The organism is Paenibacillus sp. FSL H8-0548 (assembly GCF_038630985.1).
GTDB lineage: Bacteria > Bacillota > Bacilli > Paenibacillales > Paenibacillaceae > Pristimantibacillus.
Genome location: NZ_CP152049.1, coordinates 997,401 through 1,055,071, shown reverse-complemented (window position 1 = coordinate 1,055,071; position 57,671 = coordinate 997,401). Strand labels below are relative to the sequence as shown.

The window sequence follows — 57,671 nt, the reverse complement described above, 5'->3', positions numbered from 1 at the left end:
TCGATGAAGAAGTACGATGTTTCCTACCAACAGGTGTACGCATGGGTTCGTAAATATCATTCAGGCGGCGAGGAGGTTCTTAGGGACCGTCGTGGGCGCAGTAGACCTGAGGAAGAACTGGATGAGGCTGAACGTCTTAAACTCCGAATCAAAGAGCTAGAAGCGCGTAACGAGTATTTAGAAATGGAGAACGCCTTCGAAAAAAAGTTGGCAGAGATCCGGCGAAAACGTACACGCTAACCCTCGTTCGACACGTAGACTTGTATCAAGCGATTCAAGAACTGCACACGGAAAAGGGCTACGCGATACTAGCGTTATGCAAGCTCGCTAACGTCGCCAGATCTGCCTATTATAAATGGTTAAAATGGACGCCGTCCAATCGAGAACTTGAGCGGCTTTCACTAGCAAAAGAAGTGAAGCTTCGCTATGACAAGCGAAAAGGGATACTGGGTTATCGCCAAATGCGTCTCCAATTAAACCGTAAACTGAAAAAGACTTACAACAAAAAGCGTTACTACGGGATTATGAGAGCTCTCGGATTAAAAGCAGTGATTCGGAGGAAGCGTCCAAGCTACGTGAGAGCCACGGAAACACATGTTGCCGAAAACGTCATGAACCGTGACTTTCAAGCCGCTGCTCCGAACCTAAAGTGGTGTACAGATGTCACCGAGCTGAAGTATGGGAACGGTCGAAAGTCCTATTTGAGCGCCATGATTGATGTGCACGATAACTCCGTCGTTTCGTGGGTGCTCAGCCACTCCAACAACAACAAATTGGTCATGGACACGATAAAGAAGGCATATAGGGGAAAACGTGGAATCACGCCACTTCTGCATAGTGACAGAGGTTTCCAATATACCTCGCATGAATATAATCGCTTGAAGGTGAAATACGGTTTCACAACAAGCATGTCTCGTGTGAGTCGCTGCCTGGATAACCAGCCGATCGAGCGATTTTGGGGCACATTCAAGGCAGAAAGCTTTTATTTGAAGAAATACGATACCTACGATGAAGTTCTTGAAGATGTGAGGAACTATATTCGATACTACAACAACTACCGATATACGGAGCGACTTAACGGCTTGTCTCCCCACGAGTATCGCCGAGCTGCTTAATAAAAATAATCCCCCAGTTCTCTGTACTTGAACTGAGGGATAGGTCTAATCGTTTTTTGTTTTTTTCTACTGTCTACTTGACAGGGAGCACTTCATTATGATATGCTCCGGCTTCTTCTTGTTTTCTTATCGGTTCTTTTTCGTAAAGGATTGAACCGCATGCTTCAGCTTATCGCGCGCATCTTTATTTCGCATCAGATAGGTGACTCCCATTCCGATTGCAGTAAACAACACTTTTTTCTTGCTCATGATTACTACCTCCTTGGGTATGTCTTTTTATGAATATACCCTCTTGAACGGTGTTCTAAGCAGAAAAAACAGGAATGGATGGAAAAGGATCAATGGAATTCATTTTGGAGTGGTCCCTCGTGTTCTGTTTGCTGTGAGGCCTCCCAGTGACGAATGCCACTAAGCCAGCGCAACCCGCTTTTCAAATTTGTTAAATTTCCCGGAGGCGTTCGACGCCGAGCCTATGAATGTATAACCGCAGCTCAAATAGAAGCGGTTCAGCTTTTCATTGTTTGCGATGCAATCCAGCCGGATACGGTCCTTCCCCGGAAAATGAATGCCTGAATCGGCCCAGCGAACGATGGCCTCACCTAGATCCTTGCCCGCGGCCTCGCGGTTAATATTGAGTCGGTGCAGGTAAACTGAGTTCTCATGCCCCTCTTCGCCCCACAACTCCCTGTCCCACGCGCTTGCATGCTGCATCAGCATAACCATGCCCGCTAATACGCTGCCCTGCATGAATAGGTATACTTTCCCGCGTTGGATCGCTTCCGGCGTCTGATGGGAATCCACGCCATGCAGCAGCCCGCCCCACTGCGTGGAGCCCTTGCTCTTCAGCCACTGTGCCGTTTGAATTAGCAGTTGAAGCACCTCCGCCGTGTCTTCGGGCTTTGCTTGAAATACTTTAATATCGTTTAGAATGGTTCCCATCGGGTCCGTGTGCGTATTCGATGACATTAGTTTTACCTCCATTAGAAAAATTGCACTTCACCTTAGCCAATCTTCTCATTCACCCTATCCAGTTTGTTATGAGCGCTCTCTCCATTTAATTTAAATGGAAATCATCCATCTATTACAATCATTTTTATCTTTATTTAGATTTTAGATGGAATTCATCCCTCTAATTCCAATGAATCAGCCGAAAACCATGGAATACAGTAAAATTAACAGGACAAATTCCATCTATTTTATGTACGAAGGGAACGGCGTTATTTTTAACGGGAGAAATTCCATCTAGGTTCATTGAATTTATAAATATGAAGTTGAAGAGAAGGGAGTAAATCGCTAAGAACAATCGTAATGTTCGTTTTTGCACATATCGCTTTGTTTCCATTCGTCGGAGAGATCAGGAAACGATGCCCTTCAAGACGATAATCATCGTGCATTTGGTCGCAGGCTGGTATCGATGTCCGGTGCATACCTACACGAAGCAGGGTCGGATAAACGCCAAATACGTCAGCATCGCATTTACTTCTCATTGTACTAGAGAGTGACGAGCGGCTCAATGCGACGAACAAGGTGATTCAACATTTTCTTTCTATGCGCAGCCTCGCGCAGCGCCCAAGACACGAATGTCTAGTTCAACTTAAATAGCTTATAAAAAAAGAGCATACAGCCCCCTGATACCAAGGACTGCAAGCTCTTTAAATTAAATTCTTTTCCTCAGGCGCCTATACATTAACCAAGCAAAAATAACCACAACGAGCACCACTGCTATAACAAGAACGGGCAAGCTCCCTTTCTTCTTCTCCCCTTCATGGAGCATCTGATGTTCGCCCCCATGCGGATCCACATTGATTTCAGTTAGAGATTCAGCAGGTAATTCATCAATAGTAGGCTCTACAGACACATCTGCTGAAGCAATGGAAAAATCAAGGATTTGCAGCGTCCACGTGCCCCCATCGGTTTCCATCATCCATGAGTCGCTAATCGTCAGCCCTACCCACAATGATGCATCTGTTGAAGCTTGGAGCACTCGCGGATGTGCGGCCAGCTCAATTTGCTGTCCGTCAATCATCAACTCAGTTGTTTTATCCTCATGGGTAATGATCTCTTCCACTACTCCTGTTGGTCCAGAAAGATAACCCGCTATTTCTAATAACGTTCGACCATTGACAGGTGTAGTCAAATAACTCCCCATGAATTCAGCATATTGTTCCCTAGTCAGCTCATCCTCCGCATGGTCGATTTCCGCCATGCCCTTAAAAAAGGCTTGATTGACATCCCCATAGGTCGCTCTTCCTTGCAAATCTGTAATTAGCCCATTATCTAAAGCAATCTGAGAAATCTCCGCTTCTGTTTTGTCCGAATCACCCAGCTTATAGAAGGTACCCGCCCAATAAGCAAGATCCACTCTTGTCAGGTAATCTTGAGGCCTAAACAGCGGAGAGCCATGGTCATAGACGATGACATTAATTCCAGTTAAGTATACAATATCCTCTTTGGCTGCTACATTTTCTATGTCCCCATACAAATTATTAGCATTTACGATATGTACCACAGCGACTGACGGAGCCCATACCACAAACGCACAAACGAGCACTAGCGCTAGCAGCAATTGACGTTTAAAGCCCATACTTATTCACCAACTTATTATTAACTTTTTAATGCTCCCCCTCAGCCAGCCAAGGGAAGAATCCATCCAAAAACCGCTCGGTTGCTGGCATGAAATAAGAGCCATAATGGAATTCAGGATCAAGTGAGGTTACGACCCACGTTCCCGCTGAGCTGACCTTGTCTACATATAGAATAGCTCCGTTATCTTCCGTTGTTACAAGCACCTCTGCACCAGCAGGCGGCCAGAACACGCCATGATAATGCCATGTGGCATCCTCCAGCGTCAAATAGTTAAATAGGTTATGCTCCGGCAGCCGTAATTCAAGCCCGCTCTTCGCATCCTTATCCAACCACCACCAGAAGTTTGTCGGCCTGTTCTCCCAGTTTTGCAAAGGTACGCACTCTGAATCCGAGCTCTGCGGCCAAAACAATACAACCGTACCGCCATTGTCAGCGAATTTCCGAACCCAAGGTTTAATACGCTCCATCAGGCCGGTGTGTAGACGTGAAGGCACAATAATGATATCAAACTCATCGAATGAGCTTTCCGTAAGTTCCGGCACATACAAAATAGCGGATAAAAACTTCTTATATTTAGGCTCATTCCAGCTGCGATGCTGATAGGATACGCCTGAGTATAGAGCTGCAATTTTCCTCATTGTACTACACTCCTTTTTTGAAGCTGAGCATATTCATTATGAATCCACTCGACTAAGCGACTCGTAATTTGACCCGTTGTACGGTTTGGATCTTGATAATTCAGCAGTGCATTTCCTGAGCTCACCAGTAGGGTTCCGTCTGTGCTGACACGATCAATATATACAATTGGCTCATGATCTGGCAGAGTAAGCAATACTTCAGCTCCTTCAGGAATCGGGTGATGTCCTCGTGCGAAGAATCCGGCTACACCTTTGTTATAGGTCATATCGTAGGTGTCGACACCTTCGAAGATCGGATGGGAATTTATGATCGATATATCATAATCCTTATGGCTGCGAACCTCCTTGGGAACAAAGAAAGAAGCGCCAGGAAGCCAAGGGAGGAACAAATGGCCCCCAAATACAATGACCTTGCCGCTATCGGCAAACTTGCGAATCTTCTCCTTATTCTTCAGCATAAGCTCCTGATCAACGGAGCCTTGAATAATCAACGCAATTTTGGAATCCAAATTAGCTTGCGGAAAATCATACATATCCAGCTCTGAAAAGTTATGCTGAACTGAAACCTCGCCCATGCCTACACTTTGCGAATTTAGCAATAATATGTTTTTATTTTGCATCATTTACACCCTCTCATTAATGTACCTTGCCTCATGCGTTTGTTAACAGAAGCAGCTTGCCGCTGGACTGCTGCAAATAAGAGGCATCCGTTGCACCTTGTAATTGCTTAATTTCACTATAGGGAAGCTGAAGACCATGAAGCTCCTCAAACAATACATCCGGCATCAAAAACCCATTGTAAAATCCCGATTCGAATTGAAGCTCGGCATGATTCTCATCGTTCTTAAGCAGCTGCCCAATTAAAATCACATGTGCACCTGGCTGTTCAAACACCGTATAAATATGATCGGAACGAAAGAAATAATGCAAAACGCTTCTCTCATTTAGCCACTCTTCTGTCCATTCATAGGCAGCTGTATTAGAAGCAGATTTATTAGATACTAGAGCCGCCCATTCTCTCCAGCTCTCATTGACCAGCTGTTTATCCTGATCAAGCGCAGCGACCAGCTTATCCTCTACCTCGCTGACCCAGTCGATATCCAGGAAATTAGATTTCTCCTCCAATGAATAATCTTGTACGCTGTCAAGATAAGGCTGCCTCATCGCTAGGTTTCTATCAATCGTGTCTAGCAGCTGCTGATAGCTGGACAAAACATCCTTCGTTACAACAAGCTGTGTGAGGTCCGTATGGAGCTGCTCCAGCTCATTCAAATAAGCAGCCAGATTACGCTCCATCAACCACTGATTACCGAGCAAGTCAACGACATTGCTCGACTGCTGCAGCATACCCACCCACATATCCAAGCCCTGTTCATTATAAAATAGCAGCTTATCGACTGCGATGGTTTGCTTTAGTCTGTATTCATCCTCCATCTCATCGATGCGTGGAAGCAGTGCTTCAATCTCTATCCCAATCGAGTCGATTTCCTGTTTCAGCTTATCGGTTGTTGACTCATCATAAACAGAAGCTAAATACTCAGCAAAGGCACCGGTCAGATGCGCATATACAGTCGTTCCAGCAACTAATAGAATTACCGACAGTAAGATTGCAGTTAGCCGCTTATACATATTTGATTGTCCTTCTTATCGATAAATAGCTGGCAAGCAAAGCAATGATTGATCCTGACAGCACCACCCAGACCATCACCCCGTTCAGCATCGCAGGCGTAAAATCAAATAGAAATGGGAATTGCCGCTCCAAGGCGTCAAACACATATTTACTCAAAATATATACTGCAATGGCTGCTGCTGTACTGCCAATAAAACCGATCAATAGTCCCTCGAACATGAACTGGCCACTGACATGAGTTGGTTTAGCTCCTAGCAGCAGCTTTACCCGAATCTCCTTGAATCTCTGAAACAGCGCTAATCTCACAGCGAGAAATACAGTCAAGAAAGCAATCACCACAAAGAATAGAAGAATAACCATTCCAAATCGATTCAATTGGTTTGACCAATACATGAACTGCGTCGCAAGCTTCTGGGGATAGATAACCTCCGCTATTCCTGGTATTAGACGCAGATCTTTTGCAGTCTGCTCAACTAGATTATAATCAGCCAATTCTAATCGAATCGCATGGGGAAGATCGCTGTCTATGAAGGTTTGCAGCAAATGCTCCTTCCCTTCGAAAAAACTGTTCAAGCTTGCAAGCAACTGCGCGCTCGTCTCTACCTCCACCGATTTCACAAAGCTTTTGCTCTCCATAATTTTGGCAACAGCTTGTACATCAACAGCAGGATCCACATAAACCTTCACACCGATTTGCGACTCCATATACTTCATAACATCTGCAACACCCGCACGAAGCAGCAGCATGCTGCCGAGCATGATCATAGCTATAAATACGAGCGCCGCAGCAGCCAAGACAGCACCTAAATTACGTGTTATCCCTTCCCGCGCATCTCTTAAATAGTATTTAAATAAGCTCATTAGCACTTAACCTTCCATCTATCATCTGCCATGCTTTGGATGGGAACTCGGCTACAAGCCGATCGGAATGGGTCACGACCAGCATAGCCAGCTGCGACTCGACCTGCAGCTCTTTCAGCAAGCGAAGGATGTCTGAGGCAGTTTCCGCATCCAAGTTGCCCGTTGGCTCATCCGCTAAAATAATTGATGGACGATTCAATAACGCGCGTACGATGGCGACACGCTGCTGTTCTCCTCCTGACAGCTGTTCAGGATAAGTATTTTCCTTGCCCTCCAGACCGACCCGGTGCAGCAGACGATGAATCTCATCTGTCATTGCTTTGCGAGAAATACCGATAACCTCGCCTGCCAAAGCGATATTCTCAAACACCGTTTTGCGTTCAAGCAGCTCGAAGGACTGAAATATAACGCCGATTTTCCGTCTAAGTTCATATTTGGGCATCTTTTCGATGGATTGCCCTGCTATTTCAATTTGCCCAGAGAAATCTCCGATATCACGATAAAGCAGCTTCAGCAGCGTACTCTTCCCTGAGCCCGATCTCCCCTGCAGAAAGGCGAATTCACCTGCTGCCAAATGCATATTCAAATCCTGAAGCACAGCAGTCTCTCCGTACCTTTTGTTAAGTGACTGAATACGAATCATGCTTTTTTATTCCCTTCTCACTAGAGGTGGTTCAGCTCCATAAGAGCCGAAATTAAGCTTCGCGTAAAGGGATGCTGCGGGTTGTCGATGACTTCTTTTGGACTGCCGGATTCCACGATGACTCCTTGGTCAAGCACAATAAGGCGGTCACAGAAATGATAGGTCAAGGCAAGATCATGAGTGATAAATAGAGTCGATGTCTGATGTTTCTTACGCAATTGGTCCATCAGCTCCAGCAAATCCAGCCTAAGCGATGAGTCCAGCATGGATGTCGGTTCATCAGCAATGATGAGCTTTGGTTTGCATATGAATGCCCGCGCTAAGCCCACTCTTTGCCGTTCTCCTCCTGAGAGCTCATGTGGATAACGATGAAGATAACGTTCAGGCGATAAGCTTACTTCCGATAAAGCCTCACTAACGAGCCTTAGTAGCTGCTCCTTTTCCCTCTTAAACGTTTTCTGAATGACCAATGGCTCCGCTACCAGCTCACCAATCGTCATCCGTGGTGACAAAGACTCGTAGGGATCCTGAAATATCATCTGAATCGAGCTAGTCGCTGCACTCCTGCGAGCACCCTTAAGACGCAGTATATCTTGACCCTCGTACAAAATTTCTCCGCGATTTGCACTTTCCAAACCAGCAATAATGCGTCCAATCGTGCTTTTCCCTGCACCGCTAATTCCGACAAGGCCAATCGTTTCATTATGGTCAACCTTGAAGTCAATCCCCTTCAAGACGGGGATCTGTCCGGATAAAGAGCTAGAGTCCCCATAGCTTTTGCTTAAGCCCCGAACCTCAAGCAGCAGTTTATCTGTCATACTAGCACCTCCTGCACCACATCAATCTGCTGGGGAGCCTCTTCAAAGCGAGTGTTTCCTTTATTCAGTCTTGGAATGGCTGCCATCAGGCGACGGGTATAGGGATGATCCGATCTATTAGCAATCTGCTCCACTTCTCCGCCATCAACAATCTCACCATTCTTCAAGATGACAATTCGGTCAGCAAGCTTCAACACCACCGGTAAATCGTGTGAAATAAAGATCATGGATAGTCCAAGCTGCTTCTGTAAACTTTTCAATAAATGAACGATCTCAACTTGAACCTTGACATCAAGTCCGGTCGTTGGCTCATCAGCGATAACGAATTCAGGTTCGTTGATTAAAGCCATCGCAATGACGACCCTTTGGCGCATCCCTCCACTTAATTCATGCGGATATGAAGCTCCCCATCTGGCATCCATGCCAACCTGCTTAAGCAATTCGTCAATTCGCCTATTTATGCTTACCTTATCCATTTTGCGATGACAAGCAATCGCTTCAGCCAGCTGCTTGCGAATCGTGATTACGGGATTAAGAGCATTCATAGCAGCCTGTGGAATCAATGCGATTTTACTGCCTCTTAGCTTCCGCAGCTCTTCAACCGAGAGCGAAGCGATATCGCAGCCGAACAACCTGACATGGCCCTGCTGAACCTCTCCTGGAGGCTTCAATAATTGCATGATGGCTGCCGCAATCGTTGATTTCCCGCTTCCTGACTCGCCGACAATACCAACAACCTCGCCTTTCCCAACCTTCAAACTAACATTATTCAAAGCTCTTACCAGCCCTTGATCCTTCGGATAAACGACTGTGAGCTTATCCACCTCAATGATTGAGCTGAGCGACTCATCCCTAATAAATACTCCAGTACGAGGCGTTTTACTGCCGCTTGAAGCTACACGATATACACTCCGCAATCTTGGACTCACACGTTCCTCCAGCCAGTAGCCTATGAAGGAGAAACCTAACACCGTAATGACGATACCGATACCTGGAGGCAATACCCACCATAACCAGGCATCAGTCAGAAACGCACTGCGGGCATTCGCGTAATACAGCATGCTCCCCCAGCTTTTCGTGAGCGGATCACCTAATCCAAGAAAGCTAAGCGACGATTCCATCATAATTGCCGCATTTACGGTCTGTACGAATTGCGGAATCATTAAAGGAAAAACACCCGGGAAAATATGCTTCCGCAATAAGTAGACATTACTCGCCCCCATGGAACGAGCAGCTAACACAGGGCCCCTCGTTCGAAGCGATAATATCTGTGAACGAGTCTCCCTGGCGACCTTGGACCACATCACCAAAGCGATCACCATGATCTGCGTCGTCCAGCTTGGTCCAAGGAATACCCCAATGACGATCATGAGCGGCAGGAAGGGCAGCGTCATGCTAATATCGACAATTCTCATAAATAAGCCATCGATCCAGCCGCCCCAATAACCCGCTACGAGCCCCACGATTGTCCCAATAGCCATGACAGCAAGTGCGCCTATCAGCCCAACCGATAATGAAACTCTTGCTCCGACTACCAGCTCGGCTAAAATGTCCTGCCCCATATCATTTGTCCCGAGCCAGTGGTCAGCAGCTGGAGCAGTTAGCGGTGAGCCTGTTCTCTGCTTGGCATCATGCTCGACCACGAAAGGTCCCAGTACCGCCAGAAACAGCATAAAGAGCAGCATGCCTGAGCCTATTAAACCCATTTTTCCAGACATACCTGCTAAACCCAGCTTCGTATATAACCTGTTGATCATACTGATCCCTCCACTGGTTTGCGAATACGTGCACGGGGATCAACGAGCGGATAGGTTAAATCAGCAAGTAAATTTGCAAAAATAACGCCAATGGTAATGATTAAGAACACACCTTGCATTAAGGCGTAATCACGCGCAATTACACTCTCAAACAATAGGCTCCCGATACCGGGATAGGAGAATACCGTCTCTACAACAACCGCTCCGCTGACTAATATGCCCAGACTCATCGTGATATGGGTATACACGGGCAGCAGCGCATTGCGCAGTGCATGCCTGTATATAATGCGACTCTTTCGTACACCTTTGGCCTCCGCCATCATCATATAGTCTTGCCCTAATGTATCGAGCATGGAGGAACGTGTCAGCAGGAAGTTCGTTCCTGCCGACGCAATGGTAATCGTAGCCACTGGAAGTACAAGATGACGCAATACATCCACCATATAGGACCAATTATCCGTCTTGAACAAAGGAGCAGCCCCGAAAGTAGGCAGCCAGCCAAGCGACACTCCAAATACCGCAATTAGAATCATCGCGACCCAAAATGCGGGCATTGACTCTAGAGTCAAAATCACCGTCAGCATGCCGACATCTCTTTTCCTTCCTCGATTCCACGCTGCATAAGCACCTAGAATGATTCCTATAAATGGGCTTAATACCAATGCAGGCAAAACGACAAACACGGTCCAAGGAATACGTTCACCGAGCACGGTTGTAACCGGCTTGCCGAATTTCGTTGAACTGCCTAGATCAAACACGAGCACTCCGCTCATAAACTTCCCATATTGCTGGAGCACGGTTCCATCCAAACCAAGATCTTTCTCCAGCTGCTCTCGCTGTTCAGGTGTAAGCCCGTTTGCCGTATCTGCACCTATAACGAAAGACAAAGGATCACCTGGGGCTAGTCGCGGTAAACAAAAATTAAGAGTAAGCGCAACTACAATAACAAACGCATACTGGATAAGCTTACGGCCAAGCCTCAGAAAGAAGACTCTTCTTTCTGAAGCTTGCCATCTTTTTTTATTCATAGAAGAGTCCTTCTCTCTTTCTGAGCGGCATTCATTTTATGCTTTACCCGTTGCTATCTTTCTTCCTTCCTCATTTAACAACGAGTATTTATGGAAAATGCCATAGCCAGGCGATTCAATCCATGAATCAAATTCATCTGAGCGATAGGCCCAGTTCTGCTCTGGATAGAAGAGTGCTAGACTTGTTGGTTGACGATTAAACAACTCTTGCATATCAAAGGAGATCTGCTTGCGGCCTTCGATTGTCGTTTCAGCTTTCCAGCTTTCGAACAATGTATCCATCTCAGGATAAGGAAGGCCCTTCTTCCATAAATAATCAGCACGATGAGACATAATGAATTGATCCGGGTCAGCTACACCATGTGCTCCAATGTTCCCGATAATTAAATCAAAATTTCTTTCTGAAGATATTCCAGATAGTGTACCAGCATCCATAACCTCTACCTTGAGATTAATGCCTACATCTAAGAATTGCTCCTTCAACAGCTCAGCTGTACGGATAAAAGTTGGTTCTGCAGAGGAAACAGCTAGTTCAATATCAAGCTTCTTGCCATCCTCCGATTCACGAATACCATCTCCATCACGGTCAATAAGCTTCAGAGAGTCCATAATGCTGCGGGATTGATCCGCATCATAAGGAGTGCTTAGATCAGGGTTAGTCCACGGTGAGTCGGGATGCGGGTATCCCTGGAATGCTGGGCGTGCATGCCCTAGCAATACGATATCTGTAATCGTCTGACGATCGATCGCCAAGGATAAAGCATTACGGAACTCATGAATATTGAGCGGGAATCTCTCATAATTCGTCCGTATCTCAGCTATTGTAAGCTCCGGTGTAGTCGTTACCTTCAAATCTGCCAAATTACTAAAGGAACCCAGTAATTCCGGCGGTACACTCTTCGCTGCTGCATCAATCTCTCCAGAGCGAAGCGAGTTAAACATAGCGGTTTGATCCTTGATAATCGGCATAATTAAGGTGTCAACCACCGGCTTACCCATAAAGAAGTTCTCATTTGCTTCAAACTTATAATATTGATCCGGTACATATTCGATTAATTTGTACGGGCCTGTTCCAACAGCTAATTCAGTATATTTACGCGGATTCTCTACCTTTTCCCAAATATGCTTGGCTAGGATTGGCAAATCAGCAAAGGTAACTGTTTTCAATGATGGACATGCATAGGCACAAGTGAATTGAACGGTATTTTCATCAAGCAATTCAATGGTATCGATCTGCGGCACATCACTAACGTGATGCGAGTGTCTATTTTGCGGACCGTCGCGGTAATACTCATAAGTAAATTTCACATCTTCCGCTGTGAATGGCGTTCCATCATGCCACTCAATGCCACTGCGAATCTTCACAACCCAATTAAAGCTATCCAATTGCTCCGCAGATTCAGCTAGCCAAGGCTGCGGATCATCCACATAAGGTGAAGGACCAAACAGCTTATCAAATACTAGATCAGTCATAAAATCTACGCTCGTACTATAAATATTAAGAGGTCCGGCATCGGTAGGAACAGCAATCGTTAACTGCGAAATTTGCTGTACTTCTGAATTTGTTGTTGCAGCCGGAGCAGCATCTCCCGAATTATTCGCTGCTGTGTTCGATTTTTGAGAGCAGCCTGCCACTAAAATAGTTGCAATTAACAAACAGCTTAAGTAAAACCTCTTGCTTTTCATGATAAACATGCTTGCAGCCTCCAATAGTTTGTTTTTATTATTTTAGATGCCTGAATGAACGTCGATTTACATCCCCCATTTTCACGAACAAAATCAATCCCAAATAAGCTATACATAATATAATACTATTGATAACGATTATCAATATCATATAATTTCCTACTTATTGAAAATCCTTGTCTGCATAAGTGAAAACTCACCCTTATCAAAGTTTTGCATACATCTATTTAGTTATTTGATACCAGCCTATATATCCTCGAATACATTGGCTATTGGTGGAGGGCCTTCTTCAAGTACAGATGGAACAGCACAAAAAAAAGGCGCTCAATGAGCGCCTAACCGCAAATTAAAATAGCCTTCCAACGCTCGCTTAAACACCATTTCATACTCTGTAAGCTTTGCATTCTTTCGTACAACAAAGCCGTTCTGACGGTTAATCTGCAACGAGGATACCCATTTAACAGCAAGCCCGCCTTCTTCAACCTCTGCTCTTACTGCCGCATATGGCAGGATAGAAATACCGATACCAGATTTCACAGCTTGTTTAATTACTTCAAAATTACTCATCTGCAGATACCTTACGGTTATATGCTGCTGCGCTAATTGCTCAACAATATACTTACTAATATACATGCTTTGCGGGAGCAAAATGGTCTGACCATTCAAATCGCGGGCATACAGCACCTTTCTATCCACCCACTGATGATCACTAGGAAACACAAGCTTAAAATCATCTTCAATAATAACGGATATATCAAATTCCGAATGTATATAATCATCCTCAGGGTACAGCGGCATAATTGCCCAGTTGGTCCTGCCCTCAAGAAGAGATCTCTTCAACTCATCATAGCAAAATGAATAAACCTCCATCTGCTGCTTTGGAAATTCATTGCGAAAATGAACCATTAACTCCGGAAAGTAATAAAGTGCAATGAAATTACTCACATAAACAGGTAAAATCTGTTCTTCCTGTTGGACAGAGTTTTGCAAATTGTACGATGCCATATCCATCAGTTGATTTACTTGCTTCGCGTAATCCAATAGAATAATTCCCTGCTTAGTCAACTCAACCTTTTTTCCAGTACGATAAAAGAGGATCACCTTGAACTGTTCCTCTAGCTGTTGGATATGATGACTAATTGTTGGCTGAGAGCAGTATAATCGCTTCGCTGCTTCTGTGAAGGTTCCACATTCAGCGAGCACGATAAATGTCGATAATCGCTCTATTGTTCTCAAAAAGCATACACCTCATCGTTTAAAAACCGAATGGACTTATAATGATGAAGCTATCTTTGCTTTTTTCGAAAATCCACTTATTTCAATGCATCCACAATCGCTTCCACACCACTGCTTCTACTGATAGGCCCGTAACCATACGCAAGCTCGCCGTTGATTCCGTATACCTGGTTTTTCTGCACGGCCTTCAGCTTTTTCCACACTTCGCTTTGTTCCCATTCGTCGGAGAGAGCAGGGAGCGAAGAATCATTATAATTGAAATAACCAAGGAACAAATGGTCCGGATCGATGGCGCTCAGCCCCTCAAGTGACAGCTCCATGCCATCACCCTTAGCCTCCTCTGGCGCAGTCAAGCCGAGCGGCTCATAATATTCTCCGGTATAGCTCATACCTTGCAGCCATATCGTCTTTTCCCGAACCTGGACATAAGCCACCGTTCCCTCAACGCTGTTTAATTGCTGCTTCGCTTGTTCTACTTTGGCAGTAAATGTATCAATCGTCTGTTCCGCAAGCTCTTCTTGCCCGAGAATCTCCCCAAACTGCGTAATGACACCTTGCCAATCCGTCCAGACGTTCGTTTTCTCCTCATCGATCATAACCATAGGAGCGATCTGCGACAATTGCTCGGCGATCTCCTTGTTGGTTATGCTGCCTGCCAAAATAAGATCTGGCTCGTATTGCAGCAGAGCTTCCAGATTCACCGCCGTATTCTCGCCAACGACCACGATCTCACTAAATTTCTCGACGTACGGCTTGTATACCTCCGAATCAAGAAACGATTGCTTAGCCGAGAACGGCAGCGTTACTGCAATAGATGATAGATCAAAGCCTAATAAATCCTGCGTTAATCCCCAATGAACAAGGGCAATTTTTTTCGGCTGCTCCGCAATCGTTATTTCTTTGCCGTCTGCGCTTATTACCGTTCTTGGAAAAGCTTGGCTATCCGTCGTATTAGCATTAGCGTTGTTGCCGCTGCCCTTTTCCGACCCATTGCTTGCAGTTGGTGCATTCGTGCCTGTTTGATTCACATTTCCAGCATTGGAGCAGGCGCTTACGAGCATCACGATAAGCAATAACATACTAACGGCTGCCATAGGCAGTTTACGTGTCTTCATTTGATTCTTCCCCTCGATATCTATCGTTTAGTTGATAACGATTATCATTATCGAGTTTAATGATACCATTGCTCTTCCTCAGCGCAAATAGATAATTTCCCGATGACAGGATGGATTATTTCTACTTCTCAAGCTGCTTCACGGCTGTCGGCGACATGCCGTAGTGCTTTTTGAATAATCGGCTGAAATAATAAGCATCAGAGTAACCAACGCTTCTAGCAATCTCACGCACAGAAAAATCCGCAGCCACCAGCAGCTCATAAGCGTGATTCATTCGGAATTGAATCAAATAGTTGATCGGACCGATGCCCGTATATTTACGAAACAAATGAGAGAAGTACTTGGCTTTCATCCCATGCTGCTCCGCCAAGCTATCGAGCGTAATTGGCTCCATATAATGATGCCGGATATATCCGATCGTCTGGTCCATCATCGGCTGGCTGTCACTATTTTGCTGATAACGCTCGTGTAGAAGTGCTTTATTAAGCAATCGGTAAAATAGCGTTTTTTTCTCCAACAGCTCGAGGTTGCCTAAAACTGTGGAAAGCCTTCGCAGCTGTTCCATTAATTGCAGCAATGCCGCATCCAGCTCGATATGAAGCTCGCTGACCTTTTCTACCAATGCCTGCTCATCCCGATCAATGGTGACCGGCAAATAGTGAACGAGAAAATACTCGAATTCAGCCGAATGAACCATAAGCTCCAGATGCCGGTTCCCCCCGCCAAGCAAAGCTTTCCCCGGATACATGACATGCTTGTTGCCATCGTAAATAAATTCAGCCTCACCCTTCAGGGCGATAACCATCGCGCATTTAGTCGTGGGCTGGTGTTTATGTCCTTGGTGCACGCCTGTACGAATCAGGGTCTGATAAACGCCAAATACGTCAATCGGGACCTGCAAAAAATACGCCGCCAGCTCATCGTATGGGCTCTCCATGTCTAACGCCCCTCTCCCGTCCATTGCACCGCATTTACTCCTCATTGTACTCGAGAATAATGGGCAGCTCAATGTGACGAATAAGTGATCTAACGATTTCTTTTCCATTGATGCTGCTGCATAACACGATGACTTATATTGAGAAACCTATAGTGTACTTATTACAATAGAAACCTCACATGAGTGCTGATTCGAATGGCTACAATGTACTTTTGCAGCGAAATTAGCTTGAAATAGACACTTTTCCCATCATAACAGGGAATCTATTGTAAAAGGTGCAGTCCACGCGAGCGGATAGGATAGTAACAGCAAATCTGTTGTACGAAGTGCAGTGTAGCTTTATGAAATAGCCCCCTGCCACAGCATAGTTGTTGAAAGGGGTATGTTCAGCGAACCTTATATGTTTTTTCGGAAGAATACGAAAAAGAGGGTTATCCGTTCATGACTCTTGCGAGTATGAAACGGATAACCCTCTAACGAAACGTAATTAAATCAATTCAGACTTTTGAAGAAGTCTCTTCATAATGGATGCGACTTCTGCTCTAGTAATATTATCCTTTGGAGCAAGCTTCGAGCTGCTTCTTCCCGAAACGATTCCCGCTTGAACACTGTCAGCAATGCTGCTTTGCGCCCATGATGCTGCCTCTGCTGCATCTTCGAATGAACCTAGTGTTATATCCGTCGATTGTACAGGAAGCTTAGCCTTCAAGCTCGTGAGTGTCATTGCTTTGGAGATGATAACCATCGCCTGTTCACGAGTGATCTTATCATTCGGCCTAAATGTTCCATCCTCAAAACCAGTAATCAAGTTGTACGCACTAGCCGTGTTGATCGCACTATTATACCAGCTTTCGGCTTTTACATCCGAATACGGAGATGTACCTTCTTCCAATTTCAGTCCTAGCCCGCGTACGATAATCGCTGTAAATTCTGCACGTGTAATCGCTTGATCAGGATTGAACAACCCATTCCCTATACCACTAATGATCATTCGCGACCCCATATCGTTGACATCATCCTTTGCCCAGTGCTGTGAGACGTCACTGAATTCTAGAGGATTCCATATAATTGAGTACGTACTGTTCGTTAAGCTGCTCAGCTTCACGTAATTCTTGCCATCAATAACAACGAGCTGGGTCGGCACATGACGAACCGTACCATCACTTTCCACAACAATTCCAGTCGTAATCTTCTTCGGATCAACACCGTCCGGAACCTCAACCGCTCTTTCTACATAAGCACTGAATTTCGATACTTCGACCGTTTCCCCTTCGTATGTGGCCGTTATTTTGAAATCAATCGGAGGCATGACCAGCTTAAAGGATCCTCTACTAGCCACAATTTCCGCCAATTCCATCATTTCCGCTGTTGGTTCGGCAATTTCAATCTGTATCACAATATCTTGTAAAGCTACCGTTTTGCCTAATTGATTGGATATGGAATCCATATTAATTTGTAACGCAGGCAAGGTGTACGTAGCCAGGCCCGTCTTGATCTCTAGTACAGCCAGTTTATTTTCTAGATTTTTAATCATTTGACCATTAAATTGTCCAATAATAATATCTGAATTCGAGTCGACCGGAATGGTTAACACTGCATGCTGTCCAACCGCCGCGAGCCTTTCATCCAGCCCTTTCTGATCAACCGTTACTGTAGTTACGGTTTGGCCGTTTCGTGTCCCTGATGCAGCCGTTCCGATACGTTCTATTTTGCCGTTAATAAGTACTTCAATAGTCGTAGTCGATGGTCCGGTCTGGATCGGTACGTCAGGTACTTTATTCCATACCGCATATAGCGTAACGTTCGCATGGTCTATCTCAAACGTAACCGACGGCGCATAGCTCAAACCCTTGCCATCTGCTTGCGTGTTCCAGCCTGCAAAATTATACCCTGACCTTATTAATGACCCAGCATTGCCAAGCACCGTCACACTTGACTCATGCTCGTATGCTGTACTGTCTAGCGGAACGTTGCCAGCATCACTTTCATTTCCGTTATAAGTAATCATATAAACTGCTGTCCACTTTGCATACAGTGTGATGCCGTCTACCGGCACCGTATCGGTGTCAAAGCTCCAGTCATTCGTCAAGTCTACTTCTTTATACCAGCCCTCTAATCGGTAGCCTTCTCGCGTCGGAGCTGTCGGAGCAGTGATTTTTGTACCGAAATCCGCATTCGTGGCGTCTACCGTACTCCCCCCGTTACTATTAAAGCTTACCGTATATTCATTCGCGCTGTACTGCGCAGTAAACGTTATGTTTGCCGTAACATTTGTTAACGCTGCATTCCAGTTCGTGAACGTGTAGCCTGCACGTGCCGGAATTACTGGCGCGTTCGCATCGCTTCCGTGATTCACAAGAACGTTCTTCAGCTCGGTCTCATCCCAATCCAAGAACGTTACTGTGTACACTTTGATCGTCCACTTTGCAAACAGCGTGATGTCGTTTGCCGGAACCGTATCGCTCGCGAAAACCCACGCATTCGTCAAGCCCACTTCCTGGTACCAGCCATCGAAGTTGTAGCCTTCCCGTGTTGGGAGCGCTGGTTCGACGATCTTCGAGCCATAGTCTGCATAAATCGCATCTACCGTACTGCCTCCGCTGCTGTTGAAACTCACCGTATATTCATTCACGCTGTACTGCGCGGTGATCGTTGCGCTAGCCGTTACACCTGCAAAGGCTCCGCTCCAGCCTGTAAACGTGTAACCTGTACGTGCCGGACTCGTCGGTGCTGTCGCATTGCTGCCGTGATTCACAGGCTCAGTCTTTAATGTCGCGCCATCCCAGTCCTTGAACGTGACTGTGTATGTCTTAATTGTCCACTTTGCAAACAGCGTGATGTCGTTTGCCGGAACGGTATCACTCGCGAAGGCCCACGCATTCGTCAAGCCCGCTTCCTGGTACCAGCCATCGAAGTTGTAGCCTTCCCGTGTTGGGACCGCTGGTTCGACGATCTTCGTGCCATAGTCTGCATCAATCGCGTCTACCGTACTGCCTCCATTGCTGTTGAAGCTAACTGTATATTCATTTACGCTGTACTGCGCCGTGATCGTTGCGCTCGCAGTAACGCCTGTAAATCCTGCATCCCAGCCCGTAAATGTATGACCTGTTCTGCTCGGATTCACCGGTGCTGTTGCATTGCCGCCGTGATTCACAGGCTCAGTCTTTAATGTCGCGCCATCCCAGTCCTTGAACGTGATCGTGTACGTCTTAATTGTCCACTTTGCAAACAGCGTGATGTCGTTTGCCGGAACCGTATCGCTCGCGAAAAGCCACGTATTCGTGAGGCCCGCTTCCTTGTACCAGCCATCGAAGTTGTAGCCTTCGCGCGTCGGTACTGTCGGTGCGGTAATCGTCGTTCCAAAGTTTGCATCAATAGCGTTTACCTCATTTCCTCCGTTGCTATTAAAGCTCACCGTATATTCATTTACACTGTACTGCGCCGTGATCGTTGCGCTCACAGTAACGCCTGTAAATCCTGCATCCCAGCCCGTAAATGTATGACCTGTTCTGCTCGGACTCGTCGGTGCTGTCGCATTGCCGCCGTGATTCACAGGCTCAGTCTTTAATGTCGCGCCATCCCAGTCCTTGAACGTGATCGTGTACGTCTTAATTGTCCACTTTGCAAACAGCGTGATGTCGTTTGCCGGAACCGTATCGCTCGCGAAGACCCACGCATTAGTGAGGCCTGCTTCCTTGTACCAGCCATCGAAGTTGTAGCCTTCGCGTGTTGGGACGGCTGGCTCGGCGATCTTCGTGCCATAATCTGCATCAATCGCGTCTACCGCACTGCCTCCATTGCTGTTGAAGCTAACTGTATATTCATTTACACTGTACTGCGCCGTGATCGTTGCGCTAGCCGTTACACCTGCAAAGGCTCCGCTCCAGCCTGTAAACGTGTAACCTGTTCGCGTCGGATTCACCGGTGCTGACGCATTGCTTCCGTGATTCACAGGTTCAGTCTTTAATGTCGCGCCATCCCAGTCCTTGAACGTGATCGTGTACGTCTTAATTGTCCACTTTGCAAACAGCGTGATACCGTTTATTGGCACCGTATCGCTCGCGAAGACCCATCCATTCGTCAAGCCCGCTTCCTTGTACCAGCCATCGAAGTTATACCCTTCGCGCGTCGGCACTGTCGGAGCGGTAATTTTCGCACCAAAATCTGCGTTAATTGCTCCTACCGCATTTCCTCCGTTGCTATCAAAGCTCACCGTATATTGATTCGCACTGTATTGCGCGGTGATGGTTGCACTCGCGATAACGCCTGTAAGTTCTGCATCCCAGCCCGTGAATGTGTAACCTGTACGTGTAGGGCTAGCTGGTGCTGTCGCATTGCTGCCGTGATTCACAGGCTCAGTCTTTATTGTCGCGCCATCCCAGTCCTTGAACGTGACTGTGTACGTCTTAATCGTCCACTTTGCAAACAGCGTGATACCGTTTATTGGCACCGAATCGCTCGCAAAGCTCCACACATTCGTCAAGCCCGCTTCCTTGTACCAGCCATCGAAGTTATACCCGTCGCGCGTCGGGGTTGTCGGAGCGGTAATTTTCGCACCGAAATTCGCGTTAATTGAGCCAACTGCACTGCCATCATTACTATTGAAGCTCACCGTATATTGATTAGCGCTGTACTGCGCCGTGATGGTTGCGTTAGCCGTAACGCCTGTAAATGCTGCGCTCCAGCCCGTGAACGTGTATCCTGCTCGGGACGGGTTCACAGGGGCTGTCGCATTACTCCCGTGATTCACGGTCTCCGTCTTCAATACAGTCCCGTTCCAGTCCTGAAACGTGACTGTATATTCAGTGGGTGCCGCTGCATGCCTGATTAACCAAGCATTATATGTGCTTTGCCCACCCTCAGTATCGTTGATTAATAAAGAAAGCTTACCATCAATATCTTGAAATGGGATTATCGCACCGTACTCTCCATTAACGGGCGGTAAGATGGTTGATAAGTCACTTTGAAATACCCCATTATCATCGTAATATTCCAGATATTCACGATAAGATCCAGGTGTATTCAAATCGTTATAAGCATATGAAAGAATAAACCCATCGGCGAGTATAATCGGATCCCTAATTGAACCCCAGCTATTAAGAACTCTAATTACTTTTTCAGTTGTATAGGGAGTACCATCAGCATTATAAATTCTATATGCTACACTTCTAGTGTTGGTTTGGTTTGGAGCACCTGTTATCTTCTGATATACAGCCAAAAACTTGCCATTTGGAAGCAATTTCAGTCTTTGAACTTCATTTCCAGATTCAGCACGAGAAGCAATTACAAAAGAATTTAGCCCACCAACCTGAACAGGGGTTGAGGAGTCATTGTCAAAGATCATCCCTCTGTAATCAGGATTATAATAAGATATCATGATCATGAATCTACCATTATTATCTGCCACAATATTGTGAGTATATTGCGAGCCAGAGATTCCTGCTAGCGTGGTGACGTTAAGCTGTGCAGGGTCTACCGCTGTACCGTCCGTCTTAAATCTTCTAAGTGCATAATTACTGCCGTCAACTGCCCACACAAATGCTAAATTGCCATTCGAAAGCTCCGCTACTTCAGTAAATCGATTTAGCTCATACTGGACAGGGACTGTGTTTGAGTTGATTTTTGTCGCCCCAACAACCTCATTCCAGCTTTGGTCGACGATTTTGAAGTAGGTATCGATCAGCCCCGTACCCGAAGAGCCGCTATACCAATAAATAACGATGTTCCCCGTTGATAAAGATTTATAAAGAATTGTATCACTATTATTATTTGTTTTCGGAGAAATGGTGATTGGCGGTAAAGAGCCTATAGTACCATTCGCATTTATAACCGAATAGTGCGCTGCGTTAGCCGCATAGTCATACCAAGGAATATGAAGCTTATCCCCGATAACCATTGGTGCTTGATCAATATATGAATCAATATTGCTATCATTTTCAATATTAACTCGGTCTGAACCGATATCAATACTTGGCGCTGCTGCTACTGATGCATAGTATGGAAAACATGAAAAAATCATCAGAGCTGCGAGTAAAACCGGAAAGATCTTCAACCTCTTTTTCATTTGTTAACACTCCCTGGATTATAGTTCCTTTATTAAAGGCAATCACCTTTTCGATAAATTTCGACAAGTCTAACTATTTTCCTGCATTAATAACCAAAAAATATCAATATTAACTTAAAATTATCCACTTACGAATGTAGTTTTCTCTCAAAGTGCCAACGCCTGCCCATGCCAGCTGTGCACACACGAACAAATGCCCCAGAGAATAGTCTCTGAGGCATTTTTAAGATTGAACCTACGTACGAGTTTCACGATTTCACTGATTAACTCACCGGACAATGGCAGGTCGGTTCGGGACCTTTGTTATTTCCGGCGTTTCCGGGCAATTCTAGAATAAACTATGATCGCAGCGATAATCATGCTAATAAAACCGATATTCTCTGCCGGTCCCTGTTCCATTCCAAATACCATACAAAGATTCGTTATTAGGCTCTTCACAAGCAGTGCCACTACAATCAGCATTAGCGGACGAATAAAGTTATATTTTCTCATCTTTTGCCACACTCCTGACTGCAACCAATAATAGACTGGCTCCCTCAATATTCGTCAATTGAAATCGCTTTAACGGGAGCAATCCCGGCAAGTATACCAGTTTCCAGTCCGAGCGTCCAACCTTTCCGCATTGCCTGCTTCTATAGCGTCATCGCCTGCCCATACCTTGCCAGAAACTCCTCTTTTTCTTTATAATCCGGCATGATGCTCCCTACTCGTCTCCAAAAGGAACGATCATGGTTCATATGATGTATGTGACATAATTCATGAACAATGACATAGTCGATCACTTCAATTGGCGCCATGGCTAGACGATAATTAAACGTTAATTTTTTATCCGAGCTGCAGCTTCCCCACTTCGTTCTAGACTCTACGATCTCAATCGTTTTCGGCTTCACCTTCAGCAGTGCTTGAAATACTTTGATCCGTTCCCCAACAATCTTCTTACAGCTTGCAAAATAAAACTTTTTGAGGTTTTTCTTGAGCTCTTCTTCATTCAGCTCGCCAATCTCTATCAATTCATGCAGATAATGCTCTTTCCCCAGATGAAGGAACTTTCCTTTATCCTCGTACTCCCTTGTCTTAAACGTTACTCGAGCCGCAGCAATGCTTTGTAATTTATCCATTATCATTTTGCCATGCTGCTGCACAGCACTTATTACAATCTCATCACTTGTATGATTCGGAACTTTAAGTGTGATGAGACCCAAACTGTCGATATGAATTGAAAGCTTCTTCCGATTTCCATATTGCACATTACATTCGATTATATTATTTTCAAATTCAATTTTCATAACTACCATCATTTCTGTAAGATTATTTCCAGCTCTTCTTATTCTTCAATTAAGGCGGTGCTTAAACGCCATATTTTTTCGATATTTTGAGGATCAGTCGCATATTGAGGATAACTGCCCGATCCGAATATATTTTTCAATTGTGCAAAACCTATTTCGCTTGCAGCTGGCTGAACAAGCTCTCTCTTATGATTGATAAGCTGACCTGTAATTAGAAGGGCGTTGACTTTGATCCCTTGGCTTTTAAACTGCTCTGCCCATTTAAAGCTCAACATTAATAGCGCCATTTTCGAGTCTCCGTACATCTTATAGACGCTGTAAACCCGATTGCTCTGAAATTCGCCGCGTAAATTATCAAATTCTATTTTCCGCTTAATTCGATCTGCTCGGGACTAAGCTTATATTCCTTTTCTCCATGATTCAAATAAGCAGCATTATGTATCAATAGGTCGAGGCGCGGATATTTGGCTTTGAAGACTGAGCAAAAATTTCGAATAGAATCAAAAGAAGATACATCAAGCTCCATTAAATCTACGTTGACATTGCTTGATGCTGCCTTAATTTCTCGCTGTACCGCTTTACTCATTTCAATATTCCGGCAGGCCATAATAACAAAATATCCTTCTGTCACAAACTTTAAAGCTGCCGCTCTGCCTATCCCCGAATTCGCTCCTGTAATGATAACGAATTTATCCGCCATGTCCGGCCTCCTTTAGATATGTATGTTCATATTCTTAATAGTACACAATAGAATTGTATATTTGTAGACGTTCACCTGATTTATTCTTTTAGCCCAAAGTAAACCTGTTAAAGTAAATATTGAATTTGCACTAAAACTCAATTGCAGTTATATTAAACCCTTGGTCCGTCTATCTGAACAGCCAAGTTATCGTTGCAACTAAACCTATTATCAAATTACACAGGAGAGTCAGTCATCATGAACAGCAAAATTCCAACTAAAGATATTTTCGTTATTGCACTCCTTCTATTCGCCCTATTCTTCGGCGCAGGCAACTTGGTTTTCCCTGCAATGATGGGACAAGCAGCAGGAACCTCGATTTGGTCAGCCAACTTTGGATTTCTGATTACCGGCGTCTGTCTGCCCTTGCTCGGCGTTATCGCCTTGGGCTTCTCCGGCAAGTCGGATCTGCTATCTCTTGCTAGCCGGGTTCATCCGCTCTTCGGCATCCTATTCACGACTATTCTATATTTGACGATCGGACCGTTGTTCGCAATCCCGCGGACAGGAAGCGTCTCCTATGAGATCGCGATCAAGCCCTTTATATCGGATGGAGCTGGACATGCACCTTTATTGATATTTACTGTGCTGTACTTCAGCCTAACCTGTATCTTCTCTTTGAATCCTGCAAAAATTATCGATATCGTTGGAAAGGTTCTGACCCCGATGCTCATTCTGTTCATTGGAATATTGGCTATTACAGCGATCGTGAACCCCATTGGCGACTTCCAGACGCCTGTCGACAGTTATGCAGTCCATTCCTTCTTTAATGGATTCCAAGAGGGGTATCTGACAATGGATGCCCTAGCAGCGTTTGTATTCGGTATTATCATTATTAACGCAATCAAAGAAAGAGGCGCGCAGTCCAAAAAGCATCTGCTGATCGTATGCTTGAAAACAACTGCAATCTCTGCGTCTATTCTTGCAGTAATTTATTCCGTTATCGCTTATATTGGGGCAACAAGCGTTGAGAAATTCGGCTATCTTGAAAACGGCGGAGAGGTTCTTACACGGGTCTCGAACTACTATTTCGGAACATTCGGCGGTATCATTCTTGGAGCTATCGTATTATTAGCCTGCTTGACTACAAGTATCGGGCTAATAACTTCTTGCAGCACCTATCTGAATAAGCTTATTCCGTCCATTTCCTATAAATTGTTCGCCATTATTTTATCCGTAGTGAGCGCAGCCTTTGCCAATGTCGGACTAACTCAGCTGATTGAGATATCCGTGCCCGTACTAACTATCATCTATCCATTAGCGATCATGCTCATGCTCTTAACCTTTCTTCACCCTCTGTTCAAAGGAAAGAAACAGGTCTATCACGTAAGCCTTATCCTAACCTTCATGATAAGCTTAGTCGATGGACTCGCGGATACTGGCCTAAAGCTTCCATTCCTGCATACGTTGTTCAATGACTATCTACCAATGAATAAAATCGGATTAGGCTGGCTCCTACCGGCATTTGTTGGTGCTATTCTCGGATGGGCCATGCCATCGTCCCGCCAGAAGATATAACAAAACTTTAAGACCTAAATAGATCATTCTTACGATCTTCTCACTTCGCTTACACTTCATTTTTCAAAATCAACTTATATAGAAAACCGAGCGTATAGGATGAAAATTTAACTCTCGTCCTATACGCTCGGTTTTTATCTATTTCTATTATCTAAGTTATAGTCTCAGCTACAACCTATTAGCGGAAGTTGTTTTTTCTTTTTCTTTCATCAGGTAGGCTGTTTAAGCTTTTCTTCTCTCTGCCAGATCCGTAGAGAGTTGAATCGTCCGCTGTTTATTTAACGGATATAAGAAAATAATAATTAGGACGATGACTATTAGGATAGCTGCAGGCATTAAAGTAGCCAGTCTATGAATGCCATCCAGCGTACTTTGCGTTTGCACTTCCAGTTTAGGATTATATCCTACTGACGCAATTGCGAAGCCTCCAAGTCCACCAGCAATGGCTTGACCCACCTTACGGGCAAATGTGAAATAAATGCGGTTAGTGTTAAATCAGGCAGAAGGTACAGTATGCCATATACAACCGCTGAAAGCAGCAGTCCAGCTGATGCTACTTCTTTTTTACCAAATTTCGCCACAAGAGGTTTTACCATCGGTATGGCAACAAATACAGCTATGGTTTGAATCAACCCTACCATACTTAATGCTGTAGTACTTCCAAAATAATTTTTGAATAAATATACGTTAACCGCGCCGATAAGCATAAAGCACACCATGAAAGCCAGAGATGCGACAAGAATCCAAATCAGAGGTTTGTTTTGTCTACGAATATAAGCAAAGGCCCTGCTACATTTATAATCAGTCCAGCAAGCGTTGCTCCCATTGTTCTGAATGTGGATAATGTTGTTCGTTCTACATTAATATTTACAATCCGGACGTCATTGTGCTTGAAAGTGAATTATTGCGCATTTATCCAGATTCCTTCAACTCGCTGTGCTCGTCTGGCATACGATTGATTCTGCCCGTTCGTTCGTGAGATACATAAGTGTAATCCACCAATCGATGATCTGTGAGAATTGCTGCTTTCATATCCAATTGCATTTGAATCCCCAACGGATTCAAATTTCCAATGAATATATTCTGCTTATGAGTCCTATGCAACGATTCAGTCAATCAGTTCTTCATGTTATTTTTCCATTATTCAGTTATGTCAACTATAGGGATTCCAGACTTATCTTGAAATGAAAACGAAGCAAGCTGACACCGGTAGATACCGACGCCTGCTTGCTTCCAAATGCATTCTTCCATTTAATAATTAAATAGGTCAAGCATCAATTTAGCCGCTTGCTCACGAGTTGCCAAAACCTTTGGTGCCAGTGATGTAGCACTAACCCCGTTCATAATTTCTTCTTTAACGACTAGTGCGACCCACTCGGAGGCCCAAGCCGATACTAGATTATGATCCGTAAATTTTGACAATAATACAATATCTGCTGCCGTCGCAGGAGTTATCGATTTAGAGAATGTTAACGCCCGGCCAATCATTGTAGCCATTTGTTCACGAGTGATTTTGGCATTCGGAGCAAAATGAGTCTCATCCACGCCTGTTACCAATCCTGATTCATAAGCGGCGGAAACAGCATCAGCATACCACGCGCTTGCGGCAACATCAGAAAACTTGGCTTTACCTGATCCGGTTAGTCCAAGAGTATTGACCAGCATAGTCGCGAATTCTGCACGCGTTACATTTGCAGAAGGATCAAATGAGCTTTCACTTTTGCCTGACAGGATACCTTTGGCATAAGCGACTTCAATGACGCGCTGAGACCATCTGCCCGTAATATCTGCAAATGATTTATTGACTTGTACAACCGTATACGTACTAAAATGCTTCGGTAAATAGTCCATAGCATTAGTAGCAGCATTGTATTTGGCACTAATGATTTCCCATTTGGCAGTAGTTTCGTTGTAGTAATAAACAGCAAGCTTATCCAAATCCAGTTTACTCTTGTCTATGCCATCCAAAAGGAAACTAACCTTTACATCTCCTAAGAATTGATCGCTTAAAGAGGTCTCATTTCCATTAGCGTCAATGGCAACAAGATGGAAATCTTTAACCGGTAGGTTTACGGAAGAAATATATCCAGGCTGCTTGTTTATTATCTCCTCCAATTGGTTAGGAGTGTGAAACCGTAGAGCAAGAGATACAGTATTCTCATCTAATGTAGGAATCGCTCCTGAAGCTAAAGCAATTGTGATGGTATCGTTCTGAACAACCAGTGAGATTCCGCTCGCTTTAAGCTTGTCCACTTGCTCTTTCGAAAGCGATAAGTCTACATTTCCAGCAGCATCCAGGTTAATGGATAACGTCAGATAAAGATCAAGCTCTTCTGTTGCCAGCTTTTGTTGATTCAATACACCCGCTAAACGTTTTTTCCCATCGAGCAGTCGTTCGATAATTCCAGCAATCGCATCGCCTTCTACGGATACGATAAAACTAGACGAAGAATCCGTTATAATCAACGAATCTGTACCGACGGTCCCTACTCGCGACAAGATCAAGGTAGCCAACGAAACTGTAGATTGTTTAATCTCCGTATTGTCCAGATTAATCTGCTCAGCTACTCGGGTAGCTTCTCCATAATATAGGAATACAGATTCCAACATTGAAATCACCGAGCTTGTATCGCTCACGCTGACGACCTTATCTCCTATTTGCTTCATAACCGAAGTTAACAGATTAAATGCTTCAACGCGTTGAGCGCTGTCTTCAATACTGCTCAACAACTGGAGATTGGACTGCAGTGTTGGCAACAGTTCCGCAATCAAATCACGAATTTGTTGTGCGGTTGAATTTGAACCTAGAGTTCCAAGCTGCTCAACTAACAAATTTGTAGAATTCTTAACGTTTTCGTAAATTGAACCTTCTGGAGTAACAATTGCGCCGCCTGTGTCACCACCAATACCACCATCGATATCACTGGATTTAACTTCAAAGGTAGCCATATCAACTGGATTCGCTCCACTTCCTACGACAACCGTATACAAGCCAACTAAACCGAATTTCGTAGAGAAACTGATAGAGCCGTCGTTATCTGCGGCAGGTATGGCATCCACATAAACAACACCCCCATTGAATATGACTTTCATCGTGATGTCCTGCTTAGCAGGAACCGTTCCCGTAATGAGAACCATTTCATTAGGAGCATATATGGATTTACTTACATCGATATCGACATCCGAGATTGCCCATGCAAATGCTGAGAACGGTAATAGCATCAAGGCCATCACAATAGTAGCCAAAATTGACCTAAATAGTTGTTTTTTCAAGTATGGACATCCTTTCTTATGCGTATTGAGGAGCGCTTCGCCATAATGCTGCGAAGCGCTGCTCGTGTTATTTCAGTTCAATAATTTGTGCTAGAAGCTCCGGTGTAGAGTTAAGGTCGCTGGTTAAATTATCCAAGATGAAGACCTTCACCGAGTATTCATTCAAATCCCCTGCAAGTCCGCTAAACTCGTAGGCTAATTTCTGCAGCCCGATAATATCAAGAGTAGTCGTACTAATTTGCACAGCGGTATCGCCCTTCATTAACTGGAATACGACCGTTTCTGTACCTGCGTGTTCTTTAATCGCCTGAAGCGTAATTTCTGAAGTTATCATCTTACTAGCAGTAATGCGGTTTAATGCATACGACTCCACACTCACCTGACGACCGTCAAAGCTGCCCGTCAATGACTTCGTTTCATTAATCGCATCGGAAGTGCCATACACGTTTTTCACGCCGATAACGGTAATGGAATCCCCAGTCGCCAATGTTGACCCTTCCGCGTCCGTAACGGTAATTATCAGTTGATTGCCATTTACCCATAAGCCGCTATAATCAGTCCCGAGCACCTTCGAACCAAACCCTACGATTTCATCGACCTGTGATTTGGACAATTCCCCCGTTTGATTGACCGTCATATCGAACGTAATGGTAATCTTTGAACCTAAACCAATTACCTCAGATAGTTTATCATCGCTGGATGCGACAATGGAGACGATCGCTGGAGCGACCCCTTCACCGAAGCTACCGCCGATTTGCAATCCAGATACAGCGTTCATCTGTGCCATACCCGTCAAATCGTAGATTCCGTTTCCTGCGAGGATAGAAAGGGTATCCTTTGCAGTTATGGTTGTACCATTACCCAAAGTAATCGTCAGGAACGTATTATCGACGCTCCATTCAAATGTTGGATTTTCACCAAAATCATGTCCATTGCTAATCTCAATTTGAGATAGATCGAACACGTCTGTATCGACAGCCACCGATGAATTGAAGGTGATAATCATACGGTCACCTGCTCCTGCACCTGCATGACCATCCGTATTGATTGCCACAATGTTGATTATTTCCGGCAACAATACTGATCCGAAGCTGCCGTTAATCACCTGTTGAACATCGTTTACATCAATATACGCGATATGATTAGCATCCATTAATTCAAGCGCGGAGAGGTCGATGAGATCACCCGCTTCTACCGTAGCTCCGTTTTTCACCGTGATGGTAAGAACATTATCCGACGTCCATGCTAAAGTCGCCCCGTCGCCAAAGGTATGACCATTGGAAACGATAATATCATCAATATCTACCGCTTTAGAACGGTCCATTGCTGTCGTAAATATGAGCTCAATCGTTCCGTATATTCCCTCTGATGCGCTGCGGTCATTGCTAGTAGCTACTGCGGAGTACCTCGGCATTAGCCCCGGCGCAAAGCTTCCTGTGATGACCAGCTCATTAGCCTGAACTGGAACACTATTCGTAATATCCCTGATTCCTAAGCCAGACAAATCCAGAATATCTCCAACCCGTACATTAGCATAGACAGATGCGGTGACGGATGAGTACGTAGAGATAGTCACCGATAGCACTTGATTGTTTTGTGACCAATCCAATGCACTGTATGACAAATCAAGAGTTTCATCTTCGCTGTTCGTTACACGAATGATGCCTGCTTCAGCTGCAATACCATTCGTCGGAGTATCGAAAGTAATAATGAGTTGATCTCCATAACTCTCGGTAGTTCCGCTCTTATCGGAACCAACGACTGAAATGATGTTCGGTACAATTAAATCACCGAACGTACCATTAATCGTCAAGCCGCCCATAGCTGTTAATTCAGCAAATTCCCATGAATCATAAATTCCATTTCCTGCTTTTATCGTAATGGTGTCATTAGTAGTTATAGACGCGCCTGATCCTAATGTGATACGTAACGTTTGGCCGTTATCGAGCCAAGTCGCAGTCGCTCCTGATCCTAACGACTTCCCGTTCGAAACCTCAATGATGGTCGAAAGGTCCGTAATGATCGGACGATTCGTAGCCATATCGAAGATAAGCGTCAACGTGTCGCCAGTATTCGTTCCAGGCTGTCCTGCATTATTAGCCGCAATCAAAGCAATGACAGTAGGTGCATCCGTGTAACCGAAGCTGCCATTGATAACAAAATCCGATGTCGGCGCTAAAGCTTGTGCTCCAGTCACTTCTGTTATGCCGCTTGACGCACCGATCGATATCTTGTCAGCCGTTGTAATCGAAGCTCCTGCTCCTAATGTAACGGTCAAGCGCAAACCATCATTACTCCATGCAAACGTAGCATTTTCTCCAAACGTATGTGAGTTCGATATGTTGAACTTACTGAGATCAACGTTTGCCGCATTCGTCCGCGTATCAAAGGTGAATATAATGCGGTCACCCGCTCCGACTCCTGGTGTGCCATTAGCGTTTGTAGCATACACACTCGTGAGTCCCGGTGCTACTGCAACTCCGAAGTTGCCGCCGATCGCTTTAGCAACTTCAGCGAGCTCCTCTTGTCCCGTAGCATCGTAGATACCGTTACCGGCTTCAAAGGTTAGCTCATCTCCTATTTGGATCGTAGGATTTGCACCAAGCACAATCGTCAAGCTCTCATTGGACCAATTAAACGATGCACCTGTTCCAAACGTATGCCCGTTGTTAACGGTAATTTTGCTGCTGTCAAAATCAGAAGAATCAAATGCGGTATTAAACGTAATAACAATCGTATCGCCAGCTTCCACATACGCTGTTCCGCCGCCGTTGGTGGCTATGACCGAGCTGATAACAGGTGCAGCTGCCGTACCAAACGATCCGCTGATCGGAAGGTTCAACACGCCTGCAAACTCCGCCGCTGCCCATTCGTCAAAAATGCCATTGCTTGCTTGTATTGTAATCGTGTCAGATGTCGTAACGGTTGCGCCTGTGCCTAATGTGATTCGCAGCGTTTCACCATTATCGAGCCATACTGCAGTTGCGCCAACCCCTAAGGAATGTCCATTCGAAACCCCAATTAAGCTGGAAGGATTTGCAATGGCTGGTTGATTAGTCGCCTTGTCGAAAATAAATGTCAACGTGTCGCCAGCATTCGTTCCTGGAATGCCGGCGTTGTTAGCCGCAATTGCCGTAATCACTGACGGTGCTTCTGCTTCTCCGAAGCTGCCGTTAATCGCAATCGGTCCTGTTGCCGCTAAAGCTTCAACACCTGTCACTTCAGATATGCCGCTTGACGCACCGATCGAAATCGTGTCGTTCTTTGTGACATTAGCCCCTGCGCCTAACGTGACCGTTAACTGTTGGCCATCCGCGCTCCAAGTGAATGTTGGACTTGTGCCAAGCGTGTGGCCATTATTGATTGTAAACTGACCAGAACCAACAGCTGCTTTGTTCGTTGGCGTATCAAAAACGAATAAGATTCGGTCACCCTCGCCAGCTCCTGGTGTGCCATTGGAGTTGGATGCATACACATTCGTGAGCTTTGGTGCTACTGCAACTCCGAAGTTACCGCCGATAGCTTGAGTAATCTCAGCGAGCTCCTCATGTCCCGTAGCATCGTAGATACCGTTACCGGCTTCAAAGGTTAGCTCATCTCCTATTTGGATCGTAGGATTTGCACCAAGCACAATCGTCAAGCTCTCATTGGACCAAGTAAACGATGCACCTGTTCCAAACGTATGCCCGTTGTTAACGGTAATTTTGCTGCTGTCAAAATCAGAAGAATCAAATGCAGTATCAAACGTAATGACAATCGTATCGCCAGCTTCTACAAACGCTGTTCCGCCGCCGTTAGTGGCTACGACCGAGCTGATGACAGGTGCAGTTGCCGTACCAAACGATCCGCTGATTGGAAGGTTCAACACACCTGCAAATTCCGCTGCTTCCCATTCGTCAAAAATGCCATTGCTTGCTTGAATCGAAATGGTATCCGTTGTCGTAACGGTAGCGCCCGTGCCTAATGTGATTCGCAGCGTTTCACCATTATCGAACCATACTGCAGTTGCGCCAGCTCCTAAGGAATGTCCATTCGAAACCCCAATTAAGCTGGAAGGATTTGCAATGGCTGGTTGATTAGTCGCCTTGTCGAAAATAAACGTCAACGTGTCGCCAGCATTCGTTCCGGGAATGCCTGCGTTGTTAGCTGCAATTGCGGTAATCACTGACGGTGCTTCTGCTTCTCCGAAGCTGCCGTTGATAGCAATAGGTCCTGTTGCTGCTAAAGCTTCAACACCTGTCACTTCAGATATGCCGCTTGCTGCACCGATCGAAATCGTATCGTTCTTGGTGACATTAGCCCCTGCGCCTAACGTGACCGTTAACTGTTGGCCATCCGCGCTCCAAGTGAATGTTGGACTTGTGCCAAGCGTGTGGCCATTATTGATTGTAAACTGACCAGAACCAACAGCTGCTTTGTTCGTTGGCGTATCAAAAACGAATAAGATTCGGTCACCCTCGCCAGCTCCTGGTGTGCCATTGGAGTTGGATGCATACACATTCGTGAGCTTTGGTGCTACTGCAACTCCGAAGTTACCGCCGATAGCTTGAGTAATCTCAGCGAGCTCCTCATGTCCCGTAGCATCGTAGATACCGTTACCGGCTTCAAAGGTTAGCTCATCTCCTATTTGGATCGTAGGATTTGCACCAAGCACAATCGTCAAGCTCTCAGTGGACCAAGTAAATGTTGCGCCTGTTCCAAACGTACGCCCGCCGCTTACGGTAATTTTGCTGCTGTCAAAACCAGTTTTATCGAATGCAGTATTAAACGTAATGACAATCGTATCGCCAGCTTCTACAAACGCTGTTCCGCCGCCATTGGTGGCTACGACCGAGCTGATGACAGGTGCAGTTGACGCACCAAACGTACCGCTAATTACGCCATTGCCTACCATTGCTACCGATTCACCTGTTACGTCTTTGATACCAGCGCCAGCGGCAATACTTAGTGTATCGCCAACCGCGATCGTCGCAGCATTACCAAGCGTAATTACCAATGTGTCTGCTGCGCTCCATTCTACAGAAGCACCTGTTCCCCATGTGTGACTGCTCGAAAGTGTTAAATAAGTAAGATCTACATCTGCCTGATTTGTTAATGTAGAGAACTTAATCGTTACCTTATCTCCAGCATCCACGCCGCCTAAGCCTGAATCGTTAGTTGCTTCTATAGCAACGATATTCGGTACGGTGCCTACTCCAAATGTGCCGCCAATCACTGCACTATCCGTACTCACCACGCTTTCTTCCCCAATATCCTTAATTCCTGCCGAAGCATTTAGGGTAATTGAAGCATCTTTCCTAACTGTTGCATCTGAGCCTAGCGTAACCACAAGCGTCTGGTTATCGGTCCATGCCGCGGTCGCTCCTGTACCCCAGATACCTTTATTTAATCCGAGCGCCGTTGCAATATCTCCCGGAGCAATCGTCGGTTGATTCGTAGGGGTATCAAATACGATAGTTACCGTATCCCCTAAGCCAGCACCAACTTCAGGTATACCGCCTTCTGCCGCCGTCACACTCACGATGCTCGGCAATTGGCTGCCAAATGTACCTTCAATCGCTGTGCTGTCTGTGCTCGCCAAGCTTTCTTCCCCAATATCCAAAATTCCTGCTAAAGAATTGAGGCTGATAGAAGCGCCCTTTTTCACAGTTGCGTCAGATCCAAGCGTAACTACGAGCGTCTGGCTATCGCTCCATGCTGCAGATAGACCATTCGCTCCTGTACCCCAGCTGCCCGCATTCAATCCAAGGAAGGTTGCAATATTCGCTGCCGCAATCACTGGCTGATTCGTCGGTACATCGAACTCGATGGTCAACGTATCTCCGGCTCCTGCCCCCACTTCTATTGCTCCGCCTTCTGCGGCCGTTACACTCACAATACTCGGCACTTGACTGAAGAATGTTCCATCGATTACTGCATTTACTGTACTCGCTGCACTTTCTTCCCCTATGTCCTTAATACCAGCCGACACATCAAGAGTAATCGTCGCACCTTTCTTCACTGTCGCGTCAGAACCCAGTGTAACTACGAGCGTCTGGCTGTTGCTCCACGTTGCCGACAGACCGTTTGCTTCCGTACCCCAGCTGCCTTCATTTAATACTAGTGCCGTTGCAATACTCGCTGCCGCAATCGCTGGACGATTCGTTTGTTCGTCGAACACGATGGTCACTGTATCTCCGGCCCCCGCGCCTACTTCTTCCGCTCCGTCCTCTGCAGCTGTTACACTCACAATGTTTGGTACTTTGCTGAAGAACGTTCCATCGATTAGAGCACTGGCTGTGCTCGCAGCACTTTCTGCCCCAATATCCTTAATTCCAGCCGTAGCATTAAGAGTGATCGTCGCACCTTTCTTCACTGTTGCGTCAGATCCTAGCGTAACCACAAGCGTCTGGTTGCTGCTCCATGCTGCCGAGAGACCGTTTGCTTCCGTACCCCAGCTGCCTGCACTCAATCCTAATGCAGTCGCAATATTCGCTGCTGCAATCGCTGGTTGGTTTGTCGGTACATTGAACGCGATGGTAACCGTATCGCCTGCTCCTGCACCTACTTCTTCCGCGCCGTCCTCTGCAGCTGTTACACTTGTAATAGCTGGGATTGCACCGACACCAAATGACCCGTCAATGACAGCATCAGCTGTGCTTGCTGTACTTTCTGCCCCAATATCCTTAATGCCAGCCGACGCATTTAGAGTAATCGTCGCACCCTTCTTAACCGTTGCGCCAGATCCTAGCGTAACCACGAGCGTCTGGCTATCACTCCAAGCTGCCGATAAGCCTGTACCCCAACTGCCTTCACTTAATCCTAAGGCGGTCGCTACATCCCCTGCGGCAATGACTGGCTGATTCGTCGGTACATCGAACACGATAGTCACCGTATCCCCAGCGCCTGCACCAGCCTCAGATGCACCAGCCTCCGCAGCCATTACACTCACGATGCTCGGCACTTGACTGAAGAACGTTCCATCGATTACAGCACTTACTGTACTCGCTGCACTTTCTTCCCCTATGTCCTTAATACCAGCCAACGTATCAAGAGTGATCGTCGCACCTTTCTTCACTGTTGCGTCAGATCCTAGCGTAACTACGAGCGTCTGACTATTGCTCCATACTGCCGATAGACCATTCGCTCCTGTACCCCAGCTGCCCGCATTCAATCCAAGGAAGGTTGCAATATTCGCTGCCGCAATCACTGGCTGATTCGTCGGTACATCGAACTCGATGGTCAACGTATCTCCGGCTCCTGCCCCCACTTCTATTGCTCCGCCTTCTGCGGCCGTTACACTCACAATACTCGGCACTTGACTGAAGAATGTTCCATCGATTACTGCATTTACTGTACTCGCTGCACTTTCTTCCCCTATGTCCTTAATACCAGCCGACACATCAAGAGTAATCGTCGCACCTTTCTTCACTGTCGCGTCAGAACCCAGTGTAACTACGAGCGTCTGGCTGTTGCTCCACGTTGCCGACAGACCGTTTGCTTCCGTACCCCAGCTGCCTTCATTTAATACTAGTGCCGTTGCAATACTCGCTGCCGCAATCGCTGGACGATTCGTTTGTTCGTCGAACACGATGGTCACTGTATCTCCGGCCCCCGCGCCTACTTCTTCCGCTCCGTCCTCTGCAGCTGTTACACTCACAATGTTTGGTACTTTGCTGAAGAACGTTCCATCGATTAGAGCACTGGCTGTGCTCGCAGCACTTTCTGCCCCAATATCCTTAATTCCAGCCGTAGCATTAAGAGTGATCGTCGCACCTTTCTTCACTGTTGCGTCAGATCCTAGCGTAACCACAAGCGTCTGGTTGCTGCTCCATGCTACCGAAAGACCGTTCGCTTCCGTACCCCAGCTGCCTGCACTCAATCCTAATGCGGTCGCAATATTCACTGCTGCAATCGCTGGTTGATTTGTCGGTACATCGAACGCGATGGTAACCGTATCGCCTGCTCCTGCACCTACTTCTTCCACGCCGTCCTCTGCAGCTATTACACTTACAATGATTGGTACCGAGCTACCAAACGTTCCATTGATTGCAGCACTGTCTGTACTCGCTGCACTTTCTTCCCCAATGTCCGTAATGCCGGCCGACGCACTAAGAGTGATCGTCGCACCTTTCTTCACTGTCGCGTCAGTGCCCAGCGTTACTACGAGCGTCTGGCTGCTGCTCCACGCTGCCGACAGACCATTTGGTCCAGTACCCCAGCTGCCTGCACTTAATCCTAACGCAGTTGCTATATCCGCTGCCGCAATCACTGGTTGATTCGTAGGTACATCGAACACGATCGTAACCGTATCGCCTGCTCCTGCACCAACTTCAGATGCGCCGCCCTCTGCAGCCGTTACACTCGTAATCGCTGGCACCTGACTACCAAACGTTCCACCGATTACAGCGCTAGCTGTGCTCGCCAGGCTCTCTTGCCCAATATCCCTAATACTAGCAGTCGCATCAAGCGTAAGTGTTTCACCCTTCTTCACCGTTGCGCCGGTTCCTAGCGTTACCACAAGCGTACTGCTGTCGCTCCACGCTGCACTTGCTCCTGTACCCCAGCTGCCAGCACTCAATCCCAGTGCCGTTGCAAGAGTCCCCGGAGCAATTGCTGGTTGATCAGTCGCGATGTCGAACACGATGGTGAGCGTATCGCCCGCGCCTGCTCCAATGTCACTAGCTCCGCCTTCTGCTGCCGTCACACTTGAAATGCGAGGTACCGCACTATAAAATGTTCCGCTGCTGATCGTGGAACTCGCTGTGCTCGCCAAGCTTTCTTCCCCGATATCCTTAACGTTAGCTGACGAGTCGAGAGTGATCGTCGCACCCTTCTTCACCGTTGCGTTAGACCCTAGCGTAACCACAAGCGTCCGGCTGTTGCTCCATGCCACCGATAGACCATTCTCTACCGTACCCCAGCTGCCTGCGCTCAATTCTAGCGTCGTTGCAAGATTCGCCGCGTCAAGCGTCGGCTGGTTCGTTTCTACGTCGAACACAATCGTTACCGTATCCCCTGCGCCTGCGCCGACTTCAAGATCGCCGCCTTCTTCCGCTGTTATACTTGAAATCGCTGGCACCTGACTGCCAAACGTGCCATTGATCGCTTCGCTGGCTACGCTACTCGCGCTTGTTCCAGCAGCGTTCTTGATTGCTGCGGACCCATCAATCGTGATGACTGCGTCATTTTTCAAGGTAGCACCTGAACCCAAAGTTACCACTAGCGTCTGACTGTTGCTCCATGCTGCAGACGCAACCGTCCCCCAACTGCCTTCATCCAATATTAGTGCTGAAGCAATATCCGCAGCAGCAATCGTCGGCATATTTGTAGCGATATCAAATACAATCGTTACCGTGTCTTCTTCACCTGCACCGACCTCGAAATCTCCAGCTTCTGCCGCAGCTATAGAGGTAATCTTCGGAATCTGTACATTAGCAAACGTAGTAACAATATTGCCCGGCGTATTATTGGCACGAGCGAAATCCGTATAAGTTACGATCATATTCGTTCCGTAAGAAAGCACTTGAAGCTCCTGTGGACTGTTCGTTGAGTTAGTTTCAGTTCTCACAGGCTTAAACGTTCCAACAAACATTGCCGTATTTACACCCGTTTCTTTCAAAGACAGAACAAAGCCCGTCTCGTCATCTGTAGACCTTACTGCCACATTTACAGATTCCGCTACATTAGAAAGCGTATCTAGATCAGTATCCTGCAATTCTACTTGAATCAACTCACCGTCAGGACTCGAAAGACGTGAATAATTCAAAATCCCCGTCATTCTATCCTTACGCTGAGCTGTGTAGGTTACTGTACCGCTTGTATTATCCGCCTTGTGATTATCCAAGTAAGTAGCAGTGATCATTTCTAGGTTCGTGCCCACACCTAGCTCCTTAGGTGTCGCACTAGCATCTGTGAATGCCTGAACGACGAATGTGCCAGTGAAAACACCCGTATCATTCGTTTCCGTAACGAATACATCGATACCTGCAGAATCAGTTATTGAAGATGCAACATTCACACTTAAGCTTTCATTGCTGGCTCCATTAGCAAATTCAAGATCCGTCACTGTGACCGTAACGGTCTCGCCAACGACTACAAAGGATTTATCCAATGCGACATTTGCAGTTGTATGATCCTTGCGCACAACGGTATCTGTAATCGAACTCGACAAACCAGCCGCATCGCGTAAATCCGTATAGTTAATCGTGACCGTACCATTATTCGCCACGCTAATTTTATGAGCGCCCGCATTGGTTGCCCCTGCTTCCATTTCAAATGACCCTCTGAAAACACCAGTATTAGCACCCGTTTCCGTCAAGGTCAATGATAATCCAGTAGAGTCTGCTTGAGAGCTAATTTTAACACTTACATTTTCTGCATTAGCTTCATCCAAATTCAGGTCAAGGTCAGTTAATTCAACCGTTATCGGTTCATTAGTTGCTGCCGTTCCAGGAGTTACTGTAAGAGCTGCAGCGGAGAAATTACGATATAATAACGTTTTGGTAACCGTACCGTTCAAGGTATTTTCCATATGTTCATCAGCGTACTCAATATAAAAACGCTCATTATGCGCAGGCGCAATATCGTCGCCCACCGTGAAGGTTCCCTCAAACACCCCTGTGTTGTTCCCAGTTTCAGTTAGGATAAGGTCGTTGCCGTTCACTCCAGCAGTTGTCGTCAAATTAACCGCGCGGGTTTGAACGGTCGTTGTGCTTGTATTCAGGTCAGCATCTGTTAATTCCACACGTACGACTTGTCCGTCATGAACTAACGAGTTGATAAGGCTATTTGAAACATTATCGTATAGCTTTACGGCACCGGTAGCATAGTCTCTGCGTGTAACGTTGATTACGATCGGCGACAAAGCGTCTGGATTGTCCCAATTGGGATCTAGGATTGATACGGCATTGTTGTTTTGAACTTTAATCTCATTAGCAGCAGGGCTTGTTGTATTCGTATCGACCAGCTTCAACGAGCCTTGAAAAATTCCTGTGTTCGCGCCGGTTTCCGTTAAAGTAATCATCAGAGGGCTGCGTAGAGCATCGTCAGGCGAAGATACGGCTACTGTCGTTGTTTGCACTGAGCCTGAATCCGTATTTAATACGGTGTCTCCATTATTTGTGTCTGTCACCGTAATATTTACTGATTCGCCTACAGCAACAAAAGATTTGTCCACAGACATCGTCCCTGTACTAGCTGCATAAGCGGTCATTGCCGGCATCATCGGCAGAACTGCGCCTGCAATCATAACTGCGCCTGTTACAGTACCAACCACATTGGATTTTTTCTCCTGCTTGGGACGTCTCTTCTTAATTTTTGATTCTTTCATTTTTTCTTGTTCGTCTTCATAACCAGTCATACTATTCCTCCTAGAATAAATGATCGAATGCATATATTTCTCAAGAACCTCTAGGCTCTTCAAAAAACGAGGTGGACAAAAACAGTTGTCAGGAAGTATCCACTCGAGCCCATATGGATGTAAGCACTTCCTTATGAATCGTATCTAATAACCCTTCAAACATTTGAGCCGTTTCTCGCTCATAATCCACTTTTTGACTCCCGCTAACCGAATAAAACGAGCTTTCCTTCGATACGTTTAATGCTTCCAAATATTGAATCCAGTTGCGGTCGAACGCACGGAGCGAAGCATGCTTCACGAACTCATCCATTTCTATTGAGGATGCCTCGTACCATTCATCCAGCCTTTGATACAGCTGCTCGCTAATTTGCTCAATCGTTTGTCGCCGAGTAAGCTGATCAAGCTGCTTCAGCATAAAACCTTTCGGAGATGGAAAGATCGCACTGAGTTCAGCAAACAGTCGAAACCAATTCGGAGGCTCCTCACTAAATCCTGAAGGATAATTCCGGTTCACAGCATTAACAGTAATCTTATCAATCATGGAGACTAGCAATTCCTTATATGAATCCCGATCAACGACATCATTTCGCATATGATAATAGATCATGCGCTGCTGCTGAACGGGCTTGTCCCATTCGATCAAACTTGCGCGAAGAGCAAAGCCTTCTAATTCGGCAGCCCGCTGCGCATTTCTTATGGCCGCAATATATTTCTGCTGCGTAATCGGCCGATCAATAGGCAGCAAGCTTTCTTCCAGCTCATCCAATAAATCATCAGAGTAATAGTTAACCAGCAAGTCATCCTCTAACGAGATATAAAACCTTGAACTGCCAACCGATCCCTGCCTGCCGCTGCGTCCCTTAAGTTGATTATCAATTCTCGCTGAATTATGTCTGCAAGTTCCAATCACATGGAGACCGCCGTTTTCCTCAACTCCAGGTCCTAGCCATATATCGACTCCCCTGCCAGCCATGTTTGTCGCGATAGTTACTGCGTTCTCCATACCTGCCTCTCGAATAATTGCAGCCTCTTTTTCAGCGTTTTTGGCATTCAGCACATGATGTGAAATATTCTCACTTGCAAGCATTTGGCTAAGCCGCTCTGAAGCACGAATATCAGGCGTTCCGACGAGCACTGGCTGGCCCTTGGCGTGCCTTTGCTTAATGTCATCCATGATCCAGCGATATTTCGTCTCCTCATTAAAAAACAACAGATCCGCCTGATCACTACGGGCAATGGGACGATGCGTTGGAATTACCGCCACATCAATTCCGTAAACCTCTTGCAATTCCGACTCTACTTCAACAGCAGTACCGCTCATTCCACCAACTTTTTCATACAACTGTACAAAATGCTGAAGGGTTATAGAAGCAAGAGTAGCTGATTGACCATTGACAACCACACGTTCCTTCGCTTCTATCGCTTGGTGAAGCCCTTCCGTATATCTTCGTCCGAACATGAGCCTTCCTGTGCTTTGATCAACGATAACTACTTCCTGTTCTCCTTGCTCATTGATTCGAATGACATAATCGATATCTCTTTTCATAAGAAAGCGTGCCCTTAACGCCTGCTGAATTTTATGATACGTATCACTATGCTCAAGGTTCATGAGATTCCGGATTCCAAAGAGCTGCTCACAGCGGTCTATTCCTTGATGGGTAAGAGATACGTGTCTCTCCATGGCATCAAATTCAAAGTCTCCATCAGCGAGCAGGGAAATTTTCTGATCGATCAACACGAGGTAGTCGCTCCCTTTCCCAGGAGCAGAAGAAATGAGAAGCGGGGTTCGCGCTTCGTCTATCAGTATGCTATCAGCCTCATCAAGCAATAAGAAATGCAGACCGCACTGAACGCGATCCTCTTTCCGATTAACTAAATGATCACGTAAATAATCGAAACCGAATTCATAATGAGTTCCATACGTTACATCACATGCATACTGAGATTGCCGTTCCTCATTGTTCATTCCATTTCGAAGACAACCGACTGACAAGCCCAACATATGAAATACTTTGCTCATTCCCTCACTATCTCTAAACGCTAAATATTCATTCACCGTGGCGATATGCACCTTTTTTCCAGTTAGTGCTTGGAGAAATGCAGGGAAAATAGCAGTTATCGTCTTACCTTCGCCCGTCTTCATTTCCGCTATATTACCTTCGTAAATTGCCAATGCACCTAAAATTTGTTCATTATGAACATCTAAATCAAAAACACGTCTGCAGGCGGCTTTTACAAGCGAATAGGCTTCCATTCGAACGTTATGTATTGGCGTATCATTCTTAATTTTTTGGCGAAGATTGTCTGTTATCAGAGAAAGGTCAACATCAGGGAATCTATTAAGCAACCTCGAACAATCTTTATTGATTTGTTCAATAGAGATACGATGCTTATCCATGCTCCAAGCACGAGTTCCATTTATAACCTGTTGTAATAGCTTCAGCATCAAGAAGGACCCCCATAGAAAGATTGCAATTTTCAATAATATGTAATTCCTGTTGTAGTAATTTCGAGCGAACACAATTCTAGGTCTTTAGTCTCTCATATTATTAACGGTGATGTGTTTTAGTCAGATTACCTTATATAAATACAACTATATTCTTATTGTTTTTTAATATTGCTATATATAATGGAACAGTTAACAAAACAATAATTTCAGTTCTAAAGTCTCTTGAATCCATTTATCGACATTTATAGTTAAATTTCGACGCATGTATCGAAAACCCTTTAATTCACAAAATTATTACAGAAAATTTTTTTTGTTGATTCTTGATTTGTGAGCAGAACTTTTTCAGTAGATTTTATATTTTAGCTTCCACTTGCAGCTCATACAGCCAGAAGGACACATACATCCCACTTCCCCCTGTTTAAGGAGACCTATTTGCACCATTTCCTAGAAGTCTTAATGACGAAGAGCTTACGCAAGAAGACGGACGTACTCCGAATACTCTGGTTATAAATGGATGCTCAATAACAACTAGCCATCCATGGTGAGTGTGTTGATATTCTTCTTTTCAAAAAATACAGCAATCCTCCTTTCTTTCAGCAAGCGAACATATTTCAAAGTGTCCACCAATATACAATCACTGCGCTGACTAACCATATCCGCATAGTAAGCAACTTGCGGCTTATAGCTGTTTAACTGTTCTTCGGTGTCGGTGCTCACTCTTGCATAAGGAGTAATACGCAGAAAGCCTGGCTTTCCAGCAACACAATCAGATAGTTTTCGATTTTTGGCAGCTTGAATTGCCGAACAAACCCTTGATGTACAAAGGTAAATCGGCGATCCACTGCTGGAGTTGACACAATACAGTCTGTTTACCATCCTTAAAACCACAGAGGCATTGGCCCATGTGGTCAAACTTGTGATCACAAGTGCCATCATCCTCTCTCATCGTCAGGCATAGACGCAATATCCAAGCTCTGTCCAGGACACCAGGCTTACGAGGTTAGCTGACGGATTCGGGCGGTAAGAGTCGCTCTACCCAAAGCGAGGAAGCGATGGATTCCTCGCTTTGGGATTCACCACAGATGACAGACATCCGACTCTCACATCGGGCGTATGTCATCGATAATCCGACCGTCCCGAAAGCGGGGGTTACTTCAAACAATTCCTCCTCGCTTGTATTTCTATATTTTGTGAAACCGAATATTGAAGCCCATCGTATGAACATACAATAGTAAATTTTCACTGCTGCGCAAAAGCGATATCTACCTGTTTCGTTGGACTTTTAAGAAACGGTTTACTTTTTAAACATGCAGGCGTAATATAAATGACAACAATTTCATATGATAAACGCTTAATCCTCTTCACGGAGGAGCGGGGGAACCATCGAAGCTTATAATACTGCTTCTGGGGTGAATTCTTTCTTACTTAGAAAGAACGGGTACTCTCAAACCCGAATCCGACAGCTAACCTCGTCAGCGCTTGGGAGAGAATACTCTTACAACTTTGGTTTATTTCGCACTGTATTGTACAGTCCAAAGCTTGGTAGCAGAATTTCTCTGCGACCAGGTTTTTTTTGCTGTTCAGAGAATAATTTCCTTATCAGAGGGGCTGAAACTATGAAAAACAAGGAAAAACTGATGGTTTGCGTGTACTACGGACCGCACGGAGAACGGCTCATTCGCCGCGCCGGTCAATTGGCTAAGCTCCTTCAGTCTCCTCTGTTCGTATTAAGCGTCATTCCTGTACAAGAGGATGAGCTTGATCCGGAGCAAGAAAGGATGATGGCGGCATGGAAACTGAAATGCGAGGAATGGGGAGCAACATTTATCGTCAAACCGAATGAAAATAGGAAATCCTCTGAAATGATAGCGGAAACGGCAACACATCTTGAAATTACTCAATTGATTATCGGACAATCTGGGCAAACGCGTTGGCAGGAAATTACGCATGGTTCTTTCGTCAATGAACTGCTTCATCGCATAGGCGAAACGGACCTGCACATTGTAGCCGTCCAGCGAATGAAAGAACAAGCGATGGATATGCATAAACCCGGAGTACCGGTTTCCGTATACAAAAAAGAGCAGCATTATCACATTGGAGATTCGGAAGCGCGCGGCCTGCCTGTGACAAAAGGTGTTTTTTCAAAGCTATAAATACCGACTTCAGTACCAGCCTGTTAAAATTAAATATAAATGGGGAATTTAAATATCTGAGAGTCAGTAGAGGAGTGATTGTTGATTCGACCACTCTGCTTTTCTAAATGGCTCTTAACAGAATCCTTAAGTAATTAAAGAAACGGAAGTGAATGCAGTGAAAAAACAGTTTATTGTCATCGGACTCGGTCGGTTCGGTTCAAGTTTAACGAAAACCTTGATTCAAAACGGTCATGAAGTGCTGGCAGTAGACAAAAACGAGCAACTTGTTCAGGATATTTCCGCTATTGCCACCCATGCTCTGCAAGCAGACTGCACAGATGAATCCGTTTTAAAAGAGCTGGGTATTCGCAACTTTTCACATGGGATAGTAGCTATAGGCGATGACCTGCAGGCAAGCATTTTAACGACATTGTTGTTAAAAGAAATGAATGTTCTGAACGTAACGGCCAAAGCCAAAAATGAAATGCACGGTAATGTCCTGAGCAAAATTGGCGCGGATCATATCGTCTACCCCGAACGGGATATGGCGGCGAGACTCGGTCATCAACTTAGCTCCGAAAATCTGATTGACTACATTGAATTATCCCCGGAGTACAATCTAGTCGAGATTAAAGCGCCGCCGGCGATGAATGGGTATTCGTTGCAGCAGTTAAATATTCGCGCCAAATATGGATGCACCATCATGGCGATTAAAACCGGCGATTATATGAATGTATCTCCCAAAGCGGAAGACAAAATCTTTACCGGAGATATTCTGCTTATCATCGGCAGCAATAAGGACATCCGACACTTGGAGGAGGACCATGAACGAAAACGGTAGCCGTATGAAACGTCACTCCACATCCGGGCGCTTGGTGCTGCTCGTTGACTGGCTGAAAAATAAGATGAATCCGCCCCTACTGATCCTGATTGTGTTTTTCTTCCTAATCTGGATTGGCGCCTTGCTGCTTACTCTGCCGCAAGCATCTGTATCAGGTGAATCAATCGGTTTGATTGATGCGTTGTTTACTGCTACCTCTGCCATATGTGTAAATGGGCTCGTCGTGGTCGATACCGGCAGCGTCTTTTCCACCTTTGGGCAGGTCCTCATTATGATTATGATTCAAGTGGGCGGACTTGGATTTATGACCTTTGGCGTCATGGTGGCCATTATTTTGGGCAAAAAAATCGGATTAAAGCAAAGACTCATCATCCAGCAAACGACTCACTCGACATCGGCGCAAGGATTGGTCAAACTGTCACTTTACATGGTGCTCATTGCTTTTGCATTTGAAGCGCTAGCGACGGTGATCCTGACGCTCCGATGGCAAGAAGAGATAGGATGGGGACAGGCAGCTTATTACGCGCTTTTTCATTCCGTCTCCGCTTTCAACAACGCCGGATTCGCCTTGTGGTCTGACAGTCTGTCCTCCTTTGCCGGAGATCCTGTTGTCAATCTAACAATTATCCTGCTTTTTGTCATCGGCGGACTCGGCTATCTTGTTGTCGTGGATCTATTTCGCAAACGTTCCTGGAGAAAGCTGTCCCTGCACACCAAAGTGGTTCTCCTTGCCTCAGCGATTTTATCCGCAGCCGGTTTTCTTGTTCTTTTCTTTCTGGAGAGTTGGAATCCGGCCACCTTCGGTCAATTGGGTGCGGGGGAACGGGTGCTTGTTGCATTTTTCCAAGGTGTGACACCCAGAAGCGCAGGATTCAACACCATCGACATCGGCAATATGCTTGCGGCGTCACAATTTTTTGTCATTATCCTCATGTTTATCGGAGCGGCTTCCGGTGGTACGGGAGGCGGCATTAAAATCAATACGTTGGTTGTGCTTGTTCTCGCCACTATAAACACATTTCGCGGCGGCGGACAAATTCATGCCTTTGAACGCAAAATTGCGGAAGAAACGGTCATACGAGCGCTGGCCGTCGTCATGAGTTCATTGGCTGCCGTACTGGTCATTACCCTCTTGCTTACCATTTCTGAAGGCATGCTGGAGGATCATTTTTTGGAAGTGCTGTTTGAAGCGACATCCGCTTTCAGCACAACAGGGCTTTCGATGGGGTTAACGAACGAATTGTCTCCTGCAGGGAAAGTTATTGTGACTTTTACGATGTTTGCCGGTCGTCTCGGTCCACTGACGCTCGCGTTTGCATTAGCGCAGAAGAAGCGTTCTTCCAAAATCGGTTATGCAGAAGACCATATTTTGATTGGCTAGTTGCTATAAGGGCTTTTGCTCGAATATACCGAAAAAAAAAAACAGATTTCCGATTTCCTTGCGCATCTCCACATTCAACCTGTCTCTTACAGTCGGGTTGCAAAGCCGCTTTTGGCTCCATCGGCAGGCTCTTCAAGTTTATTAGACTTGAAGAGCCTGTCGCTTTTTATTAGCCATTGCACAGAGTTGGAATTAGTCGATACGCTGCAAAAACCGTCTCAACAGCCCCTATAGAATCAAAACTATTGTACTGGAAAATACTTCTTCTAGGTGCGCACGATTTCTTAATTTATTTTTCGCCAAGTATATAGTTATTAAGGACAACGGAAAGTTTGAAAAGTGGAGACGAATGATCAGTGCCTCAGATCGTCAATTAGCCGTATTACTGATTCAGGAAGTAGTCGTAGCTGGTGCAAGGGAATACCTAGCGTGCAATATCCTTAACCTAACACAGAGGACGCTACAACGATGGCGAAATCAAGAGGTATGTGAGGATCAACGTCCTCATGTCAAGCGACAGTCACCAGTCAACAAGCTTAGCGATTCCGAGCAGCAACAAATCGTTGCCGTCATCAATCAGCCTGCGTTCAAAAGCTTACCACCGAGCCAAATTGTACCTAGACTAGCCGACCAAGGCACCTATATTGCATCTGAATCTACATTTTGTCGCGTCATGCATCAGCACGCGTTGCAGCATCATCGTGGACGAAGTGCCAAGCCAACATCCAAGCCATTGACGAGCCATCGTGCAACAAGCCCAAACCAAGTGTGGATGTGGGATATTACACCGTCTAGAAGCAGACCGCGAGTGAGCAATGACAACCCGTATGCGGAATCTATATTTAGAACATGCAAGTACCGTCCCGAATATCCAGCAAACGGCTTTGAGAGTATCGATAAAGCGCGCGAATGGGTACTGCGTTTCGTCCGCTGGTACAATACAGAACACTGTCATAGTGGGCTCAATTTCCTAACCCCTAATCAAGGACTGGCGAAACAGATATTTGATAACCGAAAACAAGTCTATGAAGCAGCAAAAGCTTCACATCCAACACGTTGGTCAGGTAGCACTCGCAACTGGAGTTTAGAAGAAGAGGTAGGGCTCAACCCAGAAAGAGTGACACCTATTCAAGCTGGACAAAAATCTAAAAATTAAAACATTACTTTTCTAATGAGTTCGCGACAACTACCTTGACAAACACCGTTCTCTTTATCCCAACCACTGAATGTTTTTTGTTCAGACTGATCGGGTGCTGTAATCTCTTCGCCTCTTACAATAACCTTTTTATTCGGTAATCTTGGTAACACAGCCAGATTGGTTGCTGAAGGAATCAAATCTTTCTTAGCTTTGAAATATTCACGTTGCTTCTTCTTTTCCTCTAAGATCAGTTCTTGCTGAACTGGATCTCCGATACATTTGACCACTTTCCATACATCCTCGATAATTTCTTCTTTTTCATAATCGGGAATGACGACAATTCGAGGAATATAGGGTATAGCGAGTGCCGAAGATCGGCTAACACCAAGTGCTGCCTCCCATTTGTTAATATTAGTGAGTCTAGGAAATTTACCTAGAGCCACTCGCTGAAATACATTTTTGTAATATTTCTCTTTGATGAATTCAGTACGCTGAGTTCTACCCATCGCAGGAGATTTGATGGAACGAACATACTTTTCACCTTTATAAGTAATGCCTTCACGTAGCACACGTTCGAACAAAGCGAGTTGGGCTGGATCGTCTTCGTCGATATTGTTCGATTTGAGCATAAATACTGAATCATTAAGATCGTCGGAAAAATCCTGTTCCGCAACGACTTGTTGGAGTTGATTAAGATAGATGCTATTGGAAACAGTAATAGTTCGATCTATATTTTCTGGAGCAATCAATTGAGAAAGACAATCAGATAATTCATGAAAGTAAAAGAGTTTAATCTTATGTTGGTTTCGCTTTTGATTGTTGTTCAATGAATAGCCTCCCAATTTTTAAAATGCAAAAAATGAAAAACACATAAAAAACTTGTCCATTATTTTCTCGAAACTTATCTACTATTAATAGCATCACTCTTCAAAAACCCTTATGGAGTAAGGCTTCAACGCTAATTCATGCTTTCCGTCTATCCAATACATAAAAACAAAAAATGAAAAACTGAATATAATTCTCTTGTGTTCTGACGCTAATCGTGATAAATTAAAAAATTAAAAAATATTAGATTAGTATATTTTTCTTTCCAGTATTCGATTTCCCATTTTTCAAAATGGGATTATAGCGTTAAAATGGATGCACAAATACACCTCCCAAAATGGATATAGGGTCATAAAACGCATCCCAGTTATTGGACATACTAATTTAATATTATCACACAGCACACAGCAAACCTCAAATGATAGAGGTTTTTTGAGTTTATAGATCATTTGGAATATACACATAGAGAAGAACCGAAGGCGATGTGCTCTCGGTTCCTTTTGATGTGAGTATAAAGTTGAAGTTGTATATTTTGCTTTTTCATTCTTTGATCGTGGCAGAGGCTACAATTCTAGTCTAATGTCTAACGATAAGAATGCTCATTTCAAAAATTGTTCTCTGAATTGGCAATAAAGTCTGTAAGCTTTAAAAGCGCCTTCTTGCCCCTGTTACCTTTTGTCGTATGTGAGCTATTACGATCCTTTTCATCCGTTTTTCTAGTAATGATATCTCCTGTAAGTAAGTTGTAGTCATCTTCGTCAGCATTTTCTTGTGTCGTAGTACCAGTAAAATATGAACCAATTGTAGCTCCTATTAAATACCAGTCATTGTCTTGATATCTGAATCTATACTTACCATACCATCTATAATTACTTCCACCATAAAAATCTATTATAATAGAGCCTCTATCTATGGATATTTTTGTAAATGGATCAGGCCAAACGCCACCTTCATCTGATCTTAATATTGCATGTTCAGCTTTTACTGACAAAATATATGTATGATCCTTAGTTCCAAATGCTATTAATAATACCCTTGGTGGGGCTTCTTCTTTTGTTTTGCTTATTCCTTCAATCACAAATGCGATGTCATTTATGCCATCTTTGTTTAAATCGCCCTCAATTTTTTCTGGTTTTCCTTTAACTCGTTCAAGTATATGCCAACCATCAGGAACGAATGAAGATATATCCTTTCCTTCTTCAGAAGATATCGTTTTATTTTTTTGTCTGTCATTAATGCTTTCTTTCGTCATCGGAGTTGAAGCAACCTCAGTTGTAATAACTGTGTTCGTCTTAGTTTTAGCAATATCATTCGAAGTATGACTGCTGCTATTTGTAGTACACCCCGTTAGGAGTCCAAAACACAATAAAACTAAAATAGTTTTTAACAAACTATCAAATCCTTCTCTTTAATAATTTATGTCGAGGCTTAATTTCCAACCCATTCAACATATTTCTCATATCATCCAAAACTTACAATTCTCTCTTACAAAATGATTGCCATCAATCATAACCGAATCGGGAGTAACCTTTTCGACTTTGCCAACTGTATCTAGTTCCCAGTCGATCCAAACTTCAATATTCCATGGGAATGTTATTTCATGTTGAAAATCAGTATCTAGGATCATAACATTCCCTCAAGGTTAACTCATGACAGACAGTTTGAACAATTAGTATATTAGAATATCCAAGCCACTTTTTAGATATTGATAAAGCGTACTTTCTTTTCCAATCATTTGAGTTATCTCATTTTCTCTATTATTTATAGGCACTCCCCGTTCAAAGCCCAATTTTCGTGCACATAGATTAAACAACTCTGTTTTATTTCCATATTTCGTTTTTGATTCATCTCTTCCGATATACATCAATGTTTGAATCATAGCAATCTCATTATCATCGAATGTGTCCACATAGTTAAAAAGTTCGCTATACTGATATGAAGTATCATTTTTTGTTTTTTTATTAGCTTGTGCGAGATTTTCAGTCTGTCTGATAACTTCATGTATTTTTGGTAGAAAATCATTAAGGGCTTGAATAGTAAACATGTACTCATTCCTCCGAATCGAATAAAAATTAGTTGAAATCCATATATGGAACCATACATAGATAACCAAGTTACAACAGAAGTATATTCATAATTTTATGATCGTATTGTGGTACAAGATATTACAACTCCAATCCATTTAACATATCCCTTAACACAACAATCTCATCCTTCGATAAAGTGACGCCTTTGCCCATCTTATCGTGTTCAGGAGCCCATTCGCGGATGTCATACTTAGGATCGCGGTCATTCCAGCTAATGAGATTCAGTTCCTTGCTCCAGCCTTTTGCACCTTCGGATAGGATTCCGATATTTTTGGTGATTTCGAATTTTAGTTCCGCCATTGTGGTATCCCCTTACTCGTGATTTGCAATGAGTTGCTATAAATACGTCCCTTAACTCTCAGCAGCTATAGAATAACTTGGTCGAAAGGATTCAGCAGTATACAAGTTGTTCTTCATTTGGAGTTCAGCTTGTCTGATCACCAATTCGGTAGCATGCGGGATTTCATCGGGTGGGTATTTGTATTCCTTCAATAATCTGTATTTGCTAATCTAAAAGTGTACCACCTTTCATTAACTATCCAATTGCCAATTTGACTTATTCCACAACTTATTTGGTAATTCCTTTATTCGATAAATATTACTCCTTATTATACAACAAGAAATTGATACTATTATGTCTCCGAGTATATGTTCACATGAAAAAACCTCCACCGCTGTGGGGGAGGTCAATATAATGCTTTCTTCATGTTTACTATTAACTCTTTAGGGTAGTTCATAAATGAAAATCCTGCTTTCTCAGCAGACCTTGTTAAAAAATTCACCTTTCAATATCCCTCAGGATATATCCTTACCACGCACTCCACATGCCTTGTGCATGAAAAGAATATATATTCCCGCACACCACCTCAATGCATTTTTTTTGAATGCGGGAACATATGACTGTTGCTCTTCGGCCCTTGCCCATCAATGCTTCTACTCCCGATATAGCCTTACCACGCACTCCACATGCACCGTCCACGGGAACATATCCACAGGTACAACATCTACTGTCTTGTACCCGCCGTCCTCCAGCACCCGCAAGTCTCTTGCTAAGGTAGATGGATTGCAGCTTACGTATACGACTCTCTCCGGCTGCATCGACAGGATCGTCTCAAGCAGTGCTGGGTCGCAGCCTTTGCGCGGAGGATCGACGACAATGACATCGGCCGTAATACCTTCCTTGCGCCAGCGAGGAATAACAACCTCGGCAGGACCAGCCTCAAATGAAGCGTTCGTGATGCCATTCAATGCTGCATTCCGCGCCGCATCCTCAATCGCCTCCGGCACGATCTCGACGCCGTAGACGCGTCCAGCCTGACGGGCGAGGAACAGTGAGATCGTTCCAATACCGCAATAAGCATCGATCACGGTTTCCGTCCCCGTAAGTCCAGCGTATTCTACTGCTTTGCGGTATAGCGCTACGGTTTGCGCTGGGTTTACCTGATAGAACGATCTTGCCGATATCGCGAAGCGAATGCCGTCAAGCTCGTCATAGATCACCTCGCTACCCCACAGCACAAAGGTATCATCGCCAAAAATAACGTTCGTATCACGCTCGTTTACATTTTGAATGATACTCTTTACTGCTGGAAGCTCCCTGCGAATACGCTCAATCCACGATTCCACGAGAGGCAGCTTCCTGCCGTTAGTCACCAATACGACCATGATTTCACCAGTCACAACGCCTGTCCGCGCCATTACATGACGCAGGACACCCCGGCCTGTTTCTTCATTATAAGGAGCTGCGCCGAGCTCCCGTCCAATTCGCTTCACCACACGAATAACCTCATCATTATGCTCATGCTGAATGAGACAATCGTCCATATCGATAATGCGATGACTGCCGCGCGCGTAGAAACCAGCAAGCAATCCGCCATCTGCCGAGCTTGCACCAACGGGGACTGCTGCTTTGTTCCGATACCGCCATGGCTCATCCATACCAACGGTTTTGCGTACAACAATACCCGTAGACGCACTCTCTCCATCCACAGCTCTGCCTTCTCCAGCAACGCTCAGCTTGCCGATTCGCATCAAGTTGTCCACAACATGCTGCCGTTTCCACTCCAGCTGTGCGGGGTAATCAAAATGCTGAAGCTGGCAGCCGCCGCATTCCTTATAAATATCGCAAGGCGGCTCGATCCGCGATGGACTTGACAGCATTAGCTCCTCAAGCTTCGCATAGCCATACTGCTTCTTCACCTTCATAACCTTCACTCGGACGCGTTCACCGGGAAGCGCACCTTGTATAAAAAGGGTATAGCCATCAGCGCGGCCTACCCCTTCTCCATCATGTGTCAGGCCGATAATATCGACGGTGACCTCTTCATTTTTCTGAAAAGGCGCATCTACTGGAACCACTGCTGCTGAACGAGCTGCACCATGTGTTCTCCCTTTGCCGCCTCTGCTTCTTCCTTTATTCATAAACTCTCTCCGCTCTATCTTCAATGCTGTTGCCTGCCTAGCTCTATCCATTGTGCCCCAATTCTCGAATTTAGCGAAAGCTAACGGTAAGTCGACTCGCCAGTCTCATCTGCAAAAATACGCAAATGCGACGGCAGCACGGAGAACGTGCACGGCAGCACGCCGCCGTATTCGCCATCGAGATTAATTTGTACATAATCCGGTGTCGTTACCTTGAGCTCATTCGTCCGAAAATGAATCACATGTGGATCATTCAAGTGCTCACCGCGCAGTGCGAGCGATACCAGCTTAATAAACTCCGGCAGGTTGCATTTCCGAATGAGCAGTACATCTAACAAGCCGTCATCCAGCTTGGAATCCGGCGCTAATCGCTCAAAGCCGCCAACCGAATTGCTGTTGCAGATGAGGAACATCATAAACTCATCATGAAACTCTCCTACCCCAGCTGCGCTAAAGTTCAGCTCCGTCGGACGAAGTCGGGTCATTTTTTCCAGACCCTTCATATAATAAGCGAGCTGACCAATCATCGTCTTAAGCTTGCTCGGAACGTCATAGGTCAGCTCCGTCAAGGAGCCTCCCCCTGCAATGTTGATAAAGTAGCGTTCATTCGCCTTGCCAACGTCAATAAAACGGCTATATTGTTGAATAATTAGATCAACTGCATATTCCCAGTGCTTTGGAATGCCCATCGCTCGCGCAAAATCATTTGTCGTTCCGACAGGCAGAATACCTAATGGCGGTCGATTCGACTTCCCTGTCAAACCGTTTATGACCTCATAAAGCGTACCATCACCGCCAGCTGCAATGATCATATCGTAACCGCGATCCGCTGCTTCAGATGCTGCAAGCGTTGCATCTCCTTCACCGATCGTTGCGTGACAGCTCGTTTCGATACCGCCCTGCTCCAGCCGCTGAAGAATATCCGGCAGACGTTTCTTCATTTCTTCTCTACCCGAAGTGGGATTATATATAAGCCGTGCCCGTTTGATTGCTATTTGAGCTCACTCCTATACTTTGCGCATACGCCGCACACCATCATACATTTGTCGCTCCAGCCAGCGTGAAATTGCTGAACTCGGCAGCATAGCCCGGCCATTATATTTATACACAAGACCGGAAAGCCTAGTGGGAATAACCTGATTTGTAAAATAGCCCTGACTCAGAAACAGCGGTACAACAATAACCGCTTCATCTGGATTCGCCGCCTGCATCGCTGCAAGCTTCGCTGCCGCTTGGTCTGGCAGCAGCATTGCATATTCGGCACGCTTGAAGCCGACAGTCGCTCGAAGCCGTTCACCCAGCTTGAGCAATCCTTCCTGCCAACGTTCATGAAACACTTTTTCCTTGCTGCCATGACCGATAAGCAGCAGCGCTTCCTTCTCAGGCTCTGAGGACAAAGAAGAAATATTCGATGCTAGCAGCTCAGCGATTTCTGGATCATCGTCAATCGGCATGCCATAGTGTACGTTCGCTGCAACTCGGAAGGTTCCAAGATCCCCCTCTAGATCTGACAACCAAGGAAAGCCGAAGGCTTGCCCGATTTCATCTACATGAGTGCTTCCTGAGGATATGAACAATGGCACTACGTACATGTCGGTTACTCCCTGCCCCTCAAGCTGATCAATGCCATCCTGAATAAGCCGTCCTTCTATAATTTCAAGAAAGGACGACACGATAGGGATATTAGACAAACGTGGCGAGGCTGCCGCTTCCGCAATAGCTTCATCGACTAGCTGCACCCACAAACTTTCTCTGGAGCCATGACTAATTACGAGGATTCCTGGCTTCATCGGTTGGGACACTACCTTCCAAGACGCTCTAAAGCCATTTTATAACCATCATTTCCGTAATTTAAACAGCGCTTCACCCGTGAGATCGTAGCCGTGCTGGCACCAGTCTCAGCCTCAATCGCGTTGTATGTGCTGCCTTTGCCGAGCATCCGCGCTACCTCAAGCCTTTGCGATAACGACTGAATTTCGTTGACCGTACACAAATCATCAAAAAACACATAACATTCCTCGACCGATTTCAATGTAAGAACCGCTTCGAACAACTGATCTATTGCTTTATCGTTCAGCTTTTTAAGCTGCATGCGTATTCACTCCTAATTAAAACTAATGTAACTATTGTAGCTTTTTTACCTGTTTTTTTCAAACATTACCGTATTCACGCTTTACCCCAGCAAATGATCTGGACGGCTGTTGTTAATCGGCTCCTTTACAAGCACAGGCATTTATCTAGAAAAAGTTCCGTAACTAGGGGCATACGTCCAATCCTTATGTTCGCCTAACCCATAAACTATTAGAAAAGAAGGGTTGTGATCCGTGTGAATTACCGCAATAACCCCGGTACCGGCAGCCAGCAGCAAGACGGTTGGCACGGCAGCCACCGTCTTGCTCAGAACCAGCTGAGCAAGTCAGCTGGCGCGAAGTCGAGCGGCTTCAGCCTCGGTACAGACCTGCCTATAATGCCGCCGGCAGCCCCAGTGATGCAGGATATGCTGCCCAGCGTCGTATCGGAGCCAACGGCTGAAATTATTGAAACGACCCCAAGCACCAAGGCAACCGGCTTCTCCCTCGCCAGCTTAGGAGAGATTAAAGGTTTTGTTGACCGTATTGGCGGTATTGATGGTATCCTTACAACCGTAACAAAGGTACAAAAGGTGATGGCAAGCGTTTCCCAAATGGCGCCTTTAGTCAAAGTATTAATGGGCTCCTTCAGTAAAAAATCATCAAATGATGATGATGACGATACGGAATGGAAACCGAAGCGCCGCAAGCGTCGCAAGACCAGCTCTAGCCCAAACTCAGGAAAAGGTACAACGAAGCGTCGCCGCACAACGAAGCGCCGTCGATAAAATTACACAAAACCACACTCTGATTGCAGCGCATCGCGCAGCATTCAGAGTGTTTTTCAATTAACCGTTTATGCACATTTTCACACCGTTTTTTTATAGTTATCCTTCTGTGGATAACTATATTCGTTCGTGTATCCACAGGTTTTGTTTCATTAACTGAAAATTCAGCAATCTATCCTGTGCACAAGTACAACCTTCGACAGCCTTCGTCATGATCCACTCTCAATCCATGCACAGCTGTTACTACAATGTGTATATCTCACAAAGCTGCATAGGCATAATTCATACACAGCTGTTACTAATTATGTGTATACGCGCAATTTTCGCTAATTTCCGATCATTGTTGTCCACAATATTTTACTGCCGCATCGCAAAAAAACACAAAAAATAGTGAGAAAAATCTCATTCCCCATGAACCTTAGCTCATGGCGAGTGAGGTTTTCCCCACTATCTCAATTCACATCATCTTACAGGAATATTAAGCGGATAATCCAATAGAAGAACATAGCCATTAAAACTGTAAATGGAATGGTAATGACCCATGCAATGCCGATGCGACCCGCAACTCCCCATTTAACGGCAGAGAAACGCTTCGCGCTGCCTACACCGAGAATCGAAGAGGTGATGACATGTGTTGTGCTGACGGGCAAGTGAATCATTGTCGCCGTCAGAATAACTGCTGCAGAGCCTATGTCCGCTGCGAAGCCGTTAATAGGCTCGATTTTGAAAATTTTTGTACCCATCGTCTTAATAATCTTCCAGCCGCCGACAGAAGTACCTAGTGCCATTGCTGTAGCCGCAGAAATCTTAACCCACAGTGGAACGTCCATCGTCGATTGAACTCCTGAAGCAACGAGTGCAAATACGATAATACCCATCGCTTTTTGAGCGTCATTCGTACCGTGTGAGAACGATTGAAACGCCGCTGTAATAATTTGCCCAAAGCGGAACCCTTTGTTCACTTGGTGAGGACTTGATTTGGCAAATATTTTTTTTAATATCCACATGATAATGAAACCCGCAGTGAACGCAATAATTGGAGAGAGAATCAAGGCTTGGACAATTTTCATCAAACCGCCCGAATTGATTGCACTCATCCCAGCTCCACCAATGACTGCGCCCGCAAGGGAGCCAATCAATGCATGTGATGAAGAGGAAGGAATCCCAAACCACCATGTAATTAGATTCCAAGTGATGGCTGCTAACAGAGCAGCAATAACAATGGGAACCCCATGCTCCAGCTCAGCCGGATTCGCGACACCTTTA

42 protein-coding genes, 1 pseudogene and 1 riboswitch (2 of these 44 cut by a window edge) are annotated in these 57,671 nt (G+C 45.2%); of the genes and pseudogenes, 8 read left to right on the top strand and 35 right to left on the bottom strand.

Going from position 1 to position 57,671, the window contains the following annotated elements:
• On the top strand, window positions 1–240 hold the 3' end of the coding sequence (locus MHI37_RS04435) for a helix-turn-helix domain-containing protein (protein WP_076335446.1). Its footprint begins 444 nt before the window's first position; 240 of the gene's 684 nt are visible here — the last part of the coding sequence; its start codon lies off the left edge, out of view; its stop codon occupies window positions 238–240.
• A 20-nt stretch (window positions 241–260) separates the two neighbouring features.
• Window positions 261–1,115, top strand: coding sequence for an IS3 family transposase (locus MHI37_RS04430; RefSeq protein WP_083676096.1), 855 nt, complete (start codon window positions 261–263; stop codon window positions 1,113–1,115).
• A 126-nt stretch (window positions 1,116–1,241) separates the two neighbouring features.
• Here MHI37_RS04430 and MHI37_RS04425 read toward each other — a convergent pair whose 3' ends face one another.
• The 20 genes from MHI37_RS04425 to MHI37_RS04330 form a co-directional block, all read right to left on the bottom strand.
• Window positions 1,242–1,364 carry a hypothetical protein gene (locus MHI37_RS04425; protein ID WP_256709976.1) on the bottom strand — a complete coding sequence of 41 codons (123 nt, stop codon included), beginning with the start codon at window positions 1,362–1,364 and terminating at the stop codon, window positions 1,242–1,244.
• Window positions 1,365–1,523: 159 nt separating this feature from the next.
• A complete protein-coding gene (locus MHI37_RS04420) occupies window positions 1,524–2,081 on the bottom strand; it encodes a GNAT family N-acetyltransferase (protein WP_076335447.1) in 558 nt (185 codons plus the stop codon).
• 691 nt (window positions 2,082–2,772) lie between these two features.
• Complete coding sequence (locus tag MHI37_RS04415; protein WP_076335448.1) at window positions 2,773–3,699, bottom strand: hypothetical protein; 927 nt, start codon at window positions 3,697–3,699, stop codon at window positions 2,773–2,775.
• Window positions 3,700–3,727: 28 nt separating this feature from the next.
• Complete coding sequence (locus MHI37_RS04410) at window positions 3,728–4,339, bottom strand: hypothetical protein (protein ID WP_076335449.1); 612 nt, start codon at window positions 4,337–4,339, stop codon at window positions 3,728–3,730.
• Window positions 4,336–4,962, bottom strand: coding sequence for a phosphate starvation-inducible protein PhoH (locus MHI37_RS04405; RefSeq protein WP_076335450.1), 627 nt, complete (start codon window positions 4,960–4,962; stop codon window positions 4,336–4,338). Before MHI37_RS04405 ends, MHI37_RS04410 begins: the two co-directional genes overlap by 4 nt.
• Window positions 4,963–4,990: 28 nt before the next feature.
• Window positions 4,991–5,968 carry a hypothetical protein gene (locus MHI37_RS04400; RefSeq protein ID WP_076335451.1) on the bottom strand — a complete coding sequence of 326 codons (978 nt, stop codon included), beginning with the start codon at window positions 5,966–5,968 and terminating at the stop codon, window positions 4,991–4,993.
• Window positions 5,961–6,830, bottom strand: coding sequence for a permease-like cell division protein FtsX (locus MHI37_RS04395; RefSeq protein WP_076335452.1), 870 nt, complete (start codon window positions 6,828–6,830; stop codon window positions 5,961–5,963). Before MHI37_RS04395 ends, MHI37_RS04400 begins: the two co-directional genes overlap by 8 nt.
• On the bottom strand, window positions 6,817–7,473 hold the full coding sequence (locus tag MHI37_RS04390; RefSeq protein WP_076335453.1) for an ABC transporter ATP-binding protein: 657 nt from the start codon (window positions 7,471–7,473) through the stop codon (window positions 6,817–6,819). The genes MHI37_RS04395 and MHI37_RS04390 overlap by 14 nt, the downstream gene beginning before the upstream one ends.
• A 20-nt stretch (window positions 7,474–7,493) precedes the next feature.
• Complete coding sequence (locus MHI37_RS04385) at window positions 7,494–8,291, bottom strand: ABC transporter ATP-binding protein (protein WP_076335454.1); 798 nt, start codon at window positions 8,289–8,291, stop codon at window positions 7,494–7,496.
• A complete protein-coding gene (locus MHI37_RS04380) occupies window positions 8,288–10,048 on the bottom strand; it encodes a dipeptide/oligopeptide/nickel ABC transporter permease/ATP-binding protein (RefSeq protein WP_076335455.1) in 1,761 nt (586 codons plus the stop codon). The genes MHI37_RS04385 and MHI37_RS04380 overlap by 4 nt, the downstream gene beginning before the upstream one ends.
• Window positions 10,045–11,076 carry an ABC transporter permease gene (locus MHI37_RS04375; RefSeq protein ID WP_076335456.1) on the bottom strand — a complete coding sequence of 344 codons (1,032 nt, stop codon included), beginning with the start codon at window positions 11,074–11,076 and terminating at the stop codon, window positions 10,045–10,047. Before MHI37_RS04375 ends, MHI37_RS04380 begins: the two co-directional genes overlap by 4 nt.
• A gap of 36 nt (window positions 11,077–11,112) precedes the next feature.
• Window positions 11,113–12,771 (bottom strand): ABC transporter substrate-binding protein, encoded by a 1,659-nt coding sequence (locus MHI37_RS04370; RefSeq protein WP_076335457.1) that lies wholly within the window; start codon window positions 12,769–12,771, stop codon window positions 11,113–11,115.
• Between the two features lie 315 nt (window positions 12,772–13,086).
• Window positions 13,087–13,998: a LysR family transcriptional regulator gene (locus tag MHI37_RS04365; RefSeq protein WP_076335458.1), complete on the bottom strand. Its 912-nt coding sequence runs from the start codon at window positions 13,996–13,998 to the stop codon at window positions 13,087–13,089.
• A 77-nt stretch (window positions 13,999–14,075) separates the two neighbouring features.
• Window positions 14,076–15,113, bottom strand: a complete 1,038-nt coding sequence (locus MHI37_RS04360) for an ABC transporter substrate-binding protein (RefSeq protein ID WP_076335459.1) — start codon at window positions 15,111–15,113, stop codon at window positions 14,076–14,078.
• A 121-nt stretch (window positions 15,114–15,234) separates the two neighbouring features.
• Complete coding sequence (locus tag MHI37_RS04355; protein WP_076335460.1) at window positions 15,235–16,050, bottom strand: AraC family transcriptional regulator; 816 nt, start codon at window positions 16,048–16,050, stop codon at window positions 15,235–15,237.
• A 487-nt stretch (window positions 16,051–16,537) separates the two neighbouring features.
• On the bottom strand, window positions 16,538–22,114 hold the full coding sequence (locus tag MHI37_RS04350) for an InlB B-repeat-containing protein (RefSeq protein WP_342556535.1): 5,577 nt from the start codon (window positions 22,112–22,114) through the stop codon (window positions 16,538–16,540).
• Between the two features lie 303 nt (window positions 22,115–22,417).
• Entirely contained in the window at window positions 22,418–22,606 is a 189-nt protein-coding gene (locus tag MHI37_RS04345) for a hypothetical protein (protein ID WP_076340016.1), read from the bottom strand.
• A 140-nt stretch (window positions 22,607–22,746) separates the two neighbouring features.
• Window positions 22,747–23,400: a SprT family zinc-dependent metalloprotease gene (locus tag MHI37_RS04340; protein ID WP_076340021.1), complete on the bottom strand. Its 654-nt coding sequence runs from the start codon at window positions 23,398–23,400 to the stop codon at window positions 22,747–22,749.
• Window positions 23,401–23,438: 38 nt separating this feature from the next.
• Entirely contained in the window at window positions 23,439–23,687 is a 249-nt protein-coding gene (locus MHI37_RS04335) for a hypothetical protein (protein WP_256710726.1), read from the bottom strand.
• 74 nt (window positions 23,688–23,761) lie between these two features.
• The gene (locus tag MHI37_RS04330) at window positions 23,762–24,100 is read right to left on the bottom strand and encodes an SDR family NAD(P)-dependent oxidoreductase (protein WP_256710727.1); all 339 of its coding nucleotides are present in this window, start codon (window positions 24,098–24,100) and stop codon (window positions 23,762–23,764) included.
• A gap of 237 nt (window positions 24,101–24,337) precedes the next feature.
• On the opposite strand from MHI37_RS04330, the gene brnQ reads away from it, so the two are divergent.
• Entirely contained in the window at window positions 24,338–25,657 is a 1,320-nt protein-coding gene (brnQ, locus tag MHI37_RS04325) for a branched-chain amino acid transport system II carrier protein (protein WP_076340017.1), read from the top strand.
• 222 nt (window positions 25,658–25,879) lie between these two features.
• On the opposite strand, the pseudogene MHI37_RS04320 reads toward brnQ, so the two are convergent.
• The 6 genes and pseudogenes from MHI37_RS04320 to MHI37_RS04295 form a co-directional block, all read right to left on the bottom strand.
• Window positions 25,880–26,364: pseudogene (locus MHI37_RS04320) on the bottom strand (MFS transporter).
• Window positions 26,365–26,569: 205 nt separating this feature from the next.
• Window positions 26,570–26,701 (bottom strand): hypothetical protein, encoded by a 132-nt coding sequence (locus tag MHI37_RS04315; RefSeq protein ID WP_256710728.1) that lies wholly within the window; start codon window positions 26,699–26,701, stop codon window positions 26,570–26,572.
• A gap of 207 nt (window positions 26,702–26,908) precedes the next feature.
• A complete protein-coding gene (locus MHI37_RS04310; protein ID WP_076340020.1) occupies window positions 26,909–28,930 on the bottom strand; it encodes an S-layer homology domain-containing protein in 2,022 nt (673 codons plus the stop codon).
• A gap of 67 nt (window positions 28,931–28,997) precedes the next feature.
• Window positions 28,998–40,271: a hypothetical protein gene (locus MHI37_RS04305; RefSeq protein ID WP_342556534.1), complete on the bottom strand. Its 11,274-nt coding sequence runs from the start codon at window positions 40,269–40,271 to the stop codon at window positions 28,998–29,000.
• 88 nt (window positions 40,272–40,359) lie between these two features.
• Window positions 40,360–42,717: a DEAD/DEAH box helicase gene (locus tag MHI37_RS04300; protein ID WP_076338753.1), complete on the bottom strand. Its 2,358-nt coding sequence runs from the start codon at window positions 42,715–42,717 to the stop codon at window positions 40,360–40,362.
• A 531-nt stretch (window positions 42,718–43,248) separates the two neighbouring features.
• Complete coding sequence (locus tag MHI37_RS04295; RefSeq protein ID WP_179090288.1) at window positions 43,249–43,656, bottom strand: hypothetical protein; 408 nt, start codon at window positions 43,654–43,656, stop codon at window positions 43,249–43,251.
• A 402-nt stretch (window positions 43,657–44,058) separates the two neighbouring features.
• Window positions 44,059–44,213: riboswitch (cyclic di-AMP (ydaO/yuaA leader) on the top strand.
• A gap of 123 nt (window positions 44,214–44,336) precedes the next feature.
• Between MHI37_RS04295 and MHI37_RS04290 the strand changes: the two genes are divergently transcribed.
• The 4 genes from MHI37_RS04290 (at window position 44,337) to MHI37_RS04275 (ending at window position 48,233) form a co-directional block, all read left to right on the top strand.
• Window positions 44,337–44,873, top strand: coding sequence for a universal stress protein (locus MHI37_RS04290; RefSeq protein ID WP_256710644.1), 537 nt, complete (start codon window positions 44,337–44,339; stop codon window positions 44,871–44,873).
• A gap of 157 nt (window positions 44,874–45,030) precedes the next feature.
• Window positions 45,031–45,696 (top strand): TrkA family potassium uptake protein, encoded by a 666-nt coding sequence (locus tag MHI37_RS04285; protein ID WP_076338751.1) that lies wholly within the window; start codon window positions 45,031–45,033, stop codon window positions 45,694–45,696.
• On the top strand, window positions 45,680–47,077 hold the full coding sequence (locus MHI37_RS04280; protein ID WP_083676455.1) for a TrkH family potassium uptake protein: 1,398 nt from the start codon (window positions 45,680–45,682) through the stop codon (window positions 47,075–47,077). The genes MHI37_RS04285 and MHI37_RS04280 overlap by 17 nt, the downstream gene beginning before the upstream one ends.
• A gap of 349 nt (window positions 47,078–47,426) precedes the next feature.
• On the top strand, window positions 47,427–48,233 hold the full coding sequence (locus tag MHI37_RS04275; protein WP_076338750.1) for an integrase core domain-containing protein: 807 nt from the start codon (window positions 47,427–47,429) through the stop codon (window positions 48,231–48,233).
• Here MHI37_RS04275 and MHI37_RS04270 read toward each other — a convergent pair.
• The 8 genes from MHI37_RS04270 to MHI37_RS04235 form a co-directional block, all read right to left on the bottom strand.
• Entirely contained in the window at window positions 48,230–49,042 is an 813-nt protein-coding gene (locus MHI37_RS04270; RefSeq protein WP_076338749.1) for a hypothetical protein, read from the bottom strand. The two genes, MHI37_RS04275 and MHI37_RS04270, sit on opposite strands and share 4 nt — an antisense overlap.
• 602 nt (window positions 49,043–49,644) lie before the next feature.
• Window positions 49,645–50,430 (bottom strand): hypothetical protein, encoded by a 786-nt coding sequence (locus MHI37_RS04265; RefSeq protein WP_076338748.1) that lies wholly within the window; start codon window positions 50,428–50,430, stop codon window positions 49,645–49,647.
• 279 nt (window positions 50,431–50,709) lie between these two features.
• Window positions 50,710–51,084 (bottom strand): DUF3775 domain-containing protein, encoded by a 375-nt coding sequence (locus tag MHI37_RS04260; RefSeq protein ID WP_076338747.1) that lies wholly within the window; start codon window positions 51,082–51,084, stop codon window positions 50,710–50,712.
• Between the two features lie 121 nt (window positions 51,085–51,205).
• A complete protein-coding gene (locus tag MHI37_RS04255; RefSeq protein ID WP_076338746.1) occupies window positions 51,206–51,427 on the bottom strand; it encodes a YdbC family protein in 222 nt (73 codons plus the stop codon).
• 633 nt (window positions 51,428–52,060) lie between these two features.
• Window positions 52,061–53,548 (bottom strand): 23S rRNA (uracil(1939)-C(5))-methyltransferase RlmD, encoded by a 1,488-nt coding sequence (gene rlmD, locus MHI37_RS04250; protein ID WP_076338745.1) that lies wholly within the window; start codon window positions 53,546–53,548, stop codon window positions 52,061–52,063.
• 80 nt (window positions 53,549–53,628) lie between these two features.
• Window positions 53,629–54,543, bottom strand: a complete 915-nt coding sequence (locus tag MHI37_RS04245) for a diacylglycerol kinase (RefSeq protein ID WP_076338744.1) — start codon at window positions 54,541–54,543, stop codon at window positions 53,629–53,631.
• A gap of 12 nt (window positions 54,544–54,555) precedes the next feature.
• Window positions 54,556–55,338: a CbiX/SirB N-terminal domain-containing protein gene (locus MHI37_RS04240; protein ID WP_076338743.1), complete on the bottom strand. Its 783-nt coding sequence runs from the start codon at window positions 55,336–55,338 to the stop codon at window positions 54,556–54,558.
• 11 nt (window positions 55,339–55,349) lie between these two features.
• Complete coding sequence (locus MHI37_RS04235; protein WP_054026535.1) at window positions 55,350–55,640, bottom strand: YerC/YecD family TrpR-related protein; 291 nt, start codon at window positions 55,638–55,640, stop codon at window positions 55,350–55,352.
• 234 nt (window positions 55,641–55,874) lie between these two features.
• Here MHI37_RS04235 and MHI37_RS04230 point away from each other — a divergent pair, with 234 nt between their 5' ends.
• Window positions 55,875–56,405, top strand: coding sequence for a hypothetical protein (locus tag MHI37_RS04230; protein ID WP_076338742.1), 531 nt, complete (start codon window positions 55,875–55,877; stop codon window positions 56,403–56,405).
• A gap of 467 nt (window positions 56,406–56,872) precedes the next feature.
• On the opposite strand, the gene MHI37_RS04225 is transcribed toward MHI37_RS04230, so the two are convergent.
• On the bottom strand, window positions 56,873–57,671 hold the 3' portion of the coding sequence (locus tag MHI37_RS04225) for an inorganic phosphate transporter (RefSeq protein WP_076338741.1). Its footprint extends 197 nt past the window's final position; 799 of the gene's 996 nt are visible here — the last part of the coding sequence; the start codon falls outside the window, past its right edge; it ends in the stop codon at window positions 56,873–56,875.

What these genes read in the sequence shown, in the direction of transcription:
- MHI37_RS04345 (WP_076340016.1), bottom strand. Translation starts at nt 22,606, where the DNA reads ATGAGAAAATATAACTTTATTCGTCCGCTAATGCTGATTGTAGTGGCA.
- MHI37_RS04370 (WP_076335457.1), bottom strand. Translation starts at nt 12,771, where the DNA reads ATGTTTATCATGAAAAGCAAGAGGTTTTACTTAAGCTGTTTGTTAATT.
- MHI37_RS04380 (WP_076335455.1), bottom strand. Translation starts at nt 10,048, where the DNA reads ATGATCAACAGGTTATATACGAAGCTGGGTTTAGCAGGTATGTCTGGA.
- MHI37_RS04315 (WP_256710728.1), bottom strand. Translation starts at nt 26,701, where the DNA reads ATGCAATTGGATATGAAAGCAGCAATTCTCACAGATCATCGATTGGTG.
- MHI37_RS04300 (WP_076338753.1), bottom strand. Translation starts at nt 42,717, where the DNA reads ATGCTGAAGCTATTACAACAGGTTATAAATGGAACTCGTGCTTGGAGC.
- MHI37_RS04260 (WP_076338747.1), bottom strand. Translation starts at nt 51,084, where the DNA reads ATGTTTACTATTCAAGCCCTTAATGATTTTCTACCAAAAATACATGAA.
- MHI37_RS04400 (WP_076335451.1), bottom strand. Translation starts at nt 5,968, where the DNA reads ATGTATAAGCGGCTAACTGCAATCTTACTGTCGGTAATTCTATTAGTT.
- MHI37_RS04350 (WP_342556535.1), bottom strand. Translation starts at nt 22,114, where the DNA reads ATGAAAAAGAGGTTGAAGATCTTTCCGGTTTTACTCGCAGCTCTGATG.
- MHI37_RS04390 (WP_076335453.1), bottom strand. Translation starts at nt 7,473, where the DNA reads ATGATTCGTATTCAGTCACTTAACAAAAGGTACGGAGAGACTGCTGTG.
- brnQ (WP_076340017.1), top strand. Translation starts at nt 24,338, where the DNA reads ATGAACAGCAAAATTCCAACTAAAGATATTTTCGTTATTGCACTCCTT.
- MHI37_RS04355 (WP_076335460.1), bottom strand. Translation starts at nt 16,050, where the DNA reads ATGGAGAGCCCATACGATGAGCTGGCGGCGTATTTTTTGCAGGTCCCG.
- MHI37_RS04280 (WP_083676455.1), top strand. Translation starts at nt 45,680, where the DNA reads ATGAACGAAAACGGTAGCCGTATGAAACGTCACTCCACATCCGGGCGC.
- MHI37_RS04385 (WP_076335454.1), bottom strand. Translation starts at nt 8,291, where the DNA reads ATGACAGATAAACTGCTGCTTGAGGTTCGGGGCTTAAGCAAAAGCTAT.
- MHI37_RS04425 (WP_256709976.1), bottom strand. Translation starts at nt 1,364, where the DNA reads ATGAGCAAGAAAAAAGTGTTGTTTACTGCAATCGGAATGGGAGTCACC.
- MHI37_RS04375 (WP_076335456.1), bottom strand. Translation starts at nt 11,076, where the DNA reads ATGAATAAAAAAAGATGGCAAGCTTCAGAAAGAAGAGTCTTCTTTCTG.
- MHI37_RS04395 (WP_076335452.1), bottom strand. Translation starts at nt 6,830, where the DNA reads ATGAGCTTATTTAAATACTATTTAAGAGATGCGCGGGAAGGGATAACA.
- MHI37_RS04360 (WP_076335459.1), bottom strand. Translation starts at nt 15,113, where the DNA reads ATGAAGACACGTAAACTGCCTATGGCAGCCGTTAGTATGTTATTGCTT.
- MHI37_RS04305 (WP_342556534.1), bottom strand. Translation starts at nt 40,271, where the DNA reads ATGACTGGTTATGAAGACGAACAAGAAAAAATGAAAGAATCAAAAATT.
- rlmD (WP_076338745.1), bottom strand. Translation starts at nt 53,548, where the DNA reads ATGAATAAAGGAAGAAGCAGAGGCGGCAAAGGGAGAACACATGGTGCA.
- MHI37_RS04290 (WP_256710644.1), top strand. Translation starts at nt 44,337, where the DNA reads ATGAAAAACAAGGAAAAACTGATGGTTTGCGTGTACTACGGACCGCAC.
- MHI37_RS04340 (WP_076340021.1), bottom strand. Translation starts at nt 23,400, where the DNA reads ATGAAAATTGAATTTGAAAATAATATAATCGAATGTAATGTGCAATAT.
- MHI37_RS04405 (WP_076335450.1), bottom strand. Translation starts at nt 4,962, where the DNA reads ATGATGCAAAATAAAAACATATTATTGCTAAATTCGCAAAGTGTAGGC.
- MHI37_RS04330 (WP_256710727.1), bottom strand. Translation starts at nt 24,100, where the DNA reads ATGGCGGATAAATTCGTTATCATTACAGGAGCGAATTCGGGGATAGGC.
- MHI37_RS04295 (WP_179090288.1), bottom strand. Translation starts at nt 43,656, where the DNA reads ATGATGGCACTTGTGATCACAAGTTTGACCACATGGGCCAATGCCTCT.
- MHI37_RS04240 (WP_076338743.1), bottom strand. Translation starts at nt 55,338, where the DNA reads ATGAAGCCAGGAATCCTCGTAATTAGTCATGGCTCCAGAGAAAGTTTG.
- MHI37_RS04415 (WP_076335448.1), bottom strand. Translation starts at nt 3,699, where the DNA reads ATGGGCTTTAAACGTCAATTGCTGCTAGCGCTAGTGCTCGTTTGTGCG.
- MHI37_RS04420 (WP_076335447.1), bottom strand. Translation starts at nt 2,081, where the DNA reads ATGTCATCGAATACGCACACGGACCCGATGGGAACCATTCTAAACGAT.
- MHI37_RS04335 (WP_256710726.1), bottom strand. Translation starts at nt 23,687, where the DNA reads ATGGCGCTATTAATGTTGAGCTTTAAATGGGCAGAGCAGTTTAAAAGC.
- MHI37_RS04235 (WP_054026535.1), bottom strand. Translation starts at nt 55,640, where the DNA reads ATGCAGCTTAAAAAGCTGAACGATAAAGCAATAGATCAGTTGTTCGAA.
- MHI37_RS04410 (WP_076335449.1), bottom strand. Translation starts at nt 4,339, where the DNA reads ATGAGGAAAATTGCAGCTCTATACTCAGGCGTATCCTATCAGCATCGC.
- MHI37_RS04275 (WP_076338750.1), top strand. Translation starts at nt 47,427, where the DNA reads ATGATCAGTGCCTCAGATCGTCAATTAGCCGTATTACTGATTCAGGAA.
- MHI37_RS04255 (WP_076338746.1), bottom strand. Translation starts at nt 51,427, where the DNA reads ATGGCGGAACTAAAATTCGAAATCACCAAAAATATCGGAATCCTATCC.